Annotated in this window: 54 protein-coding genes (2 of these 54 cut by a window edge); 25 read left to right on the top strand and 29 right to left on the bottom strand. The window is 40.4% G+C overall.

The features are described 5' to 3' along the window. Positions 1 to 771, top strand: the 3' portion of a protein-coding gene (locus tag B155_RS0100790; protein ID WP_040368084.1) for a phosphoribosylaminoimidazolesuccinocarboxamide synthase. The gene continues 189 nt to the left of window position 1, outside the view; 771 of the gene's 960 nt are visible here — the last part of the coding sequence; its start codon lies beyond the left edge, outside the window; the stop codon is at positions 769 to 771. A 14-nt stretch (positions 772 to 785) separates the two neighbouring features. Here B155_RS0100790 and pdxR read toward each other — a convergent pair whose 3' ends face one another. Beyond that, entirely contained in the window at positions 786 to 2,288 is a 1,503-nt protein-coding gene (pdxR, locus tag B155_RS0100785) for a MocR-like pyridoxine biosynthesis transcription factor PdxR (protein WP_018126324.1), read from the bottom strand. A gap of 105 nt (positions 2,289 to 2,393) precedes the next feature. Here pdxR and B155_RS0100780 point away from each other — a divergent pair, with 105 nt between their 5' ends. From B155_RS0100780 to B155_RS0100765, 4 genes are all read left to right on the top strand, one after another. Next, the gene (locus B155_RS0100780) at positions 2,394 to 3,389 is read left to right on the top strand and encodes an NAD(P)H-dependent amine dehydrogenase family protein (RefSeq protein WP_018126323.1); all 996 of its coding nucleotides are present in this window, start codon (positions 2,394 to 2,396) and stop codon (positions 3,387 to 3,389) included. A 2-nt stretch (positions 3,390 to 3,391) separates the two neighbouring features. Beyond that, positions 3,392 to 4,273, top strand: a complete 882-nt coding sequence (locus tag B155_RS0100775; protein WP_018126322.1) for an aminotransferase class IV — start codon at positions 3,392 to 3,394, stop codon at positions 4,271 to 4,273. Positions 4,274 to 4,335: 62 nt separating this feature from the next. Then, on the top strand, positions 4,336 to 5,922 hold the full coding sequence (locus B155_RS0100770; RefSeq protein ID WP_018126321.1) for an N-acyl-D-amino-acid deacylase family protein: 1,587 nt from the start codon (positions 4,336 to 4,338) through the stop codon (positions 5,920 to 5,922). A 10-nt stretch (positions 5,923 to 5,932) separates the two neighbouring features. Next, positions 5,933 to 7,024, top strand: coding sequence for a serine hydrolase domain-containing protein (locus B155_RS0100765; protein ID WP_018126320.1), 1,092 nt, complete (start codon positions 5,933 to 5,935; stop codon positions 7,022 to 7,024). Between the two features lie 19 nt (positions 7,025 to 7,043). On the opposite strand, the gene proC is transcribed toward B155_RS0100765, so the two are convergent. After that, the gene (proC, locus tag B155_RS0100760; protein ID WP_018126319.1) at positions 7,044 to 7,853 is read right to left on the bottom strand and encodes a pyrroline-5-carboxylate reductase; all 810 of its coding nucleotides are present in this window, start codon (positions 7,851 to 7,853) and stop codon (positions 7,044 to 7,046) included. Positions 7,854 to 8,080: 227 nt separating this feature from the next. Between proC and B155_RS0100755 the strand changes: the two genes are divergently transcribed. Continuing rightward, on the top strand, positions 8,081 to 9,178 hold the full coding sequence (locus B155_RS0100755) for an MBL fold metallo-hydrolase (RefSeq protein WP_205617748.1): 1,098 nt from the start codon (positions 8,081 to 8,083) through the stop codon (positions 9,176 to 9,178). Between the two features lie 24 nt (positions 9,179 to 9,202). On the opposite strand, the gene B155_RS0100750 is transcribed toward B155_RS0100755, so the two are convergent. The 8 genes from B155_RS0100750 to B155_RS0100715 all read right to left on the bottom strand — a co-directional run bounded on the left by B155_RS0100750 (position 9,203) and on the right by B155_RS0100715 (position 14,440). Continuing rightward, on the bottom strand, positions 9,203 to 9,916 hold the full coding sequence (locus tag B155_RS0100750) for an SDR family NAD(P)-dependent oxidoreductase (protein ID WP_018126317.1): 714 nt from the start codon (positions 9,914 to 9,916) through the stop codon (positions 9,203 to 9,205). A gap of 2 nt (positions 9,917 to 9,918) precedes the next feature. Continuing rightward, complete coding sequence (locus tag B155_RS0100745; protein ID WP_018126316.1) at positions 9,919 to 10,563, bottom strand: 7-carboxy-7-deazaguanine synthase QueE; 645 nt, start codon at positions 10,561 to 10,563, stop codon at positions 9,919 to 9,921. Beyond that, a complete protein-coding gene (locus B155_RS0100740) occupies positions 10,556 to 10,945 on the bottom strand; it encodes a 6-pyruvoyl trahydropterin synthase family protein (protein ID WP_018126315.1) in 390 nt (129 codons plus the stop codon). The genes B155_RS0100745 and B155_RS0100740 overlap by 8 nt, the downstream gene beginning before the upstream one ends. Before the next feature lie 147 nt (positions 10,946 to 11,092). Further along, positions 11,093 to 11,719, bottom strand: coding sequence for a redoxin domain-containing protein (locus B155_RS0100735; RefSeq protein ID WP_018126314.1), 627 nt, complete (start codon positions 11,717 to 11,719; stop codon positions 11,093 to 11,095). A gap of 47 nt (positions 11,720 to 11,766) precedes the next feature. Then, positions 11,767 to 12,114, bottom strand: coding sequence for an MGMT family protein (locus B155_RS0100730; RefSeq protein ID WP_018126313.1), 348 nt, complete (start codon positions 12,112 to 12,114; stop codon positions 11,767 to 11,769). Continuing rightward, positions 12,095 to 12,937, bottom strand: a complete 843-nt coding sequence (locus B155_RS0100725) for a Rossmann-like and DUF2520 domain-containing protein (RefSeq protein WP_018126312.1) — start codon at positions 12,935 to 12,937, stop codon at positions 12,095 to 12,097. Before B155_RS0100725 ends, B155_RS0100730 begins: the two co-directional genes overlap by 20 nt. A gap of 1 nt (position 12,938) precedes the next feature. After that, positions 12,939 to 13,691 carry an AmmeMemoRadiSam system protein B gene (amrB, locus tag B155_RS0100720; RefSeq protein ID WP_018126311.1) on the bottom strand — a complete coding sequence of 251 codons (753 nt, stop codon included), beginning with the start codon at positions 13,689 to 13,691 and terminating at the stop codon, positions 12,939 to 12,941. Between the two features lie 119 nt (positions 13,692 to 13,810). Further along, positions 13,811 to 14,440: a 4'-phosphopantetheinyl transferase family protein gene (locus B155_RS0100715; protein WP_018126310.1), complete on the bottom strand. Its 630-nt coding sequence runs from the start codon at positions 14,438 to 14,440 to the stop codon at positions 13,811 to 13,813. A gap of 101 nt (positions 14,441 to 14,541) precedes the next feature. Between B155_RS0100715 and lysS the strand changes: the two genes are divergently transcribed. Together lysS and B155_RS0100705 are read left to right on the top strand one after the other, a co-directional pair. After that, entirely contained in the window at positions 14,542 to 16,071 is a 1,530-nt protein-coding gene (gene lysS / locus B155_RS0100710) for a lysine--tRNA ligase (protein ID WP_018126309.1), read from the top strand. A gap of 165 nt (positions 16,072 to 16,236) precedes the next feature. Further along, positions 16,237 to 17,388 carry an ABC transporter permease gene (locus B155_RS0100705; RefSeq protein ID WP_240386228.1) on the top strand — a complete coding sequence of 384 codons (1,152 nt, stop codon included), beginning with the start codon at positions 16,237 to 16,239 and terminating at the stop codon, positions 17,386 to 17,388. Between the two features lie 94 nt (positions 17,389 to 17,482). On the opposite strand, the gene ald is transcribed toward B155_RS0100705, so the two are convergent. After that, positions 17,483 to 18,598 (bottom strand): alanine dehydrogenase, encoded by a 1,116-nt coding sequence (gene ald, locus B155_RS0100700; protein ID WP_018126307.1) that lies wholly within the window; start codon positions 18,596 to 18,598, stop codon positions 17,483 to 17,485. Between the two features lie 193 nt (positions 18,599 to 18,791). On the opposite strand from ald, the gene B155_RS0100695 reads away from it, so the two are divergent. After that, a complete protein-coding gene (locus B155_RS0100695; protein WP_018126306.1) occupies positions 18,792 to 21,257 on the top strand; it encodes a zinc-dependent metalloprotease in 2,466 nt (821 codons plus the stop codon). A gap of 50 nt (positions 21,258 to 21,307) precedes the next feature. Here the strand turns inward: B155_RS0100695 and B155_RS0100690 are convergent, their stop codons facing one another. Continuing rightward, positions 21,308 to 21,568, bottom strand: coding sequence for a hypothetical protein (locus tag B155_RS0100690; RefSeq protein ID WP_157464689.1), 261 nt, complete (start codon positions 21,566 to 21,568; stop codon positions 21,308 to 21,310). Positions 21,569 to 21,746: 178 nt separating this feature from the next. On the opposite strand from B155_RS0100690, the gene B155_RS0100685 reads away from it, so the two are divergent. From B155_RS0100685 to B155_RS0100665, 5 genes are all read left to right on the top strand, one after another. Beyond that, entirely contained in the window at positions 21,747 to 23,855 is a 2,109-nt protein-coding gene (locus B155_RS0100685) for an ATP-binding protein (protein WP_018126304.1), read from the top strand. Beyond that, complete coding sequence (locus tag B155_RS0100680) at positions 23,855 to 25,612, top strand: FecR domain-containing protein (protein WP_018126303.1); 1,758 nt, start codon at positions 23,855 to 23,857, stop codon at positions 25,610 to 25,612. Before B155_RS0100685 ends, B155_RS0100680 begins: the two co-directional genes overlap by 1 nt. 16 nt (positions 25,613 to 25,628) lie before the next feature. Beyond that, positions 25,629 to 30,344, top strand: a complete 4,716-nt coding sequence (locus tag B155_RS0100675; protein WP_018126302.1) for a PKD domain-containing protein — start codon at positions 25,629 to 25,631, stop codon at positions 30,342 to 30,344. Between the two features lie 105 nt (positions 30,345 to 30,449). Further along, positions 30,450 to 31,808 carry a Trk system potassium transporter TrkA gene (gene trkA, locus B155_RS0100670; RefSeq protein WP_018126301.1) on the top strand — a complete coding sequence of 453 codons (1,359 nt, stop codon included), beginning with the start codon at positions 30,450 to 30,452 and terminating at the stop codon, positions 31,806 to 31,808. Further along, entirely contained in the window at positions 31,801 to 33,315 is a 1,515-nt protein-coding gene (locus B155_RS0100665) for a TrkH family potassium uptake protein (protein WP_018126300.1), read from the top strand. Before trkA ends, B155_RS0100665 begins: the two co-directional genes overlap by 8 nt. A 12-nt stretch (positions 33,316 to 33,327) precedes the next feature. Here B155_RS0100665 and B155_RS0100660 read toward each other — a convergent pair whose 3' ends face one another. Then, positions 33,328 to 34,674, bottom strand: a complete 1,347-nt coding sequence (locus B155_RS0100660) for a serine hydrolase domain-containing protein (protein WP_018126299.1) — start codon at positions 34,672 to 34,674, stop codon at positions 33,328 to 33,330. A 293-nt stretch (positions 34,675 to 34,967) separates the two neighbouring features. Here B155_RS0100660 and B155_RS0100655 point away from each other — a divergent pair, with 293 nt between their 5' ends. From B155_RS0100655 to B155_RS0100645, 3 genes are read left to right on the top strand one after another with little or no spacing between them, the layout of a single operon-like run. Then, positions 34,968 to 35,393: a hypothetical protein gene (locus B155_RS0100655; RefSeq protein ID WP_018126298.1), complete on the top strand. Its 426-nt coding sequence runs from the start codon at positions 34,968 to 34,970 to the stop codon at positions 35,391 to 35,393. Positions 35,394 to 35,406: 13 nt separating this feature from the next. Further along, positions 35,407 to 35,838 carry a hypothetical protein gene (locus B155_RS0100650; RefSeq protein ID WP_018126297.1) on the top strand — a complete coding sequence of 144 codons (432 nt, stop codon included), beginning with the start codon at positions 35,407 to 35,409 and terminating at the stop codon, positions 35,836 to 35,838. A gap of 14 nt (positions 35,839 to 35,852) precedes the next feature. Continuing rightward, complete coding sequence (locus B155_RS0100645; protein WP_018126296.1) at positions 35,853 to 36,296, top strand: hypothetical protein; 444 nt, start codon at positions 35,853 to 35,855, stop codon at positions 36,294 to 36,296. Between the two features lie 4 nt (positions 36,297 to 36,300). On the opposite strand, the gene B155_RS0100640 is transcribed toward B155_RS0100645, so the two are convergent. The 15 genes from B155_RS0100640 to pfkA form a co-directional block, all read right to left on the bottom strand. Then, on the bottom strand, positions 36,301 to 36,774 hold the full coding sequence (locus tag B155_RS0100640) for a dihydrofolate reductase (RefSeq protein ID WP_018126295.1): 474 nt from the start codon (positions 36,772 to 36,774) through the stop codon (positions 36,301 to 36,303). Continuing rightward, entirely contained in the window at positions 36,771 to 37,619 is an 849-nt protein-coding gene (locus B155_RS0100635; RefSeq protein WP_018126294.1) for a thymidylate synthase, read from the bottom strand. The genes B155_RS0100640 and B155_RS0100635 overlap by 4 nt, the downstream gene beginning before the upstream one ends. 13 nt (positions 37,620 to 37,632) lie before the next feature. Next, positions 37,633 to 39,033, bottom strand: a complete 1,401-nt coding sequence (gene mgtE, locus B155_RS0100630) for a magnesium transporter (RefSeq protein ID WP_018126293.1) — start codon at positions 39,031 to 39,033, stop codon at positions 37,633 to 37,635. A gap of 49 nt (positions 39,034 to 39,082) precedes the next feature. Further along, positions 39,083 to 39,835, bottom strand: coding sequence for a ribonuclease III (gene rnc / locus B155_RS0100625; protein WP_018126292.1), 753 nt, complete (start codon positions 39,833 to 39,835; stop codon positions 39,083 to 39,085). Positions 39,836 to 39,841: 6 nt separating this feature from the next. Continuing rightward, complete coding sequence (gene fabF / locus B155_RS0100620; protein ID WP_018126291.1) at positions 39,842 to 41,086, bottom strand: beta-ketoacyl-ACP synthase II; 1,245 nt, start codon at positions 41,084 to 41,086, stop codon at positions 39,842 to 39,844. A 15-nt stretch (positions 41,087 to 41,101) separates the two neighbouring features. Further along, a complete protein-coding gene (locus tag B155_RS0100615; RefSeq protein ID WP_018126290.1) occupies positions 41,102 to 41,341 on the bottom strand; it encodes an acyl carrier protein in 240 nt (79 codons plus the stop codon). Positions 41,342 to 41,423: 82 nt separating this feature from the next. After that, a complete protein-coding gene (gene fabG, locus B155_RS0100610; protein WP_018126289.1) occupies positions 41,424 to 42,173 on the bottom strand; it encodes a 3-oxoacyl-[acyl-carrier-protein] reductase in 750 nt (249 codons plus the stop codon). Between the two features lie 9 nt (positions 42,174 to 42,182). Beyond that, on the bottom strand, positions 42,183 to 43,070 hold the full coding sequence (gene fabD / locus B155_RS0100605) for an ACP S-malonyltransferase (protein ID WP_018126288.1): 888 nt from the start codon (positions 43,068 to 43,070) through the stop codon (positions 42,183 to 42,185). Continuing rightward, the gene (locus tag B155_RS0100600; RefSeq protein WP_018126287.1) at positions 43,070 to 44,062 is read right to left on the bottom strand and encodes a beta-ketoacyl-ACP synthase III; all 993 of its coding nucleotides are present in this window, start codon (positions 44,060 to 44,062) and stop codon (positions 43,070 to 43,072) included. Before B155_RS0100600 ends, fabD begins: the two co-directional genes overlap by 1 nt. 11 nt (positions 44,063 to 44,073) lie before the next feature. Continuing rightward, on the bottom strand, positions 44,074 to 45,057 hold the full coding sequence (gene plsX / locus B155_RS0100595) for a phosphate acyltransferase PlsX (protein ID WP_018126286.1): 984 nt from the start codon (positions 45,055 to 45,057) through the stop codon (positions 44,074 to 44,076). Positions 45,058 to 45,069: 12 nt separating this feature from the next. Beyond that, on the bottom strand, positions 45,070 to 45,249 hold the full coding sequence (gene rpmF, locus B155_RS13705; RefSeq protein WP_071594788.1) for a 50S ribosomal protein L32: 180 nt from the start codon (positions 45,247 to 45,249) through the stop codon (positions 45,070 to 45,072). Between the two features lie 16 nt (positions 45,250 to 45,265). After that, entirely contained in the window at positions 45,266 to 45,769 is a 504-nt protein-coding gene (locus B155_RS0100590) for a YceD family protein (protein WP_018126285.1), read from the bottom strand. A 53-nt stretch (positions 45,770 to 45,822) separates the two neighbouring features. After that, positions 45,823 to 46,464 (bottom strand): deoxynucleoside kinase, encoded by a 642-nt coding sequence (locus B155_RS0100585; protein WP_018126284.1) that lies wholly within the window; start codon positions 46,462 to 46,464, stop codon positions 45,823 to 45,825. A 7-nt stretch (positions 46,465 to 46,471) separates the two neighbouring features. Beyond that, a complete protein-coding gene (locus B155_RS0100580; protein WP_018126283.1) occupies positions 46,472 to 47,758 on the bottom strand; it encodes a glucose-6-phosphate isomerase in 1,287 nt (428 codons plus the stop codon). Next, complete coding sequence (gene pfkA / locus B155_RS0100575) at positions 47,759 to 48,748, bottom strand: 6-phosphofructokinase (RefSeq protein ID WP_018126282.1); 990 nt, start codon at positions 48,746 to 48,748, stop codon at positions 47,759 to 47,761. It abuts the gene before it with no gap. Positions 48,749 to 48,847: 99 nt separating this feature from the next. On the opposite strand from pfkA, the gene B155_RS0100570 reads away from it, so the two are divergent. From B155_RS0100570 to B155_RS0100535, 8 genes are all read left to right on the top strand, one after another. Further along, on the top strand, positions 48,848 to 49,867 hold the full coding sequence (locus tag B155_RS0100570) for a polyprenyl synthetase family protein (protein ID WP_018126281.1): 1,020 nt from the start codon (positions 48,848 to 48,850) through the stop codon (positions 49,865 to 49,867). Between the two features lie 2 nt (positions 49,868 to 49,869). Beyond that, positions 49,870 to 50,652 carry a UDP-2,3-diacylglucosamine diphosphatase gene (locus B155_RS0100565; protein ID WP_018126280.1) on the top strand — a complete coding sequence of 261 codons (783 nt, stop codon included), beginning with the start codon at positions 49,870 to 49,872 and terminating at the stop codon, positions 50,650 to 50,652. Then, the gene (locus B155_RS0100560) at positions 50,649 to 52,997 is read left to right on the top strand and encodes a penicillin-binding protein 1A (RefSeq protein WP_018126279.1); all 2,349 of its coding nucleotides are present in this window, start codon (positions 50,649 to 50,651) and stop codon (positions 52,995 to 52,997) included. Before B155_RS0100565 ends, B155_RS0100560 begins: the two co-directional genes overlap by 4 nt. Positions 52,998 to 53,030: 33 nt before the next feature. Beyond that, on the top strand, positions 53,031 to 53,735 hold the full coding sequence (locus B155_RS0100555) for a 5'-methylthioadenosine/adenosylhomocysteine nucleosidase (RefSeq protein WP_018126278.1): 705 nt from the start codon (positions 53,031 to 53,033) through the stop codon (positions 53,733 to 53,735). Positions 53,736 to 53,934: 199 nt separating this feature from the next. Then, positions 53,935 to 54,747, top strand: a complete 813-nt coding sequence (locus B155_RS0100550; protein ID WP_018126277.1) for a hypothetical protein — start codon at positions 53,935 to 53,937, stop codon at positions 54,745 to 54,747. A gap of 141 nt (positions 54,748 to 54,888) precedes the next feature. Further along, positions 54,889 to 55,269, top strand: a complete 381-nt coding sequence (locus B155_RS0100545; protein ID WP_018126276.1) for a hypothetical protein — start codon at positions 54,889 to 54,891, stop codon at positions 55,267 to 55,269. A 145-nt stretch (positions 55,270 to 55,414) separates the two neighbouring features. Then, positions 55,415 to 56,206, top strand: a complete 792-nt coding sequence (locus B155_RS13805; protein ID WP_018126275.1) for a TIR domain-containing protein — start codon at positions 55,415 to 55,417, stop codon at positions 56,204 to 56,206. Between the two features lie 152 nt (positions 56,207 to 56,358). Continuing rightward, a complete protein-coding gene (locus B155_RS0100535) occupies positions 56,359 to 56,781 on the top strand; it encodes a hypothetical protein (RefSeq protein WP_018126274.1) in 423 nt (140 codons plus the stop codon). 727 nt (positions 56,782 to 57,508) lie between these two features. Here B155_RS0100535 and B155_RS0100530 read toward each other — a convergent pair. Next, positions 57,509 to 57,671 carry the 3' portion of a DoxX family protein gene (locus tag B155_RS0100530; protein ID WP_018126273.1) on the bottom strand. Its footprint extends 209 nt past the window's final position, so the window shows 163 of its 372 coding nt (coding positions 210-372); its start codon lies beyond the right edge, outside the window; its stop codon occupies positions 57,509 to 57,511.

Below are 57,671 nucleotides of genomic sequence, written 5' to 3'. Positions count from 1 at the left end.
CAAATCCTTAATCAAATGGCTGCTTTTTCATTCGAAAAGGTGAAAGACATAGTGCCTACTCATATCAAAGAAGTCCCACACCCAAATGTGACGATCTCAAAAAAGTGCGCCCCGATTCCTATTGAAGTTGTGATTCGAGGCTATCTCACTGGGCATGCATGGCGTACCTATAAATCGGGATTGAGAACGTTATGTGGGGTAACACTTCCAGAAGGAATGGTTGAACATCAGAAGTTTGAACAACCCATCCTTACCCCTGCTACTAAAGCCACCGAAGGCCATGATGAAGATATCTCTGAAGAAGAAATACTATCGCGCGGTATCGTTGAAGAAAAGCTTTGGAATTCCATAAAAGAAACGGCATTCAAATTATTTGAACGTGGAACTGAAGTAGCTGCGAAACAAGGACTCATCCTAGTGGATACCAAGTATGAATTTGGACTATACAATGGTGAACTCACCTTAATTGATGAAGTTCACACCACAGATAGTAGTCGCTACTTTTACTTAGATGGCTATGAAGCACGCCAAGCTAAAGGGGAAAATCAGAAGCAATTAAGTAAAGAATTCCTCCGTGAGTGGTTAATGGAAAATGAGTTCCAAGGACTAGACGGGCAAACTTTACCAGACCTTCCCGATTCGTTTAGAATAGAAGTTTATGAGCGATATGCTGAATTGTTTGGCTTACTCACTGGTAAAGCTTTTGAACCAAAGCTCGACAAGAACATCAATCAGTCGCTTGAAGACTTATTTGAACCTTACCTAAAGTAATATTCACTTCGCTTTTATTGAGATTGCTGGTGCTTTATGAACTGTCGGCATAAAGCACCCATCTCTCTAATTTTGGATTTTATACTGGCCTTATCTACCGAAGAAAATCCCATTACTAAGCCATTCCCCATATTTCCTTTAACTACGTACTTACTCAAAGGGAAAACGGTAATTCCATTTTCAGTTAGAAACTTAGCAAGTTCATTATCGACAATCGATTTGGGTAAATCGGCAATTACGTGTAAGCCTTGGGTAAGGGGCCTCAAGCTCATGATAGCACCTAACTCTCGATTAAATTGATCTATGAAGTAAGATCGACGTGTATTTGACACCTCTACTACTTTTCGTAAATGGGTACTCAAATAACCCTTCTCAATAAAGGTCGACATTATTTTTTGATTCATGGGTGGTACAAACCTGAGTGTTTGCTCTAGGGACGCTCTTATATCATTCACTAGATAAGGAGGCACTATTATATAACCGAGCCGAACAGATGGATGAAGAAGCTTATTAAAGGTACCCAGATAGATTACACTTTCACTTTTATCTAAGCCAAATATGGAAGTTATAGGCTCTTCCCAATTGCTAAACTCATGATCATAATCGTCTTCAACAATTAAGCAATTATGCTTCTGAGCCCATTCTAAAACTTCCAACCTTCTATCCAAACTCATCTTAATTCCCGAAGGATATTGGTTCGATGGAGTGGTATAAATAAATTTTGGGTCTTGAACCTTTGATAATGGAACCCCTTTTATATCTATACCTTCATCATCTATGCTTGCCGCTAGTAATTTTGCCTTGAGACTTTTAAAAATAGCTATGGCATTGGCGTAGGCTGGGTTTTCAACAATGATCTGATCATCCGCATCAATCAATAAATCACCGATGATTGAGATTGAATGCATTGAGCCCGTAACAATAATTACTTGATCATGGTGGCAATGAATATTTCGATAAATACGCAGATAGTCGGTGATGTTCTTCCGTAAGCTCAGCAGACCTTGTGGGTCACCGTACGACATTTCTGAATAGGTAACGTCACGCCAATAGCGGTTAGTTAGACTTTGCCACTGCCGAACTGGAAATATATCTAATGGGGGCAATCCAGGTCTAAAGGCCGTACCTCCTCCCGATGTGCGATTCATCAGATTCACATACTTTCTAAATCTCTTACCGCGCTCAGAAATCTCTGGGCGTGAACCATTTGTGCTGATACTTAAGAGTCGATGCTTGATTTTTTTTCGTTGCACATCCTCCACATAATAGCCTGAGCCTTGTACCGACTTCACATATTTTTCTATACAAAGTATCTCATAGGCTTTAATTACGGTAGAGCGCGACACTCCAATATCATTTGCTAAAACTCTACTGGGTGGTAGTTTTTCGCCTTTAACAAGCTGTTTAGAGAGTACCGCCTCCATGAGTGCCTCAGCAAGCGCCCTATACACACTCATTTTGGTTTTATTTTCGGGGAATCCGTTGGTAGCTAAAATGCCATTTAATTTGTTCTGCAAGATTGTATTGCCTTAAAACTTAAAATTGGTATGCTATTTTTTAATTATCAGCAATTAGATTGCGTACCAATTAAAACTTTTATTAGGAAAAATACCTAAATAATTATGATTGGAGTTCTACAAATGGGGTTCGGGCCTCTTGGAAAACAGATTGCCCATTACATCGCAGACAAAAAAAACGTTAAAACCATCGCGGTAGTTGACCTAGATCCTGATTTAATTGGGAAGGATATAGGTGAATTACTTGGCAAAGATAAAACAGGAGTTACCGTTTCATCATCGGTTGATGAAGCTTTAGCCAAATTAGATAAAAAACCCGATGTGGCGGTAATCACAACCGTATCGAGTATTAAGAAATTAGTAGGGCAAGTTGAGGCCGTAGCCAAACATGGGATGCCTATCGTTTCTACTTGTGAAGAACTCTCTTACCCCTGGAAGGAAAATGAAGCAGTAAGCAATGAAATAGATCAAATCTGCAAGAAATATAAAGTAGCGTGTTTAGGTACGGGTGTTAATCCAGGATTCTTAATGGATTACCTCCCTTCTACCCTAACTTCAATTTGTAAAGATGTTGATAGCATCACTGTTGAACGCATTCAAGACGCTACACCAAGAAGAGTGCCATTTCAGAAAAAAATTGGAGCCGGGTTAAATTTATCCTCTTTTAAAGAGAAAGAAGCAGAAGGCACATTACGCCATGTTGGATTGAAGGAGTCTGTGTACTTCTTAGCATCCTGTGTGGGAATAGATTTAGATGAAGTTACAGAAGAGTTAAATCCTGTAGTTTCTGATAATGACATCAGTGTGCCATCCATGAACATCAAAAAGGGGGATGCGCGTGGGGTTGAACAAATTTCACATGGGTACCAAAATGGAGTGCTTAAAATTAAGATGCACTTTAAGGCGGCTATCGGAGAACCCCGTTCTTATGATAAAGTAACCGTTAAGGGTGAGCCCTCTTTTGTATCTGAAATAGATGGGGGCATCAATGGCGATATCGCTACCTGCGCAATCACTATTAACAGTATTAAAAGTGTATTGAAAGCAAATCCTGGCCTTCAAACCATGTCAACCATTTCAGTACCTGGATACCTTTCGTAAACATGCAATCAGCACAACCTCAATATCCCACCAAAGTATTCCTGAATGGTCGCATTGTCGACCTTCAGGAGGCTAAAATATCGGTTTTTGACCGAGGGTTTCTATTTGGTGATGGAGTATATGAGGTTATGGTAGGGCAAAATGGACAATTTTATTTTATAGAAGATCATTTTAAGCGTCTACAAAATAGCTTAGCTAAGGTTCAAATAGACTTCCAAGTGGATAGCCTATTCCCTCATCTAAATGCACTATTACAAAGCTGTAGCATTCGTGATGAGGCTTGCTTGCTCTACATTCAAATTACACGTGGTATTGCCCCACGGAAACACAATTTCCCTCAAGACGCATCTCCATCAGTGATGATGTACATCTTGAAAAAAGCATTACCTGGCATTAATAAAAGTCCACTATCCGTCATTACTTCACCGGATAAAAGATGGCTACAGTGTGATATCAAAATGATTTCGCTACTTGGTAATGTATTGGCAAACCAGATAGCCGTAGAACATAAAGTGTATGAATCGCTGTTATATCGCGAGAATAAAATCACAGAAGGCTCGCATTGTAATGTATTCTTTGTAAAGAACGATGTGGTGTATACCCATCCAGCTGATGATTACATATTGAATGGAATAACACGCCAGAAAACAATCGATTTGTGTAAACAAATTGGCATTGAAGTAAATGAGAAAGCCATTACCGTAGATGAGCTGTATAAAATGGATGAAGCATTTTTAACAGGTACTACTACCCAAATTGCATCCATAAAAAAAGTGAATGATCACTTCTATTATGAAGGCTCAACACCTGGGGCAGTTACGGCTCAACTTCAAAAAGCATTTAAGAAACTGAAACTAAGCAAGTTTATGGCTAGCAGTAACTAACATTATTTATATAAAGATTAGTTAACACGAAATAATTTTAAATAAACACAACAACCAACAGTATGAAGCATTCTTTTCGAGCATATACCATTTTACTTTTAGGTGTACTAATTGTGGGGTGTGGACAGAACAACAAAGAATTCGATATAGTCATACTGAATGGTACTGTTTATGATGGCAGTGGTGAGAAACCATACACTGCTGATATAGGAATTATCGGCGATCAAATAGCCGAAATCGGTCATTTATCTAGGAGCGCTAGTAAGCGCAAAGTAGAAGCAAAAGGCTTGGCGGTTGCTCCAGGCTTCATCGACATGCATGCCCACATTGATCCAATAATGCGTCTTTCCGAAAGTGAAAGTGCAGTACGCCAAGGCGTGACCACATCCCTAGGTGGTCCCGATGGCACGAGTCCATGGCCCTTTGGTCCATATTTAGACTCATTGGAAACAATCGGTGTTGGTATGAACGTAGCCTATTTAATTGGGCATAATACTGTTCGTCGCAATGTCATGAAACTGGATAACCGCCAACCTAATGCTAATGAATTAGCAGAAATGACCTATCAAATAAAACAGGGAATGCAGGAAGGTGCCTTTGGTATTTCAACGGGGTTAAAATATATCCCGGGTTCCTTTTCTGAAATTGATGAAGTAATCACATTATCAAAAGCCGCTTCTGAAGAAGGCGGTATTTATACTTCTCACCTACGGGAAGAAGGGCTAGGACTGATGGCAGCAGTAAAAGAAGCCATTACCATCTCAGAGAAAGCAGATATACCCGTAATACTAACACATCATAAAGTGATTGGGCAACCCATGTGGGGCAAAAGTGTGCAAACACTTGCTATGGTCGATTCGGCACGAAACGAAGGGCTGGATATAAAAATCGATCAATATCCCTACACCGCGAGTTACACTGGTATTAGTGTGCTGATACCGGGGTGGGCAAGAGCTGGTGGCAATAATGAGTTTAAGCGCAGAGTAAACACCCCTGCCCTGCGCGACAGTATCAAAGCGGGCATTGAGTTTAACTTGATTACAGATCGTGGTGGCGGAGATTTATCTCGTGTTCAGTTTGCAAAGGTATCATGGATGCCTGAACTAGAAGGTAAGACCCTCAAAGATTGGGCTATTATGAAAGGATTGGAGCCTAATGTAAGTAACGGCGCTGATTTAGTGATAGAAGCTCAAGTTAACGGAGGTGCTTCTTGTGTATTCCATGCAATGGATGAAGCAGATGTAGAGCGAATTATGCAGCACCCTTTCACGATGGTAGCATCGGATGGGCGCTTAGTAACGCCTGGCGATGGTCATCCCCACCCACGTTGGTATGGGACTTTTCCTCGAGTATTAGGACGTTATGTACGTGAACGAGGCACTTTAACTCTTGAGAATGCCATTTATAAAATGACAGGCTTACCAGCTACAACTTTAGGCCTCACAGATAGAGGGTTTCTTAAAGAAGGCCAAAAAGCGGATATAGTATTATTTGACCCCAACACGGTAAAAGATAATGCCACTTTTGAAGAACCTCACCAATATTCAGATGGTATCGAGTATGTATTCGTTAACGGGTCCGTAGCCGTTGATAATGGAGAATTCAAAGGAATTAAAGCAGGTAAAGTACTTCGTAAAAACAAACAGTAAATAAGGGATTATGTTACTCAAACGGTTCTCCGTAATCATTACCACAAGATTATTTCTCAGTACTTTACTATTAGTTGGGTTTTCATGTATTCGAGACCTCCCCGTACAACAAACCTATCCCGCAGAACAATGGGAAATCGTTAACGATGTATCTGAACTAGGCTACAGCATAGAAAAACTTGAATTAGCAAAGTCCTATGCCAACCAAATAAATACAGCTGCTGTTACCATTGTTGTAAACGGGAAAATCCTATATGAATGGGGTGAAGTAGAACAAAAATACAACACTCATTCCATCCGTAAGAGTGTACTTAGTGCTCTTTATGGAAACTATGTAGCCGATGGTACTATCGATATGGAGCAAACGATGGAAGAGCTTGGCATTGATGATGTGCCTCCACTTTCAGAGGAAGAAAAACAAGCTACTGTACGTGATAACTTAAAAGCTCGCTCTGGAATCTATCATACAGCCCTATATGAATCTCAAGGCATGAAGGATTTAAAACCAGAACGGTTTACTCAGCGCCCAGGAACTCATTGGTATTATAATAATTGGGACTTCAATGTAGCGGGCACCATATTCACTCAAGCTACTGGAAAAGGTGTATTTGAAGCGATTGAAGAAGAAATCGCTAAACCTATAGGCATGGAACAGTTCACCGCTGAAGATGGCAACTATGTAACCGGTGATGCCTCTATTCACCAAGCATATCCGTTTCGAATTAATGCTAGAGATCTAGCTCGCTTTGGGTTACTTATGCTTCGTAATGGAAAATGGGAAAATCAGCAACTTATCCCCGCTGATTGGGTTAAGGAAAGTACTTCTTACCACTCTGATGCCACTTTATATTCCTCTGATGGGTATGGGTATATGTGGTGGGTGGTTCGTGATCACAATAAATATCCGCATTTACCCAATGTAAAACTGAATGAGGGTGCTTACTCTGCTCGAGGAGCTGGAGGGCACTACGTTCTCATCATACCTGATTACGATATGGTTTTGGTACATCGTGTAAATACGGATATTCGCAATAATCGTGTAAGTAGCAGTGAATTTGGTACGCTTGTGAACCTAATCTTAGATGCTAAAAACCAAGATTAATCAACTTCGAAACATCTAGCTACTGATGTTCTTGACCAAGCTCAACTGCTCTATCAAAGGCAGCATAAGCTGCATCTTTAATAAGGGTATTCACATTATTATCGTCCATAGAATCTAATGCGGCTTGGGTTGTCCCTCCTTTCGAGGCTACTCTTTTAATCCAACCATCTGGTGCTAATTCAGATTCTTTGAACAACTGAATCGCTCCTTCAAAGGTGTTACTTACTAGAATCTTCGAATCATTTTGAGAGAACCCCATTTTAAGGGCGGCCTCCATCATAGACTGCATAAAGTAAAATACATATGCAGGGCCACTTCCCGATATTCCCGTCGATTTATTGATAAAAGACTCATCTTGAACGTGAATGGCTATGCCTGTGGAATCCAATAAATCTCTAATGGCTACTTGTTCAATTTTTGAAACAGCTTCCGTCTCTGTAAAAGCGGTAACGCCTTTGCTTACCTTGGCTGGTAAATTTGGCATAGCTCGTACAACCTTAGGAATACCTGATAGCTTCACCATAAAATCAGTAGTCACACCAGCCATCAGAGATACAATGATTTGCTGATCATTCAAGTGTGGTTTCATTTCGGCTAATAACGATTCCGCATGATGTGGTTTAACAGCTAAGAATATGACATGAGCCATCTCTACTGCAGGTGTTAGGGAATCAAAAATATTAAATCGCTCGTCTTCACGAAGCGTATCTCTTAATTCTGGGTCTTTATCATAGATTAATAGGTCCCCAGGTTTTATTTGGGTTGAGCCGGTCATTCCTTCTGCGAATGTAAGCCCCATGTTACCGGCACCTATCATCAAAACTTTCATCAGTATGTATTGGTTATTTAAATTTTAGAAGTGAACTACTAAACTAGACAGCAATCAGATTAAATGACAATCTAATTCAGTTTACTTTTAACCTCACCTTTTGAACTAAGTTCAAAAAATTAACCATTGAGTATACATTATTTTATTAAAGGTATAGGTTAACAAATTGTAGTAACTTCGTGCCCCAAATATTATTCATCATGATCAAACGAGTTAAAAAACTAATTATGGGCATCACAATTACAGTTGTAGCTTTACTACTTCTACTAGTTATTGGTACCACTATCTTCGTTAATGTAAGTCCGCAATTTGGTCAAGCACCTACAGGTGATAAGCTCGAGCAACTCAAACAATCTCCCAATTTTAACGGCAAGAATTTTGTAAACACTGTTGATACCTCCACGGGTGAGATTTTGGAGGCGCTAAAATCAATGCCTAAAATGCTGTTTGGGAGCAGTGGAAATCCTACTAAGCCATTACCGACCATCTTCAGTGACATACCTAATGAAGTGGACTCTTCTAAAACCTACATTACTTGGTATGGGCATTCTACTTTTCTCATTGAAACACATGGGCAAAGAATACTCATCGATCCTATGTTTGGAGAGGTTGCGGCACCAGTTCCCTTTGGTACTAAGAGGTTTAAATACGATCAAGCATTACCTATAGCGTCTATTAAAAACATTGATGTTGTTATCATTTCCCATGATCATTACGACCATTTAGACTATCCAACCATCCAAAAGCTTAAGGATGAAATAAAACATTTTGTTACTCCACTAGGGATTGGCTCTCATTTAGAATCTTGGGGAATACCAGAAGAGGATATTACAGAGTTAGATTGGTGGCAAGATGTTAAGCTATCGGATATTACATTTACCGCAACTCCATCACGACATTTCTCGGGCAGAGGTATAACCGATCGTGATGCCACCTTGTGGGCAAGCTGGGTTATTCAATCACCCTCAGCCAATCTTTACTACAGTGGTGATAGCGGATATGCCAATCACTTCCAAGAAATTGCAACTAAACTCGGTCCATTTGATTTCGCCATGCTTGAATGTGGGCAATACAACACTGCATGGAATCAAATTCACATGTTTCCTGATCAAACAGTACAAGCTGCTTTAGACCTTAACGCAACACTCGTAATGCCTATTCATTGGGGCGCTTTTAGGCTAGCACCACATGCTTGGGATGAGTCTGTTTCAGCATTTGTAGAAAGTGCTAAATCAAAAAATATAAACTACACTCACCCAATGATTGGTCAACGTTTTGAATTAGGGGAAGCTCCTGCACTAACGGAATGGTGGAATAATCTCTAATTCCAGTTCGGGAACGGAATCGAACTACATCGGCTTTGTTTCGCCTGCTTTGGGCATCAAATTGATTTCTTCGGCTACGCTTCGTGGACTTAACTCGGTAAGAGAGTGAATAATACGAGCTACGTCAACAGGGTCTATCAATTCATTAGGATCAATATCAACGCCTTCCCAAGAAGTTGAGTACGTTTGGCCTAGATTAATAGCTGAAACAGCTACATTTGTAGGCATCAATTCTTTCCGAAGAGATCGTGTATACCCGAGTAGTGCATGTTTGCTCATGGTATACGCTCCGCTATCTGCATAACCCTTTAGTGAAGCTTGAGAACAGATATTAACAATGAGCCCTCTCTCCTGCTGCTTTAAAAGAGGCAATACCACTTTAGTCATATTGAAAGCTGACAGCGTGTTTATCTCAAATTGATTTATGAATTCGCTTTGAGTAGTATCTTCAAGCTTCTTGAACAAAAACGTACCTGCGTTATTCACAAGCACTGCAGGATTTAATTTTTGAAAGTCTATAGCTTTTAAAGCTTCTAAGTCCGTTAAGTCGACAGATAAAATATCTACCGATTTCGCACCTGCTTCTTCGCATTCTATTTTGGTGCGCTCTAACTCATCTACATTTCGAGCAAGTAATACAATGGGGCGGTTTGTATTAGATGCAAAGAACTTCGCTATTTCGAGGCCTATGCCTTTGCTTCCACCGGTAACTATTACCGAAGCTTGCTCATAACTCATCACTATGGGACTTTTAGAAACTTATGGGTCTGTAGACTTATTCCCCATTGAGGGTTTTCCTTTACATAGTCTACAATAAGCGGAATTGATTTAGGCGTATCCCACTCTGGTTGCAATAGTAATTGTGTGCCTTCAGGACAACGAGCTGCGTTCTTTTCAGCCCACTGAAGATCTTTATTGGTAAGTACAACTACCTTTAGTTCATCAACATAATCGAATATTTCGTCGGTAGGCTCTTTAAACCTTTTCGGTGAAAGAGTAATCCAATCTAAATGCCCAGTAAGAGGCGACGAACCGCTTGTTTCGATATGCGTTTTTATACCAGCTTCTTTAAGTGCTACGGTAAGCGGAAGTAAGTCGTGCAGTAAAGGTTCTCCACCTGTGATTACAGCGAAGGGTGCCCCACTTTCTTTAACAAGTTCTACAAGTTCACCCACTTTCATTAAAGGGTGACCTTCTTCTTCCCAACTTTCTTTAACATCACACCACCAGCAATTTACGTCACAGCCAGCTGTACGAATAAAGTAAGAAGCTCTACCTGTGTGTGCACCTTCTCCTTGAATCGTATAGAAATGTTCAACTATAGGGTATTCAACGGATAAATAATCAGTGATAGAATCGCTATGTGTTTCAATAAGATTAGACATCTTTGTCAGTATACTCAACCCAGCAAGTATCCGTTTCCCATACGGTTACAGTCAATTCTATACCTTCTGGAATTCTCTTCATGGTTTCATTATGAATAAACTCAGCAATACGTTCAGCTGTAGTATTCACTTCCATCAATTCGTTTAATACACCGTGATCAAGTCCACCTTTCTCTGAATCTTTTGCCGCCCATTTAAGCTCTTTGAAATCACATACCATATCATCAGTATTTAGATAAAGAGAAGGGTTCAGTTTGTGAGATTTTGCAGACATCTTCACTTTATATGAGTGTCCATGCATGCGTCCGCATTTCCCATTGTAACCATCGATATAATGGGCAGCATCGAATTTAAATTCTGTATGAAGCGTCCAAGTTGGCATCTGATTTTCTAATCTAAACGTGTCTATTTCTGAATTTGCTTACTAGCAAAAAAGCTAGCCTTAAAAATACAGGTTTTTTTAGAGAATTACCGTATCGGCTTTTCCAATCGAACTCATAAATAGGATTATGATTTAAGGAGCCTGACTTTAGTTCACTCTCTTAATAGGGCAGCCTAATAATTTGGTAGTGGTTCGTATAAGTTCTTGGCCAGCAACCATTTTTTGAATAGCGTCTTCTAAGTACTTTTCTTGAACTTGAGTGGCATTCCGGGGATTATCATCAATTGCCCCTATATATACTAGCTGTTCCGTTGAGTTAAACACAAACACTTGAGGAGTACGTGATGCGCCAAATGCATCGGCAATCTGATGATCTTTATCGAGTGCGTAGTAGAAGTTATAACTCTGTTTAGCAGCTCTCTTCTTCATATCCTCTAACGACTCCCCTCTGTCTCGAGTTCGTTCGTTAGGATTCAATGCAATCATACCAATGTTGTTCAGCTTAGCAATATTCGAAATCTGTACTAAACGATCTTCCCATTGAGAAACCGCAGGACAAGTATTGCAGGAAAAAATCACTATCAAACCATTAGTTTCAACAATCTCACCTAGGGTAAGCGATCTTCCAGATACATCTTCTACTTTGATGTCTTTAGCCGGTAAGGTTCCATTTAATTGAAGAGATTGTGCAATCACATTCATGGAGCTGAAGCTCAGGCATACAAATAGGGCAATTGCAGGAAGGTATAGTAATTTCGAAGTCGCTCTTTTCATAGTTAGAAGGTAAGAAAACCCATTCTACTATACCAAAGGGTTCTAAATTATGAATTTGATAAAGGATCCCAGAAATGTAAGTCGATGTCGACGGTATAAGGGCTTTTAAAAACAATGCCCTCTTGCTCTAATCGTTCTCGCATTGAGTCACCCTCAAAATATGCTCTACCAGTGAGCTGCCCGAGGCGATTTACAACACGATGAGCCGGGATATGATAACCCAAATCTTTAGCAAGGTAGTTGTTGAGTGCGTAGCCAACCATGCGAGCTCCAGATTCTACCCCTAAATAAGCCGAAATTGCACCATAAGTAGTTACTTTCCCTTCAGGAATTTTACTTACGATTTCATACACACGGTTATAAAAATCCTGTGTACTAATCTTTGATTTTGCCATTAAATAAATCCTTCAAGCTTCGTTGAGTATCTATATCAACATCTTTAGCTAAAGGGATAGTGAGTAAACCCAGTTTTGCATAAAGTTCGACCAATTTCGGATTTACCGAAAGATCTTCCAAATGTTTTTCGATTGTTGAAAGATCCCCTCTGGCAATAGGTCCCGTTAAACTATGCTCAATGCCCTTATCAAGCATATTTTTTAATGAACTACGCGTTAAACTTAATAGCGCCTTTTCGATTTCATCTTTAGAAACGCCACTAAGTTCGGCCATTTCTGAAGAAGCATTCAATAATGTAACTACGTAATTCGATGCCATTACCGAGGCCGCATGTATTAAACTCTTTGCCGAGGATGGGATTTCAAATGCATGTGCTTTTAGCTTTTTGGCTAACTCATACATCCTCTTCACCGCTAGTGTATCACCCTCAATATCAAAATACACATCTTCAAATGAGTCCTGCCCTTTCAATATGGCTTTCATTGGATGGAACGCCCCAACCGAGGCTCCTACATCCTTAAATGGCTGCAATAACTCCGAGTTTTCATTGCCCGAGCAATGCAATACCGTAACTCCTTCAAAGTTCAGATCTCGTTGAGAGAGTTCATCTACTACATCTTTTAGTGCGGAATCAGAGACGGTAATAAATAAAATATCACCTAACTCTTCAGATGTGCGTGGAAGGCGGTCAATTACATTGGGGTGAGCCCCCTTATTTCTAGAATATAAACCATGTATAGAATAACCCGCTTTGGGTAGGGCTTTGTTTAATGTAAGCCCTACGTTGCCTAAGCCAATAATGGTTATTCTATTTGATTGCATACTAGGCTAACTGATGTTGGCGAGTATGTGCGAATCCACCTGTAAATTTAGTTTGAGCTGTTACGGGAGTAAACCAAATATCTAAGTTCCAATATTTAGATACTAAAACACCCGTCATAAATGCACGAGCTCCTTCTACATTCTTTTCGTTGCTGTTCAAGTAGTGATGCAATCCAGATTCATTGTTTGATTCAATTAAATCTTTAAGCTTTTGAAGCTCCTCAGCATTATCACTTGGGATGTCGCAACAGAATACCAATAATGCATTTCGGTACTGTAATAACTCATCAAGAGCGAAAGCAAGTTCCTTTACAATAGCTGGATCGTAATCGCCGATTTGAACACTCACAACTTCAAAATCACTTTGGCAAGCTTGCATCATCATGAGTTGGGTGTACAAGCTCATTTCATCACTCATCCCCCCATCGTTGATAAAGAAATCATCTTCCTCATCGCACAATTCATTTCTAAGCTTATCATCTACTTTAACTTCACCAAATGGTGTGTTAAACACTTGGTTTGATGGAATACTGAGTTTCTTTTCTAATTCGCCTTTGTACGATTCAATTACTACCAGCGTATCAAAACTTGAACTGCAAATGTTCTTATAGATGGATGTAATCTCTTCTGGATTATCAGGATCCATATGAGTAGGCACAAACAACAATCTAATTTTTTGTGGAGTATTTGTAGCCGCTTTTGAATTTTTCAGGGATGCTTGGAGTTCTTCCTTAGTAATATTAGTAAATGGCATGTGCTGATGATTTATTAATAAGAATGCGTAGATGACATAGAAAAGCCTGAAGACACTCTTTCCATTTGAGGAGATAAAGTCTCTTCAGGCCAATAATAAATGAACCGTATTTTAAAGCCTTAATAAGCAATAGAAATTTGATGATCCAGTTCACGGAAACTACAAATTTGAAAACTATTTTCATCATTAATTCTTACTAAGAATTCGTTTTCTGTACACTTTTTTAAGGTAATAGCATTCAAATTCGTTCGAAGTCCCGTACCCAATAACTTTACAACGGCTTCCTTAGCCGTCCACAAAAGAATAGGATCACATTCTTCTTTTAATGCATACTCTTGCTCATTTAAGATTCGATCCAGTAAACGAGGATGTATGCTCCTGCCTATATTTTCGGCATCAATACCGATATCTAAAGTTTTAGAAATAGCAGCAAATACATGCGTTCTGGTATGTGCAAAACTAACATATAACTCCTCACCATTTATCAACGCATAAGGTTTGCCCTGCTCATGCTTACACAATTCATTGGAAGAAATGGTTCTCCCCTCCAAATACTCTCTCACCAAAGCATGGTACAAATGCCGTGTAGTTAGAAACTCCGCTTTTCTATGGTCATGCTTAAACTCATTCCACTCCTTTAATTCAAGAGGGCTTAAGATGGAAGTATCCAGCGATTTTTGAATGGAACTAGCACCGATTATTAGTTGCTTGGGTGCCCCAGAAATTTGATCTGTAGATATGAGTTGCAAAAGAATAGATAAAGTATGGATGTTAATGACACAATTTTCTGCACAATTCGGTATTTTTGCAACCTTTGATTCGCAAAAAACCTATTTAATTTAACATTTACATGTCGAACCAGGAACTTACACATTCTGAACAAGAAGAAATTAGACGCGAGAAACTCGCTGAACTACAGAAAATGGGTGTAAATCCTTACCCCTACTCTTTTGATGTAACTCACTTAAGCACAGACATTAAGGGGAATGAAGAACTGGTTCGTGATGAAGAATCTAACCCTGATAGCGAAACAGTTGCTATTGCTGGCCGAGTTATGACTCGCCGTATTATGGGTAAAGCCGCTTTCTTCAACCTTCAAGATTCGGCGGGCACTATTCAAGTGTATATTCGTCGTGATGACGTTGGCGTTGAAAATTATAACACTGTTTTCAAGAAAATGGTGGACATCGGTGATATCGTTGGCATCAAAGGTTTTGTGTTTAAAACACGTACTGGCGAGACTACTGTTCATGCTAATGAGTTTGAGTTTCTAACTAAAACTCTGCGCCCTATTCCTCTACCAAAAGAAGTGGAAAACGAAGATGGCGAAAAAGTGGTGTATGATGCTTTTACCGACAAAGAACTACGCTACCGTCAACGCTATGTTGATTTAATTGTGAACCCTGAAGTACGCGACACTTTCCGCAAAAGAACCCAAATGGTTCAAACGATGCGAAATGTGATGAATGAAAAAGGGTACTTGGAAGTTGAAACTCCGATTCTACAGCCTGTTTATGGTGGCGCTTCTGCACGTCCTTTCGTAACGCACCACAATACATTAGATATGGACCTCTACCTTCGTATCGCTAATGAATTGTACCTCAAGCGACTTATTGTTGGTGGCTTTGATGGCGTATATGAGTTTTCAAAAGATTTCAGAAATGAAGGACTATCGCGATTCCACAATCCTGAATTCACACAGGTTGAATTATACGTTGCCTACAAAGACTACCATTGGATGATGGACTTCACGGAGAAAATGATTGAACGTGTTGCCATTGATATGCATGGAAGCACCAAAGTAACCGTTGGTGAGCATGAAATCGATTTCAAAGCACCATGGCCTCGAATTCCTTTGCTAGATGCTATCAAGAATGAAACGGGTAAAGACTTAAACGGTTTATCGGTTGAAGAGCTTAGAGTGGCTGCCAAAGAGCTTCATGTTGAAGTAGATAAGTCGTTCGGAAAAGGAAAAATCATTGATGAGATCTTTGGTGAGTATGTTGAAGGCAAGCTTATACAGCCTACTTTCATTACCGACTACCCTATCGAAATGAGTCCACTTACCAAAAAACACCGTTCAAAAGAAGGCTTAGTAGAGCGCTTTGAGTGTATTTGTAATGGTAAAGAAATCGCCAATTCATACACCGAGTTAAACGACCCTATTGATCAACGTGAGCGCTTAGAAGAACAAGCTAGTTTACGTGCTGATGGTGATGACGAAGCAATGACTATTGATGAAGACTTCATTCGAGCACTTGAATACGGAATGCCTCCAACGGCTGGTATCGGAATTGGAATTGATCGTTTAGCGATGATTATGACCAACTCAGATTCTATTAGAGACGTACTCTTTTTCCCTCAAATGAAGCCTGAGTAACAATTTATAGAGAGGTATGTAGTTAGTGAGTTTAATACTTAGATTCGCCGAGCATACCTCTTTTACTTCTCTTATTTACATTACATGAAATTTGAATGGTATTTAGCACTCCGATATTTTAATGGAAGCCGAAAGGGTTCCCGGTTTCTATCATTCATAAAAATCATGTCGATTACTGGCGTAGCCGTTGGTTCCGCAGGCCTCTTAATAGCACTGTCTATAGGGCATGGTTTTAAATCCACCATAAACAATAAGATTTATGGTTTTGCTCCACACTATACCATTGCTACACAATCGTTTATTACCCCCACCATTGAACGATCTGACACGCTACTCACTTATCTAGATCAGCTTTCCGAAATTGATAGAAAGCAGGCTGTAGTTCAAGGTCAGGTGATGATACAGACGAAGGATGACATCAGTGGGACCATTCTAAAAGGCGTAAATTCAGAAGGTGGAGTATCTAGTTTACCTGAATACATTTCAGAGGGCACCTTTGATTTAGGCCCACAAGAAAACGGTCTTTTCGGGGCAATCATCGGAGTACAATTAGCTCAATTATTGAAGGCTGAAGTTGGTGATGTAATCACTACCTACACCATTAATGGGATTCCTTCACTCCTGAATTCACCAGAGATTAAGCAGTTTACTGTCACAGCCATTTACCAAACCGGCATTGACTTATTTGATGATGTTTATGTGATTGTGGACCGCAGAGAAGCTCAATCGCTCTTTCAATTCAGTGAACATGAAGCAAATGCTATTGAGTTGAAACTCGCTGATAATGAACAGATTGAGCCCTTTCAACAAACCTTGATTAACCACCTACCCTTCCCCTTTTTCACTGAATCTATTTTTGAAAAGTTTGGGAATATATTCGCATGGGTGGAACTTCAAGAACAAATGACACCACTCATAATTAGTGTGATGATCATAGTTGCGGCCTTCAATCTGATAGGTACGGTTTTAATGATGATTTTAGAGCGTACAAAAGATATTGGCATACTAAAAACTTTGGGAACTCCATCTTCTACCATTCGAAAGATCTTTCTTCTTGAAGGCTTAATGGTGTCGTTTATAGGGTTAGTAATTGGCATAGGTATCACTTTAATCTTCGCCTTTCTACAAACTGAATTTCAGTTGATTCCTCTTTCAGAAGAGAACTATTACATGCAATATGTACCCATTCAACTTCATGCTATTGATTTCTTCTTAGTAACTCTCGTCACATTATTCCTGTGTGGCTTAGCATCGTGGGTTCCTGCACGAGTTGCTGCCCAAACTGATCCGCTAAAAGTGATTTCTTTCGGTCGTTAAAACTTCTCCACAAAAAAAGCCGATCACTTTCGTAATCGGCTTCTGAATCTCAATTCAAGGGGAAATACATCCCCTTTAATCATCGAATTGTTAGTTAGTTCAATACGGTATCAACAGGCTTCCATTCTAAACCGAAAGCTTCTGCAACATCTTTGTAAACAATAGTACCTTCTACGATGTTTAGTCCTTTTAGGAGTTCAGCATCGTCTTTAAGTGCTTGTTCCCAACCTTTATTAGCAAGTGCAACTGCGTACGGAAGCGTTACATTTGTTAAACCTAGAGTAGAAGTGTAAGGAACTGCGCCTGGCATGTTAGCAACACAGTAGTGTACTACATCATCAATTACGTAAACTGGATCTTTGTGAGTAGTTGGACGTGAAGTCTCGAAACATCCACCTTGGTCAATAGCAACGTCAACAAGTACGGTACCTGGACGCATTTCGCTCAGCATCTCTTTTGTAATCAAGTGAGGGGCTTTTGCACCTGGCTTAAGAACAGCACCGATAATCATATCAACGGTTGGAAGCATCGCGCGGATGTTCGCTTCTGAAGAAAATACAGTGTTGATGTTTTTAGGCATCACATCGTCGAGGTAACGTAAACGTGGCATGTTGATATCCATAATAGTAGTATCAGCGCCCATACCCGCTGCGATTTTAGCCGCATTTACACCTACAATACCGCCACCTAGAACCAATACTTTAGCAGGAGCTACACCTGGGATACCACCCATTAGCACGCCACGTCCACCTTTTGGCTTTTCTAAGTACACAGCACCTTCTTGAGCAGCCATACGTCCTGCTACTTCACTCATAGGAATAAGAAGTGGAAGTGAACGATCAGCTTTTTCAACGGTCTCATAGGCTATAGCGATACATTTTGAATCCACAACAGCTTTAGTAAGAGCTTCATCGGCTGCAAAGTGGAAATAAGTGAAGATAACTTGACCTTCGCGCATACGTGGGTATTCTTCTGCGATAGGCTCCTTCACTTTCATGATCATATCAGCACGCTTCCAAACTTCTTCAACATCTTCAATAATAGAAGCTCCGGCATTAATATAATCTTCATCACTAAAACCGCTTCCTACCCCAGCGCTTTTTTGAATCAATACCTCATGTCCGTTACGAATCATCTGTAACACGCCACCAGGTTGTATAGCTACACGGTTTTCGTGAGTTTTAATTTCTTTTGGTACACCAATAATCATAATGCCGAAATTTTAATAATTACTTGAAATTTTAGAGCCCCAAAGGTAGGTATTTTTTTTGAAAAAACGGTTTCATTTTTTTGAGTTTTAACCAGTACAAACCGCTCTCATTTATTTATTAAAGCATTTTACGAAACTACTTATTTTTTTTATCTACATTTATGGGCAATTTTTATCCAACTAACTACTAAGTATGAACAAACGTTTACTATACTTTTCGTTTATTCTAGCATCCGGATTACTTATTTCGGGTTGTACCGGTGCAAAGAATACCTCCTCGAAGAATTCGACTAAAAGTACGAGTTCTTCATCTGTTCGACCATCTTCAAAAGATGGCATCAAAGCTTTTTCAAAAGTCATAACTAAAGACGCTAAATCAGATACTGGATTATTTACAGTTCACGAGCAAAGCGGGAAATACTTTTTCGAAATCCCTAACGAGTTATTAGGCCGTGAGATGCTCATGGTAAGCCGTGTAGCGGGTGTACCTCCTGGGTATTCTGGGTTCTCTTCAGCTGGATCAAAATCAGCGGAGCAAGTACTTACGTTTGAGCGTGTTCAGGATCGTATCTTGATGCGAAAAAAGTCTTATAACGCAATCGCTGACAAAGACCTCCCTGTATACAACTCTGTGAAGGCCAACAACCTTGAACCTGTTATTGCAGCCTTCGACATTGAAGCATTGAGCAAAGATTCATCCGGTGTTGTAATTGATGTAACCGACCTCTTCTCTAAAGATGTAGAAGCTATCAGTGGTATTCCGGTGTACTTACGCCGTCAGTATCAAGTACGTAGACTAGATACTGATAGAAGCTTAATTGAATCGGTTAGAAGTTTCCCTGAGAACATCGAAGTACGTCAATTAATGACCTACATTGCGGCTAACCCACCAAGTAGCCAGAATACTCAAACCTTGACCATGAATGTGAGCCAAAGTTTAGTGTTACTACCTGAAGAACCAATGCGCAAAAGATATGCCGATTACCGTGTAGGTTATTTCAGCATTCGTCAAATCGATTACGGTTCAGATGAACAAAAAGCAGCTAGCAAAGAGTATATCCGTCGTTGGAGACTAGAACCTAAAGATCCAGAAGCTTATGCTCGTGGCGAACTAGTGGAGCCAGTAAAGCCAATCGTATACTATTTAGACCCTGCTACCCCTGAAAAGTATCGCTCTTACATTGTACAAGGTGTATTAGACTGGAATGTAGCTTTCGAAGCAGCTGGTTTTAAAAATGCTGTTCAAGCTAAAATCCCACCTACCAAAGAAGAAGATCCAGATTGGAGCCCTGAAGATATTCGCTACTCGACCATCCGTTGGGTTGCTAGTACTGTTCGTAACGCAACTGGGCCAAGTGTTTCTGATCCTAGATCAGGTGAGATTATTGAAAGTGATATTGTGTGGTACCATAACCACATGCGTTCATACCGTAATCGTTTAATGATTGAGACAGGCGCTTCGAATCCAGAAGCTCGTAAACTAAAATTAGACGATGACTTAATTGGTGAAACGATGCGTAGAGTAATCTCTCATGAGATTGGCCACGCTATTGGTTTACCGCATAACATGCAGTCAAGTTCGGCATACCCTACCGATTCCCTACGTTCAGGTGAATTCACTCAGAAATGGGGTATTGCAACTACCATCATGGAATATGCACGTCAGAATTATGTAGCTCAGCCAGGCGATGAAGGCATTCGTTATATTCGTCAAATTGGGCCATACGACTTGTACTCTGTGAACTGGGGATACCGCGTAATTCCTACTGCTAAAACTCCAGAAGACGAACTACCAGTATTGGACCAATGGATTGAAGAAAAAGCCGGTGATCCTGTATACCGTTTTGCTTCATCAACAGGATATGATCCTTCAGCTCAAACTGAAGACTTAGGAGATGACCCTGTAAAGTCTAGTACCTATGGTTTAATGAACTTAAAGCGTGTAGTGCCTAACTTAATTGAATGGACTTCTACTCCAGGTGAAGACTATAGCGATTTATCTGAAATCTATGGAGAGTTAATCGGTCAGTGGTCGCGTTATGCCCGCCATGTTGCAACGAACATAGGTGGTGTTTATCAAACTAGAAAAGCATCTAACCAAGAAGGCTGGGTGTATACTCCTGTTGATGGCGACTACCAAAGAAAAGCTATGGAATTCTTAAACGAGCATGCCTTTACTACTCCACACTGGTTATTGGATAAAGAGATTCTTTTCAGAATCGAAGCTCAAGGAGCTACCAATAGAGTAAAGAGTTTGCAATCAGGTATTCTTCGCTCAACGATGAATGCGGGTTCTATGATTCGTTTATCAGAACAAGCTGAATTTGAAAGTGAAGCTTACAGCTTATTAGAAGCGCTTGAAGATATTCGCAAAGGACTTTGGAGTGAAATTTACAGCTCTAAGCCTCAGAATATTGATGCTTACCGCCGAAACCTTCAGCGAGAGTACTTAAGCTCAGTTCAAAGTATGTTTGAAGAAGATACTTTTGGCAGAAATCTTGATATCAAAGACTCTGACATTCGTCCTTCTTTAAGATTCGAATTGAATGAACTAAAGAAGACAATCAAAGGTGTAAGAAGTTCAAGTGTTAATGCAGAAACACGCGTGCACTTAAATGATGCGCTTTCTCGTATTGATGAAATCTTAAATATTGATTAAGAATAATCACTTTATTCCTATCACAAAAAAGGCTCCTTCGGGAGCCTTTTCTATTTCTGTGCTTTAACAATGCCTTTTTTTGTAATAGTGACATCACCGTATAGATACGGTCCACCAAAAGTCTCTATTTTAATACAATCTCTTGAATCGAGGTATTCGATTATATTCTTAATTTCTGTCTTATCTGATGAGAATGCTTCTGAAATGTCGGCCACAGATACCCGTTTATCAATTTCTGCCTCACTAAACTCGAGAATGAGTTGAAGTACTAGTTTGGCCTTGCTATTAAAATCATTTCCAATAATCATCATACTACATTTGCTGTGATTGATGATCATCATCCTAGCTCAAGATATCATTACCTGAATGTTATCTAATTATTAATAGCTCAAAATAGGTGTGTTTGAATATGATAGGTTTCTAATACAAAAATTGTATTTAAAATAAGAACTTGTTGTTTAGTCAAATTATTTCAATTTATACTATAAGATGTATAAAAACTTAACTTTAAGAGATCGCATATTTCTAATATCATCTATACTGATATTAGCGGCTGTTGCATTAATCTGGATTTTCGTACTTCCGCGATACCAAGAAGCTGTAGTTAAAGAGCGTACTACCATCGTTTCACAATTACAGGAGTACACTTTAAGGCAAACCGATAACACTCTTAGAATTTGGCTAAACTCTACCCTTCGATTGTCAGAAGACCTTGCACAAAACCCTGCTCAAACCGCTGAAATTGTAAACAAAGCTATTAACTACACACCCGGTTTAATGCGGGTTCTTATTTCCGACACTCAAAGCGACCAGACTGTAAATGTAGTTAAAGCTCAATTTTCTGAAATTGATTTCACCATTAATGAAGTATCGTGGTATTCCTCGAGAATTAATCCTTCTATCAATACCGCTTGGCATCATGCTCCAAATCGCTCCGTTGATTTTTTCCTAGCAGATCGCGCTTTTCAAATTGGAGATAACATATTTAGGGTAACCATGTACTTTAATGCCCAAAGGTTGCGTGAAAATCTGATTACAATTCCTTTGGGTGGTGAGTATGAAGCGAATATTTTAAGTGCCTCAGGGGAAAACATAATTAATGACGCTACTTTCGATTTCCCAAAAGAACTGATTGGTGAGGCTAGCTTTAGTAATGAAAAAGAAATTCCACTAAATGGTAAAAACTGGTATATCCTATCTTCAAGATTTGAAACCATCCCATTCTGGCACCTTATCGCCATTGAAGAGACTTTTATTCTTGAACCAGTTCAACAGCTTAAAGCCTTTTCTCTTGCTACTGCTGGGGCTGTTCTTCTATTTATGCTTGTATTTAGTTGGTATGTAAGCCAACGCATTAACCGCCCTATCGAGCAACTACTTGATGATATTGACTACTTAGCGAAATTAGAATTCGACCACAAAATTAAAGCGGTAGCTCTCCCCGAATTTCAACCTATGCACGATACGCTTGAAAATATTCGAGAGACCCTAAAGCGTTATCAAAAATTGAATGTCGAAAAAATTATTCTGGAAGAGTGGAAGAATAAATATATGGTTACCTATTCGGAAGATTTAGTAGCCATTATTGACGACAACAATCAATTCAGTTTCTTAAATAATCAGTTCATTAGTCTACTTGAGAATTTAAAACTCAATCCTAATAACACAACACTCAAAGATGTACTTGGGCATACCGATATAAAGGTTGAAAAATCATCGCAAAGTATTCATTACCCCGACCCTTTTACCATTAAAGTTGATCAAGCACAGCTCACGCATATTTCAGATACCGGGGTAAATTATTACTACGACTACCAATATCTATCCATTATTGATGAAGATGGAAAACAGATTGGGGCTTATGTGATTATTCACGATAAGACTCAAGATCGCTTACTAGATATCAAGCGTAATGATATGATTAATGTGATTGTTCATGAACTTAAAAATCCTATTACTGGTGTTGTTGGCTTATCTAAGCTAATTATGGACAGTGATAGCATGAGTATGGAAGAATCTAAAGTTCTTATCTCAGAAGTATTTAATTCTGGGGAAAGAATGAATGAACTAGTAAATAGATTCTTAGAAGTTCAGAAATTAGAAGCTGGAAATACTAGCATTGATATTAGCAATGTGAACATGCTGAATATTGTTAAGGAAGTTAGATCATTAACCAAGCCTTTACTCACAAGTAAAGAACTCACTACAAAAGTAAATACAACAGGAAATGATTTTGTATTTGAAGGTGACAAAGATCTAGTATTTGATGCAGTTCAAAACCTATTAAGTAATGCCATTAAATATGGTGATCCGGGTCGTGAAATTGAATTCGATATCGTAGCTGAAGAAGAACAAATATCTATCGGTGTAATGGACCACGGCTTTGGTATAAGTGTGGAAGATCAAAACAAAGTATTTGACAAGTTCTTCCGTGTTAAATCTAATCTTAAAGCCGCCAACGAAAAAGGTACTGGTCTTGGTTTAGCTTATGTGAAAGAAATTATGCAGCGCCATGATGGTGATATCCAATTAGAGTCTACCCCAGAAATAGGAAGTAAATTCACTCTTATTTTCCCAAGAATACATTCAAAGAATTAATGAAATTTGTACTAGCCCTTTTATTTTCAGTACTCCTTATTCAAACAAGTACAGCTCAACAAGAGGTGAGCTTTTCAGCCGATCAACTCAAAGAAATGGCACAACGTTATGCAGGCAATTCATTAAACTGGCCTGTATTAGTATCCGTGGCAGACCACAATATATCCGAGAATAAATTCACTCTATCTTCGGCAGATATCATCAGGCTTAATGCCCTTTCTCGTGTATCCCTTAGATTCGAAGAGCAAGAAGAACGAGTAAACGATTTAATAGCTCAAGGCGCTTCTATTTTTGCTCGTGAACAACTCAATACAGTAAATCAGACTATATCAAGCTACTTAGCTGCAATACGGGATGGTAATTTAGATGAAGCTGTAGATTTAGGAACCGCCTTAGTTGGCATGGTTGACACCCTAGAGCAAACCATTCAGTCCAATCGATTAGTTGCCGTTCAAGCACAGCTTACAGCCAAAGATGGTGAAGTAGATAAAAGAAAAGGTCTATTAGCTGATTGGCAAGAAGCTATCATCGGTGACTTATTTGAAGAATCAGATGGGGTTAAGACCGCTGAGAAAAGTTACGCCACCGTTGCCTTTACAGATGGAAGTAGCATCATTATCAACCCGCAAACAACGGCTGTAATCCGAAAATCAAGGATTGATAAATTAGATGAAAGTGCTGATACAGAAATCACACTTATTGAAGGTGGGTTGCTTTCTAAGTTATCGGCTGCAGGAAAAGAAAGAAGTACTTATATCCTAAATGCAGGAAGCTCTACTACTGAATTAAATTCTCAAAATTTTTATGCCGAGAATCCAGGTAATAATGATGTGAAGTTGACCAATTATGACGGAAGTGCTCAAGTATCTGCAAATAATGTAATCGTTACTATTGGTAAGAACGAAGGGACTATAGTTCGAAATAATGCCCCTCCTATTGCGCCTGTAAAATTGTTAGATGCTCCTGAATACCTCACACAGCGCAAAGACACCATCATATATACCAACTCGTATGTGTTAAACTTTAAAACGGTACCAAACGCTGTTTCCTATAATATTGAATACAGTACCGCTTATGGTTTCAATCAAAATGTAACGAAGGTGGAAACGCGCAATAACCGTCTTCAACTCAACAACTTACCTATGGGTATTACCTATATAAAAGTACAGTCGATTGATAACCTTGGATTGAAAGGGCCTTTTTCGGAAGTGATGCGTGTTATTCGTAACGAAGACACCAAAGCCCCTCCTATTTTTGGATCGGCATTTGAAGGGAATATATTCTTCACTTCAACTAAAACGGTGACCCTAGAAGGTACTACCGAGCCCGATGCAAAAGTTACGGTAGACGGTAAAGCAATAAATGTGTCTACATCCGGTAGTTTTTCAACGATTGTTCAAATTGCAAGTAATGATGAAACGGTAGAAATTAAGGCGACCGACAACTCAAAAAACACCACAACCAAGCGATTAAGAATCGCAGAGTTGAATGAAAACTATTTATTTAATATTAAATTGAATGGTTCAAAAATATCTTCTACCATTAGGCCATCAACTTCGCCGGTAACAATTACGGGATTAGCATATCCGGAGATGGAAGTTGAGCTAAAAAATGAAGATAATGTTAAAATCGTAAAAACCGATTCTCAGGGTAGATGGGGGGTAACAATGAGCGTGCAACAAGGCAAACTTTCCGTTACATTTAAAACCAATCAAAAGGATACGGCTACGTTGAATAAAATTTATACGGTTCAGTAATAAGGATTGGGTCCATATGATAAAACGATTAACACTCGTTCTTACTTTTTTATGTATTGGAACAGCAGCTTCTGCTCAAGAAGTGTATTTATCTATTTCGGGTAAAAATACCCCCGTTCAAAGTGGGGACACTCGAAACGTATACGATATTTGGATTAAACCTCTAGCAGGTGCTCCTGAAGGCCGCCTAGAAGTTTATGATGCCGCATTAGGTGGCGCGGTAGATGTGGTTACACAGAACACTCCAAATACCAACACCACTTTCAGTTTATATGAATTTGATGCCGCATATAATCTCATAGATGATGGCATCCGATCAAAACAAGTTACTACTTCCCCCCTCCAGTCTCTCACTACTTTAAACGAAGAACGTTATATAAATAGATGGAGCACACTCGCAAGTTTACCCGCATCGAACTCAAATGGATTTATAGTTAGAGTAAGCACCGATGGTGGTGATGATGTAAACAGTTTCAGTTTTAGAGTGGTTTCTCCAACAGGTGAAATACTCTCCGGAAATAGTTGGAAAATTATCGCGGTTGATCTCAGTATTGGTGTTTTCAATTCTAGAAACAGTTCTCTATTTCAATTAAAGCCCTACAATTTAAATGCAGGCGAATCTCCACGTTTAGTGGTAAGTGGACAAGAAGATTCTCGCGTTCGAAAAATGGATTCCTTTGGCGAGGAGTATGATTTAAATAAATCAGGTATTCCTGCCCAAAAATATGGTATTGAAAACTCTTGGGGTTTAACCATCTCAGGATCGAGAGATCGTATTAATACGCTTACTGTGTATGGCTTTCAAGAGCCTGTACTTTGGTTAATGGAGCCCTTCATTACCGATGAAGAAACGAAGCCATTATTGAATATCAATGAAGTGCCTACAATGGGTTGCGTTGATAAGAATTTTGAATTAGCAGGGAACAACTTTACAAACGCTGAGCTAAGCAATGCCCGATGGATGCTTAACAATACTCAAATTGCATCCGGTAGAACCCCTTCTATTGGATTTGAGCGCCCTGGGACATTCAATCTTACCGTTCTAATTCCTAACAATCGTTCTCTACTACCTGAGTATTTTGAGTATAGCAAACAGGTACTTATCAATACTCCACCCGTAGCGGTACTAAGTGCTCCTAAAACGGTGATCTCCCCTTCTGAAAGCATCACGCTTAATGCAAATGGATCATCTGATGCTGAAGGTAAACCTCTTTCCTTTTCATGGTTTGTAAATGGCTCGCCTCGTGGCAATAGCCCTACGTATCGTTTTTCTAGTACTATATCGGGTAATTATACCGTTACTGTTCGTGTTTCTGATGGTGGTTCAAATCCAAGCTGTTCAGTAGACGAAAAACAAATTACTATTCGTGTTAACACGCAGCCTTATGCCGAGATAAATGTAACCCCACTGATTGGTACCGACGAAGAAGTACAAGCTTCCATTGCCTATCAAACGGATGCTGATAACGACAATCTTCAAATTATGTGGTCTGGGGTTGGTTTAACAGGAGCTAAAAATCAAAATGCGGTTACCATTAACCACACTGATCCAGGTACGTACCCAATCAGTCTAACCCTTAATGATGGTTCTGGATCAAGTAACAGCATCTATACGGTTACCAAAAACTATGAGGTGAACGCTGCACCTATACCTGTATTTACCTTACAGCAAAAAGCAGCTCCTGGTGATCGAATCGCTCTAAATGCCACCGAATCATCTGATGCTAATGGAAACCCATTACAATACCGTTGGTTTGTAAACAATAACCTCATCTCGAATGAAGCACTTGCCTCTTTTCAGTTTAGTGAGCCAGGCATATTTGATGTAAAGCTTGTAGTTGATGATGGTCGAGGTGTAAGTAATTCTGTTCAAGAGTTAACAAAGAAAATTCGCATTAACACCCCTCCTATGCCGGTGATTACAGCCGCTAAAATGACTTCAAGTTCGAAGGTTGTGTTCTCTGCTGAACAAAGCCAAGACACCGAGTCATCTTTAGATAATTATGTATGGGATTTTGGGGATGGCAATCGTGCAACAGGAGCTCGTGTAGTTCATACCTTTGCTAAAGCAGGTGAGTATCGCGTTACATTACAAGTAAATGATGGTGAAGGTCTCTCAAATAGTGTGCGATCTGCAGAACATGTGTTAATCATCAACAAGTACCCTAAAGCAGATTTCACAGCACCCGTAGTTGTAGGGCCTAATGAACCCTTTACTTTAGATGGTGGTGCAAGTTTTGATGAAGACGGGACTATTACAAGTTATGAGTGGTATAACGAAGGTGAACTGATTGGAACTGGTAGAACGCTTACAACCCAACTCAATAAGACCGGTAATGCGAATATCTCATTAAGAGTTAAGGATGATTCAGGTTACGAATTAGCTGAAGGCATCAAAACAAAGCGCATTCGTGTAAACACCCCTCCTGTACCAGTATGGACTTCCGACTTAGACTTTGTGTCACCAAATACAGAGATCAAATTTAATGCCGACCAATCTTATGATCCTGATGGAGAAATTGGCCAGTATATTTGGGAGTTTGATGACGGTATAACCCTAAGAGGTCGTGAAATTCAGAGGATATTCAGAGAAAGTGGTCCACAAGGATTTACCTTAACGGTTGTAGATAGTGAAAAACTACCAAACTCCTCATCATCCATTCGTGGTGAGTTAAAAGTGAATCACCAACCACTTATTATCACCGAAACGGTTCTTAGATCTAATTCACTGTCGATTAAACTTGATGCTACAAATAGTTACGACTTAGATAACAACCCACTGAGTTACGAGTGGACTTTACCAGATGGTAGTAAGCGAAATGAATCCTCATTTACATGGCAAGCACCTGAGCCTAGTGTTCACTTTATTGGCTTAACAGTTGATGATGGACTAGGGTTAAAAAATAGTGTGACTACAGAGTCGATTCGAGTACTTATCAATCGCCCAGTTAAAGCTGTGGTTGAGCCTGAAATTGCATCATGTACTGGACAAACCGTTTTATTTAACAGCTCACAGAGTTTTGACCCAGACGGTGATCCATTTTCCGTTAAGTGGGACTTTGGAAATGGAGTGACTTCTGAAGAAGCCAACCCAACTTATGTGTACGAGAAACCGGGTGTGTATGAAGCTAAACTTACACTTGATGACGGATTCTCTGGCCAGCAGTCTGTTACCAAAATCCCAGTTATCATTGAAGGCTCGCCAGTAGCTAAATTGATTGCTTCAGAAACAACGGTATGTGTTAATAAGAGTATTCGATTTGATGGTTCACAAAGTACCGATCCATCTGGAAACCTCCCTTCATTCAGTTGGGATACCGGTGATGGCAAATCACATACTGGTCCGGTTATCGATCATATCTTCACTGAGCCAGGAATTTATAGTGTTACCTTAACCGTAGAAGGTTCTGGTTCAGGACGCTGTAGCAACGTTAGCCAAACCACTACAACCATAAATGTAGTTGAAGGCCCTGAGGCCATATTTGAGCTACCAGAGTACACCGAACCAGGTGAGGTTATTACTTTAGACGGTACTGCTTCACAAGCTGCGGGCGGTGTGAAGACTGCAAAATGGATTATTGACTCAGAGAACGGACAAGAAACTCTTGAAGGACTTAATTCTTCCTATAGATTTGATCAACCGGGTGAATACTTAGTTACCCTAGAAATTCAAACGAACGAGGAAACCACTTGTAATACGGTAAGCGTAACTAAATCAATAAAAGTAAACGCTCCTCCTGTAATTGCTTGGGAATTACCAGAAAATGTAGCGGCTGGAACCGACTTAAAACTAGACGCTTTACAATCATCAGATCCAGATGGTTATATCAAAGAATACAAATGGTACTTGGATGATGGCTATGTAAGTAATAATGCTGCTGAAATCATCAAAGCTATTGAGCCAGGTGAGCATGTTATCACTTTAGAAATCACCGACAACAGTTCTGCATCAAACAATAAGGTAGTTCAGGAAAAAAGGTTCTTTGCGAACAGTAAGCCTTCTCCTTCTATTGTTGCACCTGAAAAAGTGTACTTAAACCAGACGGTATCATTCCAAAGCGGTTTAGGTCAAGATCGTGATGGTGACTTAGTGAGTACTACGTGGTTGTTGGATGGCGAGCCAATCCCTACTCCAACATTCAAAGCGGTGAATCCACAAGGATATACCGTAACGCTTATTCAGGATGATGGACGTGGATTACCAAATTCAGTGGATTCAGCCATTGTTGAATTTATACCACTACCCCTTCCTGTAGCGAACCCTGATCTTCCAAAGCTCATTGCCGAGGGAGGTGCACTATCTTTACCTGATATCCGAATGAACAATCCTTGGAGGTTTAAGAATAGAGGCCGTTATGAGCTTACTTGGACTGCACAAAGAGCCGGTGAAGAGACTCTAGCACTTGCATACATTCAGGATGGTGTTGAACTCACTGCTCAGGTATTCCCTATTCAAGTAGTGCCACAACTCGCTTTTACTGAAGCTGTGGAAACTCGCACCATTGAATGGAACCCAGCTAACCCAAGCTTTATACTAAGAGCACCAAATGTAAATAGAGAATCTACCGATGTAGTTTACACTTGGAAGAAAAGAGGTAAAACCATTGGAACTGGGCAACAGCTTGGTGTAGAACTTGTGAAAGGGGAAAACCGATTTACCGTTCAAGTATCAGACGAGAAAGTAGCTCGATCTACCCCTATTTCCATTGATATTATTATCATTACTGAGTAGACATTTAAGCGTAATCTAGGCTGCTGCGTACTTGGGTGATTCCTTTCATTTCACCTAAAAACATAGTAGCTTTGATTCATATTTAATCACTCAAAATCACATCTTTTGAAGATCATTATAATTGGTGCCGGAGAAATTGGTTATGACCTGGCTAGCGTACTTTCAAAAGAAAAACACGATGTCATTGTCTTAGATCGTGAGAAAGAATGCCTATCAAAAGCATCGGATACCTTAGACGTTTTAGTTAAAGAAGGAAATGCGACATCCGCTAAAGATTTAGCCGATGCTGGAGTTTCAGATGCCGATATTGTTATTGCCGTAACCAGTGTTGATGAGGTAAATATGATTGCCTCAATGATCAGTAAAAAACTGGGTGCTAAGATGGTAATTGCTCGAGTGCGTAATGATGAATTTTCGCACCGCAATTCGCCTCTAAAAGCAACCGATTTAGGCATTGATGTGATGATTCACCCTGAATTGAGTGCCGCTCATGAAATTGCTCAACTGCTAAGACGCTCGGCTGCTAGTGATGTTATCAACCTGGCCGAAGATAAAATGCAGTTAGTGGGAATTCGTTTAGATCGCAACTCCCCTCTTATCGGCAAAACCCTTATCGATTATGCCTCAGAGCATTCAGATATCACCTTTCGTATTGTTGCTATTGCCCGTCGTGGACTAACTTTGATGCCACGTGGTCCAGTTCGTCTACAAACCTTTGATCAGGTATTCATACTGGCTAAAACCGAAGATATTCCTGCAATTATTGAGACTACTGGAAAGAATGAGACGGAGCTGAATCGAATTATGATTGCAGGTGGTTCAGCCATTGGTTCTATGATTGCTCGTCTATTATGTGGCGATCAGAAGAAAAATTGGTCAATTAAGCTCATCGAACCAGATTACGATACGGCTGAAGAACTCGCTATTGAACTTAAAAATGCCATGATTCTTCATGGTAACCCAACGGATCCCGATTTACTTGCTGCTGAAGGGATTACAGATATGGATGCTTTTATAGCTGTAACCGATGATGAGGAATCCAACATCATTTCCTGCCTAATGGCAAAGCACTTAGATGTTAAAAAGACCGTGGCCTTAGTTTCAAAGCCCGATTTCATTCCTCTAAGTCAAACCATTGGGCTAGATGCAGTTGTTAACAAAAAAGTAGCCGCATCCAACGAAATTCACCGATATGTACGCAGTGGACAGGTAATTTCAGTTACTGAACTTCGGGGTATCAAAGCCGAAGTGATAGAACTACTGGTTTCAGAAAAGTCTAAAGTAATTGGAAAACAGATTCAAAAATTGAAGCTTCCTGAAGGATGTATCATTGGTGGAATTCTGTGTAATGGATCGGTTGAAATTGCCACAGGTACCACAGTAATTAATGCAAACGATCGTGTTATGGTGTTCTGTTTACCTGATGCTATCGATAAAGTAACTAAGCTCTTTAGTAATGCCTAAGAGTTCAATCAATGCTTTTAACCGTCCTACCATCGACTTTTTGGTAGTTATGGGGGTACTAGGTGCGTTCGTCTTTTTTATGGGCTTTGCACTTCTATTACCTGCGGGCATCGATTTAATTTATGGGCAAGACACTTGGTTCTCTTTTGTGGTTTCAGCGGGTATAGCCTTCACCCTTGGTGGCGGACTTTGGTATATGTTCAAGCCTAAAGAAGAACTTCGAATACGTGAAGGATTTCTGGTTGTAAGTTTAACATGGCTCGTGCTTTCATTGGTAGGCGCTCTTCCGTTTACAATCTCTGGAATCCTCCCGAACTACACCGATGCCGTTTTTGAAACCATGAGTGGTTTATCCACCACCGGATCTACCATTTTAGGAGGCACCACCACTACAGGTATCATTAACCCATCCATTGAAGACTTACCCAAGAGTTTTCTGTTTTGGCGTTCACTAGCACACTGGTTGGGTGGTATGGGAATCATTGTGTTATCCATCGCTATACTTCCCTTACTTGGAATTGGTGGGATGCAGTTATTTCAAGCCGAGTCCCCCGGGCCTACTGCCGATAAACTAACCCCACGTGTTCAAGAGACTGCAAAGCTGTTATGGGTTGCATACGTGGCCTTTACAGCCCTTGAATTCCTTTTACTATGGATTCATCCTAGTATGGACTGGTTCGACGCTATAAACCATTCTATGGCTACTTTAGCTACAGGAGGGTTCTCTACTAAGAACACCAGTGTAGAAGCCTTCAACAGTGGGTACATCGATGCTGTGATTACCGTATTCATGTTCTTGGCAGGTATCAATTTCGCCATGCACTTTAGATTACTACGCGGTGAATTCCAGCCATTCTTTGCTCATCGTGAAACTCGTTTTTATACCCTGATCTGTTTGATTGGAATTATCGGAGTATCGTTCTCTCTTTGGTTCTTCGATGGATACAGTATTCTTGAAGCCATCCGCTATGGCGCCTTCCAAGCCGTATCCATTATTACTACTACAGGCTTTGGCACCGATGACTACGAACTCTGGTATTCATTCGGAGCTTTTCTACTCCTCCTCTTTTTCTTTACAGGAGGTAGTGCTGGGTCTACCGGTGGTGGAATTAAAATGGCACGATGGATGATCCTAATTCGAAATTCAGGACGTGAGATTAAACAAATCATCCATCCTAAAGCTATTTTACCGGTTCGAATTGGCGACCAAGCAATTTCGCAAAATATTCAACGAACCGTACTTAGTTTCTTCATCTTGTACATGTTCATGTTTGCAGCTGGTGCCTTTATCATAGCCCTGTTTGGCTACGATATCATGACTTCAGCGGGCGCAAGTATTGCTGCACTGGGTAATATTGGCCCGGGTTGGGGAGAATTTGGACCTACCGATAGCTTTGCAAAAATGCCTTATCTAGGAAAATGGGTAATGATTATGCTTATGATGATTGGCCGTTTAGAAATCTTTACCGTGCTAATCATATTCTCACCTTCGTTCTGGAAACAGTAAATAACTACTTAGTTATTCCCCATCGCTCATCACCATTTTCTCTAAAGCTCGCATATAGTCGCGCATCATGCCCATATCCACGATGTTGTTAAGAAATAGGTAAAGCTCAGTGTCTTTTTGAGGTGCATGAATACTAAATAATTCAAAGCCTCGCATCGATCCATCTAACTGAATGGATTCACCAAGAAACCTTCGTTGATGTTCTTTATCCAATACCTTGCCAGATAACACGTAGTCATAGAATTTTCTAAGGTCATCAAGAGTGCTATACATACCACCACTGCCTTTTATTAACCAAGATGTAGGGCCCCAATTTGGTGGAATATTCGGAATACCAACTATCTCAGGTCCCCCACCCACAGCAAAATCCTCAAGTGCTAAACCTCGATGCTCCCCATACTCTCCTGTGCGGCTCATTCCAGCTGGATCTAAGAAATGTTCTCTGATAAATGCATAATAGCTCATCCCTGATAGACGCTCAATGATCGCCGCAAGTAACCCAAAAGCAGCATGAGAGTGCTCACGGCTAGTACCCGGTTCAAATATTAATGAGATGTTTAATAAGCGTTGTTCCGCCGTCTCTCGATCAATCCAAGCTAGATCGGCATCCCAATCACTTTCGATATCAAAGAAATCAGGCAGACCAGACCTACCAGTCATCAAATGTTGAACCGTCATGCTCTTTTTATCATCAGGTACATTTTCATAGAAGGATGTAATTGGGTCTTCTACATTTAATTTACCCTGTTGGTCGAGCAATAAAATGGCAGCAACGGTATAGTCGATGGGACGAGAACCCGTTCCAAAAATGGTATTTCTATTATTTTTTATTCCTAAAGAAGCATTCGCGTAACCAAAAGGTCGCGCAATAATCTCTTCTCCCCTTTTACGAGCAAATAGAAGTCCCGATACCCCTTGCGCTTCCAAGTCATCTATTACACTATGAATATTTTCCTCGGTAACAACCGGTAAGGGCTTTGGCTCAAGCACTTCCATATTCAGAATTCCTTTTCCGTCTATGAGCAATACTAAATTCTTTGATCCTTTATCACTCGAAAATTCGAAGGTTAACCCTTCAGGACTTCCTGAAATACCAACACCCCCTAAGTATGGCCGAAGAGTTGTGCGAACTTGGGTCACGCGTTGTTGAAAGGCATCTTCCGACAAATTTGAATTAATAGAACGGTACTTAGCTACGAATTCTTTCACCTCTACTTCATCCGTTCCTTTAAGTATCTCTAGAGTAGCTTGTTCAATCTCCATCATACTGAATTCTGCATTTTGTTGAGCCAATATCATAGGCGAACTCATACTAACTACTACAAACAATAAACCTATTAAGCGGACAAGTTTTGGCATTCTATTCCTTCTTTAATTCATAATATCATTGCTATAGACGGTTTAAGCTAAGCATAAGTCTCACAAAATTTTCAATTTGTCTGTTACAAGATTTTGGAGTTAATTAATCCTTTAAAAATAATGGGATTTATAGAGTCACCGGGTTACTAAAATGATGATCAATAACGAGATATTTTCTATAACTATGCATATCAACTCTTCCGCAAACGCAAAGAAAGTATCGAAATGCATCACCAAATATGATTTTAACGGAATCCTCTATGAGTCTATAATCACCCCTTAATTATAGTTCTATGCCAAAACATTTATTAAACATTTTACTTGTAGCCATATCCCTTTTTGTAGGTGTTGTTATTGGCTTTTTCACATCTTCGTTTATTCAAGATATAATAGGTATACCAGATTTAAGCAGCGAAGAAGCTTCATCTTCTAAGGCTTTGATCATTTTTATTGTTGAAATAGTACGAGCTATTCCAACTTATTGGCTTTATTTAAATCATGATGCGGCACTTAAAACCTTAAAAGGCTCTATCATTTTTGGGTTGATGTGTAGCTTCTTGCTAGCCTCATTATATATCGTGTTAGCACCATTCTCGTTTGAAATACATGACGTTCAGCGCCATATCACAAATAATGTATTCATTTTCACGCTACAAGGAATATTTTGCGGGTATGTACTTTGGAAAGTGCAAGGGAAATCTTTTAAAGTAAATACTTAGACGTTTGAATAGCATGAACTTCACTAAACTCTTTCACACTATTAGCTACTCTCAATACCCCATTTTAGTGGTAGCGATGTATTATGTACTTCAACCCTATTTTAACGGCTTTGAAAGCATATGGGAGCCTTATAACAACGCACTTATTTTCGGTGGATTGGCAATCAGCCTTTCTACTCTTCAAGACACCACAACTACTCAAAATAAAATCTCTCAACGGGTTTGGGAAGACCCCAAAAAAGGCAAAATTGCTTTAATCTGTATTGCGGTTATGAGCCTCTATTTTATTGGAATTGGAATAGCTGGATTATATATAGAAAGTGAGGAAAGCATTATCAAAGAGATGTCGTTTGGTACCATTGTATTTGGTATTGGACTTTTAGGACTATTGAAAGCTGCTGGTGAAATGTTTGAGAATCATAGAATTGACAAGAATCCTAAGTAACTGAAATTTATTCTATGAGTACCATCTACACGTGGAAGAAGCCTTTTCTGTCAAAATATACCTACATCTTTCATAACGATGCTTTAGCTGGACAGTTGAAGACTTTAAATATAACGCTTACTACACTAGCCACATTAAACGGCAATAAATACTTGTTTGAATCGGAGGGCATCATTCGGCCGTCTAGTTTGATAATTAATAGTAAGACTAAAAAAATAGTTGGCGAGATTCAGTACAGTGGATTCCAAAAAAAGGCAACCATACAAATTGGACACCATTATTTCTACTGGAAGAAATTTAGTGCCTTTAGCCGAAGGTGGCTTCTACTCGACTCCAATGGCGTGTGCATTCTAGAAAATTTTAAAAGAAAAACGGTACGAGTTACAGATCATCCCGACTCTGAACTTCTCCTATTATGTGCGTTAAAGTCTTTTGAGAACTTTAACCGAATGGGTTAATAGCTTATAACTCGGCTCTTTTATACTCTAGAAAAATTAAGTCGTCGGTTTCATCACGACTCACTTCCAACCAAACTTTTCCTACTTCATTTCTATATTCGGGGAAATAGGTATCGCCGTCATACTCTTTCTTGATTTGCGTCACTACCATTTTATCTGCCATCTTAATGGCCTGTCTATAAAGCACTCCGCCTCCAATGATGAACACTTCCTCTTCATTTAAAGACTCTAGCGCGGCTTCTAAGGACGTAAAGGTGTCTATGTTATCATAGGTCTTAGTTGTAGACAACACGATGTTCTTACGGCCGGGTAATGGGATTTCGTTTAGCTCTTCAAATACCCCTCTACCCATAATCATAGTGCCACCAAGGGTTGTTTTCTTGAAGTGCTTTAAGTCTTCAGGATAACGCCAAGGTAAGCCTCCCTCTTTCCCAATCACTAGATTTGGATCGTGGGCAACAACTATGGTTAAAATCATACTGCAACCTCAAATTTGATGAGCGGATCAGGGTCGTATCCATGTAATTTGAAATCATCAAATGTTAACTCATCAATAGGCTTATTTGCAATTTCTAAAGTTGGAAGCTCTTTGGGTTCACGCTTCAATTGTTCCTTTAGTCCGTCCACGTGGTTTTCATAGATGTGAGCATCAACAATAGTATGGGCGAAAGTACCAGGCTCTAAACCCACTTCTTGAGCAATGGCCATCGTCAGCGCTGAATAGCATGCCAAGTTAAATGGGATACCTAATGCGATATCACCTGAACGTTGCGTTAAATGGCAGTTTAGTTTTCCATTCGCCACATTAAAGATGTACATGATATGGCAAGGTGGTAAGGCCATTTCGCCTAACAATCCAGGGTGCCAAGTACTTACAACAATCCTTCTACTATTAGGATTTGTTTTAAGCATATGAATGGCATTCTGTACTTGATCAAATTCTTTTCGAACCCAAGTCTCATGCTCAAAAGCACAACCATTACCTTCTAAACGAACCGTTTCTTTTTCTAAGTAAGGGAATCTTCTCCAAAGCACAGGATAGATAGGTCCTACATGTCCGTCTTCGTCGGCCCAAGCATCCCAAATGTGGCAATCGTTTTCATCTCTTAGCCAGCGAATATGGTCCTCACCTCTTAAGTACCAAAGCAATTCAAGAATTACAGATCTAAAAAAAACCTTTTTAGTGGTTAATAGCGGAAAACCTTTTGACAAATCAACCTTATAGAATTCAGCAAAATTTGAGATTGTATCGGTTCCAGTTCTGTTCTCTTTTTTGACTCCATTTTCCAATACATTTTGGACAAGATCGAGATATGCTTTCATCTGTTATACGCTATTAAAGTAAAATTCCACTTAGTAAAAACACTGCAATCGAAAAGTAAATAATTATCCCACTTACGTCCACTAAAGTTGCTACAAAAGGAGCCGAGGAAACGGCGGGATCCAAACCTACTTTCGATAATAGGAAAGGTAACATTGCTCCAGTGATATTCCCAAAAAGAACAATGAGTAATAAACTTGAACCTACTACTGAAGCTTTCAGTATCAGTTCTTGATTTAAAGGGTCGCCACCAATTAATCCCCATGCTATGAGTGTGATAAAGCCCAGTATGCCCAAGAGTGTACCTAGCAATAAACCAGAGAGTACTTCTCGAGAAAGCACTTTCCTCCACCCATCTGATTTAATATCGTCGGTAGCTAAAGCACGAATAATTAGGGTTGCAGCTTGTGAGCCTGAGTTCCCTCCACTGGCAATAAGAAGAGGCACGAAATAAGATAAGAGTACAATTTGTTTAAGTATTTCTTCATACCCACTCATCGTTAAGGCCGTTAAAATCTGCCCAACAAATAAAACGATCAACCAGCCAATTCTTTTCTTCACTAAACCAAAAATGGACGTCTGCGAATAGTAATCATCCAGTGCATCCATACCGGCCATCTTCTGCATATCCTCGGTAGTCTCTTCTTCAGCAACATCAATGATATCATCAACCGTTACTATACCCACTAAGATACCATCGGTATCCACTACGGGAAGAGCCACACGATCGTACTTTGCAAACATCTTTACGGCTTCCTCCTGATCTTCATAAGCCATCAATGCTTCAAAAGAACGGTCCATGATAGACTCAACAACATCTTCGGGATCGGCTAAAATAAATTCTGTTAACCGAAGATCATCAATCAAAAACTCATTGTCGTCTACTACATAAATACGGTTTAAGGTCTCGGCTACTTCTGCATACTTACGGATGTGCTTCATGCTACGTTCAATCGTCCAGTCAGACTTAATCCGCACATAGCGAGGAGTCATCAAACGACCAATGCTATCTTCCGGATAGCCCAGTAGCTTCTTCACCTGTTTCTGATCTTCCAAGTTCATGGAATTCATTACACGCTGAGTTAAGTGCCCTGGCAATTCTTCCATCAGAGCCACTTGCTCATCAGGCTCAAGGTTTACCATTACATCACTCAGCTGTTGCTTGTTAAAAAGCTCAAGCAACTCCACACCTTTATTGGAAGGCAAGTACGAAAAAACGTCGGCGGCAATTGGTTTTTTGAGGAGTCGGAAAATAACTACCGCGATATCGCCATCTAGCTCAACTAATAAATCAGCGATATCTACAGGAGGAACGTCTGAGAGTACGTCCTTTAGGCCTACCCAATCTTTAGCTTGGATAAGCTCTTCAAATTCTGGTTTTATTAGCTGCACGAGCATTCCTGATCCGTTGAACATTTTATCTTAGTAACGGCTAAGAATCGTGGTAAATCAGCCAAAAAACAAATCAGTTATGGATGTGTTCAAGAGTTTTTAAAGCCATTCTTGCCGCTTCTTGTTCGGCCTTTTTCTTGCTTCTGCCTTTACCTACACCCAGTTCGATATCATCCACAATAACTTTGATCTCAAAGATCTTATCATGACCCGGTCCCGATTCAGACACGAGTTTATATTTAGGTAGGCTTTTCTTTTCCGCTTGGGTTAGCTCCAGAAGCGCACTCTTATAGTTGTCGAGCGTGTTTACAAGCTTATCAAAGTTCACTTGTTTCTCAATTACATTGGAAACGAAGTGGAAGGCTTTTTCATAACCTTTTGTGATATAAATTGCGGCAATTAGCGACTCAAATACATCGGCTAATATACTTTTAGATACATCCGATTTAGGGCTACGCTCGCCTACTTCTAAAATCTTATCGATGCCTAAGTGTTCTGAGAACTTCGCTAAAGTATCGCCTTTAACGAGTTTAGCACGCGTTTTTGTTAAAAACCCTTCGTCTTTTTTGGGGAATTTTTCGAATAGGATTTCAGCGGCAATTAAATCGAGTACCGCATCACCCAAGAATTCAAGTCTTTCATAAGAGTCGTGAGAGGCATATTGCTCTTGGGAAAGAGTGGAACGGTGACGAACCGCTTTTAAAAATAAAGAAGGATCATCGATTGTAAAACCGATGATCCTTTCAATAGCTTTTAGCCGTTGTGTTACATCCGAATCTAACTGAACTTCGTTCTTCTTAAATAAGCGTCGTAACCAAGAAGGCATAAAAAATTATTCTTCGAACTTCTTAAATACCAATGTGGAATTGTGTCCACCAAATCCGAAAGCGTTGTTTAATGAGTATCTCACTTCTCTAGCTACAGCTTTATTCGCTGTGTAGTTCAAGTCGCACTCTGGGTCTTGGTCATCCAAATTGATAGTTGGAGGAACCATACCATGGTAAATAGCCAATAATGAAGCCACACCTTCAATAGCACCAGCAGCCCCTAAAGTATGCCCAGTCATTGATTTTGTAGAATTCAAATTGATGTTTTTAGCATGATCACCAAATACTTTCTTAATCGAATTGGTTTCAGCAATATCGCCTAGAGGTGTAGAAGTTCCATGCATATTAATATGGTCTACATCTTCCGGCTTGATGCCAGCGGCGTTTAAAGCAGTATTCATAGCTAACATTACTCCACCGCCATCAGGATCTGGTGCAGTAATGTGGTAAGCATCAGCTGAGTAGCCATAGCCTACGATTTCACCATAAATGCGAGCTCCACGCTTTTTAGCCATTTCATATTCTTCTAAGAAAAAGATACCTGCACCTTCACCAAGTACAAAACCATCTCTGTTCTTATCGAATGGACGTGATGCCGCTTCTGGGTCATCATTTCGAGTACTCATGGCTTTCATAGAGTTAAAGCCAGCCACTCCTATTTCGGTTACAGGGGCTTCCGAGCCACCTGTTACTGCCATATCAGCCATACCATATCGGATAGCATCGTAAGCAGAACCTATGTTATGAGAACCAGTAGCACAGGCTGAAACCACACAATAGTTAGGGCCTCTAAAGCCATGACGTATTGAGATTTGGCCAGCAATGATATCTGGTATTAACATTGGAATGAAGAATGGAGACACTCCACGAGGTCCACGCTCGTTTAAAGATATGGACTGGTCATAGAAGGTCTTCATGCCACCAATACCGGTACCCACCATTACGGCTACACGGTCTTTATCAATAGCATCAAGATCTACTTTAGAATCTGCGATAGCTTCATCAGAGGCAATGATTGCATATTGCGCAACATTATCTAATCTACGTCCTTCCTTTCTTTCGAAATAATCGGAAGTATCGTAATTAGGGATTGTAGCGGCAAATTTGGTAGCAAAATCAGTAGTATCGAAATGTTCGATAGGCCTTGCTCCACTTTTCCCAGAAATTAAACCATTCCAAAAATCAGGTGCGCTCTTACCTATAGGGGTAAGAGCGCCAATTCCTGTTACAACGACTCTACGTGTTGTCATAAAGTAATAAGTATTTTAAGAGAGTTTACCAGAAAGGTAGCTTACTGCATCTCCTACAGTGGCAATGTTCTCAGCGTCTTCGTCAGGAATACTTACATCAAACTCTTTTTCAAATTCCATGATAAGCTCAACGGTATCTAATGAGTCTGCACCTAGATCGTTTGTGAAGTTAGCGTCAGCTGTTACTTCAGATTCATCAACGCCAAGCTTGTCGATGATAATGTCTTTTACTTTTGATTCTACATCTTGTGACATATTGTGTCCTTTAGGTTTTAGTAGTTTTGTTTAACTAAAGTTATTGAAATTAAAAATTCATGACAGCATCTGCAACAAGCAGTTACATTGCCATTCCGCCATCAACTCGGATGGTTTCTCCGGTGATATACGTACTCATATCGGAAGCTAAAAACACAACCGCATCGGCCACTTCGTCGGCATTACCCGCACGGCCTAATGGCGTTTCTGCTTTTATTCCCTCTAATACTTTTTCATCTAGTTGATCAGTCATATCGGTTAGAATGTAACCCGGAGCAATTACATTTGCACGAATTCCTCTAGATGCCAATTCTTTCGCGTACGACTTTGTAAAGCCGATTATACCTGCTTTTGATGCAGAATAATTTGTTTGGCCAGCATTTCCTGAGATTCCAACAACCGAACTAATATTGATTATTGATCCGCCACGATTTCTCATCATTGGCTTTGCTGCTGCCTTCGAATAGTTAAATACACTCTTAAGGTTTGTGGTGATTACATCATCCCACTGCTCTTCGGTCATGCGTAAAATCAGGTTGTCTTTTGTGATGCCTGCATTGTTTACAATCACATCGATTTTACCAAACTCTTCAGTAATACTTGCAATTACTTCTTCGGCTTGAGCGAGATTCACAGCATCAGCTTGCATCGCTTTTACTTTACTTCCCTTTGCTTCCATTTCAGCAACTACTTCATTAGCAGCGTCGGCCGAGCGAGCATAGGTGATAATTACATCTGCACCAAATTCAGCTAAACGAAGCGCGATAGAGCGGCCAATGCCACGGCTACCACCTGTTACTAAGCATACTTTTCCTTCTAATGATAAACCCATAATACTTCCTTATTGATGACCCGAAATTTGAGCCTTTCGGTTCGTTCTTTTTACTAATCCCTGTAACACTTTACCCGGACCTACTTCAACAAATGCATCTGCACCGTTCTCCATCATGTTCTGGAGGGTTTGAGTCCAACGCACAGGATTCAGTAATTGATTTAATAAATTAGATCGAATCTCTTCTACATCGGTTGTAGGCTGAGCGGTATAGTTACTATAAATAGGACAATTAGGAGTCTTAATCTCCAAATTCTCTAACGACTCTTTCAATCCGTCGTAAGCCGGTTGCATTAATGATGAATGGAAGGCTCCTGAAACTGGAAGCATCATTGCCATTCTAGCACCGTTTTCCTTAGCCAGCTCTACTGCTTTTTCAACTGCATCGATGTAACCAGAAATCACTAACTGCCCGGGGCAGTTGTAGTTAGCTGCAATCACTTCATTGCCGGTAGCTTCTGTTGCTTGAGCGCATACTTCTTCAACCTTGTCGTCGTCCATTCCAATAATGGCCGCCATTGTTCCTGGGTTTGAAGTACCAGCTGCTTGCATCAATTCACCTCTACGGCGTACAATCTTTAATGCATCTTCGAAGCTCACAGCTCCACATGCTACTAAAGCAGAAAACTCACCTAAACTATGCCCTGCAACCATATCTGGTTTGGCATCAAGGGTTTTAAAAAGAGCTACTGAATGCAAGAAAATAGCTGGCTGAGTATACTCAGTTTGCTTAAGCTTTTCTTCGGGTCCTTCAAATAGCACCGACTTTAAGTCGATTCCTAAAATTTCATTTGCTTGATCTACATACTTAGCGAACTCAGGATTTGAAACGTAGTGATCCTTTCCCATGCCCACAAACTGTGATCCCTGTCCTGGAAATAAATAAGCTGTACTCATTACTTAATTCCCCATTTTAAATAGATTGATCCCCAAGTGAATCCTCCACCAAAGGCAGATAGTATTAAATTATCTCCATAGTTGAGTCTATCTTGCCAATCGTATAAACACAGAGGAATAGTACCTGCGGTGGTGTTACCATATTTCTGAATGTTAATCATCACTTTTTCAGATGAAAGCCCCATTCTTTTAGCGGTAGCTTCGATAATACGTAAATTTGCTTGATGCGGAACTAACCATGCCACATCATCAGGAGTTAAGCCGTTCTTCTCCATAATTTCTAGAGATACATCGGCCATACCCATCGTCGCTTTTTTGAAAACCGCACGACCATCTTGCGTGAGGTAATGCTGACGACTGTCTAAAGTTTCTTGAGTAGCTGGGTTTAAACTTCCACCAGCATGCTGATATAATGCGCAGTTCACATCCCCTTCGGTGTAGTGAATCTGATCAATGATTCCAGTCTCGTCGGTTGATTCTTCCAATACCACAGCACCTGCGCCGTCGCCAAATAAGATACTAGTAGTACGATCGGTGTAATCTAAGATCGAACTCATTTTATCCGTACCGATAATCAACACTTTCTTAGCTCTGCCTGCTTCGATGTACATAGAACCAGTACTTAGGGCATATAGAAAACCCGAACAAGCCGCAGATAAATCGAAGGCAAAAGCTTTTTTAGCACCTAACATATTTTGAACAAGACAAGCCGTAGCTGGGAAAAAGTAATCGGGTGTTACTGTAGCTAAGATAATTAAGTCGATCTCATCTGCACTAACATCCGCTCTTTGAAGGGCTTCTTTTGCCGCTTCACAACCCATAAATGCGGTAGCTTTGTCTTCGTCTTTTAGAATTCTACGTTCCTGAATCCCTGTACGTGTTCTGATCCATTCATCGTTGGTGTCCATCATTGTCTCGAGTTCAGCGTTTGTCATTCTGTACTCGGGTAAATAATGCCCAACGGCAGTAATTTTTGCTCGTTTTACTTCCATAAAGGAGTTTTTCAGTTTAGAGATGCTACGATTTTGCCGTTCACGTCGTTTTCAACGCAAGTTACAGCACTTTTAATCATGTTCTTGATGGCCAATGGAGAGCTTCCGCCGTGCCCTACAATACTAACCCCGTTTACTCCTAAAAAGGGCACGCCTCCAACCCGTTCGTAATCGAATGGTGCTAAAGAGGTTTTCAGTATCTTAATGGCGGTACCCAACTCTGCTTTATCCACATCGAGTTGAGCAATTGCTTGTTCCACCAACTTCATGATAGTGGCAGGTATAGATTCCCCAAATTTGAGAAGTATGTTACCCACTAAACCATCAGTTAAAAATACATCGGCTTTACCCGGCAAAATATCTTTGCCTTCGAGATTACCTACAAAGCCTGGCATTTCTTTGATATGTTGATGAATAGCTTTTAAAGACTCCGTCCCTTTTTCTTCTTCTTCGCCTACATTTAGTAAACCAAAGGTTGGGTTTTCGATACCAAGCACATTGCTACAGTATACTTGCCCCATCTTTGCGAATTGTTGAGCTACTTCTGGTTTTAATTCCAAATTAGCCCCCGCATCAATAAGAAGACGGAATCCTTTTTCGGTAGGATAGTACGCACCTATAGTAGGGCGTAAAATTCCTTCGAGTTTGCCTAAAATAAAAGTTGAAGCCGCTAATAGCGCCCCGGTATTCCCGGCACTAACAAAAGCGTGGCATTTGCCCGCTTTATGCAGCCCCATACCAATTACAATAGATGATTGTTGTTTGTTTTTTACAGCTGAAGACGGAGATTCTTCCATCCCGATTACTTGTGGAGCATCTTGAATTAGTACGCGCTTAGAGTCGTACTGCTTTCCTTCCAGTTCCTTTTCTATTTGAGCTTTAGGCCCCAATAGTAGTACAGTAAGTTCAGAGTTTTCCTCTATAGCCAATAAAGCCCCTTCAACAGGAGCTTTTGGGTAGTGGTCACCTCCGGCTGCATCAACGGCAACAATCATGATATAGCTAGTTTAGTTAGCAGCTTTTGTAACTTGACGACCGCGGTAATGTCCGCACTCTGAACATGCGTGATGGTAACGGTGTAGCTCTCCACAATTTGAGCATTTTGCCAATGTTACATCTGAAATAGCATGATGTGAACGGCGTTTGTCTCTGCGTGATTTGGAGGTTTTTCGCTTTGGATGTGCCATTTATTTACTTAAATAATTATTTCTTTAGTTCCTTTAATGCTTCCCATCTCGGATCAATTGTGTCTTCTTCCTCTTCGGTATCTTCACCAAACTTTTGGTTCACATACTCTTTTGGGTTTCCGTCATCATCCAAGTATCTGGGATGTAATTTCTTTACAGGGAGATTGAGCATAATGCTATCAAGTACATCTTGCTCTAAATCTATTTGCTTCGAATTAATATCTATATTTCTGATGGCTCCACTTTCCTCGGCAGACTCTTCCACTTCTTCAGCTTTAAATAACACCTCATACTGTGTATTCACGGTATGATCAAAGGTGTCGAGCGAACGGTCACAGACTAACTCAACTGTGCCTTCCACTTCAAACTTAGCTTGAATGAAATGAGGGGTCCGATAGAAGTCGATATCAACTGTTCCTCCTTTAAAAGGAAGTTCACCTGTATCGATATCATCACTGCTGATTTCAACAGTCCTCTGGCTTTGGCCTTCAGGAATTTCAAAGATCTTAAACTTCAACATAGAACGTCTCCACTATAGCTTGCTAATATAAGGATTATAGCACTTGCGTACAATCAATTAAATAAGCCAAATAATCGCTTATCTACTTGCTCTATAACCTTTCCTAGGTCCTCGTTGTTGTTCACAAAATCGAGATCATCGGTCTCTATAATCAACTTCTCGTGCGGATAACGGTCGATCCAATCCTCATACAGGCGATTCAAGCGCTCTAGATAATCAATGCGGATGGTGTTCTCGTAATCGCGCCCACGTTGTTGAATTTGACGCACCAGTGTAGGTACTTGCGCACGTAAGTAAATAAGAAGATCTGGGGGACGAAGGTAGTAGCTCATCTCGTGGAACAACGCTTCATAGTTTGTGAAGTCGCGATCACTCATTAAACTCATCTCGTGTAAGTTCTTCGCGAAAATCTCCACATCCTCATAGATGGTACGATCTTGGATTAAGCTCACTCTATTTTCGAGCATCTCTTTTTGATGGCGAAATCGACTACTCAGGAAGTAGATCTGCAGATTAAAACTCCACCTGCGCATGTCTTCATAAAAATCGGCTAAGTATGGGTTATCATCTACCGATTCAAAAAAAGCTTCCCATTGAAAGTGCTTGGCTAATAAACTTGTGAGTGAAGATTTACCTGCACCAATATTACCCGCAACCGCTATATATTGAGACTTCGCTCCGTTTTCTTTTGTCATAGTATCTTTATTCTTTTCCGAGCAAACGGTACATCGCTTTTTTGTAATCTTCAACCCCCGGTTGATCAAATGGGTTTACGCCCATGCTATACGCATAAACGGCCGTAAACAATTCAAAAAAGTAGATGAGTTCGCCTAAATTTTCTTCATGTATTGATCCGATTGTAATATCTATAATCGGGACTCCACCTTTGCTGTGCGCTTCCACGACTCCAGCTTTCGCAAGTCTGTTTACCTCGTGGTATAAGTTACCGGATAAATAATTAAGCTGATCAATATTATTTACAGTTTCTTCAATTTTCTTTGAACTACTTGCTTGCTCCACTGATATCAAGGTCTCAAATACAGAAGGCGTACCTTGCTGTACAAACTGTCCAATGCTATGTAAATCAGTAGAGTAGCAGGCTACCGACGGGAATATCCCCTTCCCTTCTTTACCCTCACTTTCGCCTAAGAGTTGCTGAATCCATTTTCCAAATTCTACCATTCTCGGTTCAAAAAAACTAAAGAGGTCTACCCTCCAACCTGCGTCATGAAGCGCTTTTCGAAGCGCGGCATATCGTAGAATATCTTCAGGTTGCTCTTCATAGCTTCTATAGACTGAGACCGCTCCATAATAAAGTGTTCTAATATCGTAGCCCGCAATTGCGATGGGTAACAAACCCACAGGCGTTAATACAGAGAAACGACCACCAACATCCTCTGGAATCACAAACTTTCGAAAGCCGTAGTGTTGAACAAAGCTATTTAATAGCCCACCTTCCTCACCGGTTGTTACAATCACACGGTCTTTAAGATCAACCTCATGATGTTCTAACTCGGCTAATAGTGCACGAAAGGCGATAGCTGTTTCTAAGGTAGAACCCGACTTCGATATCACATTAATATACACACTTTTTGCGGTACCGTCGGCTTTGGGTTCACTTATGTATTGGCATAGCTCATCTAGATAACGCCCATCGATGTTGTGCCCCGCAAAAATAATTTCAGGACCTCGTTTCTTGAAACTGGGGCTCAGTGCTTCTATCACAGCCTTTGCACCTAAATAAGAACCACCAATTCCACATATAATTACTACATCTGCATCCGAGCGAATGCTTTTAGCGGTGGAACTTATCATCTCTAGAAGTGCATCATTGGGGTTTGCTAAAATATCTCTCCACCCTAGCCATTCATTTCCTTTGCCAGTGCCCTGCTGTACTTCAGTAAATGCATCGCTGGCTATTCTGTAAGCTTCCTCTAAAACTCCTTCCTCGAAAACCTCTGTAGCCTTTGTTAGATCTACTCTTATCATTTATCGTAATATCCTCGCTAGTTCCAATAATCCTTGATCTAATTCTTTTTTTCTAGAAACCGCTACACGTATGGGGGTTATTTTTGTCTGATTATTCACTACACCCACCATCACATCACTATGCCCTTCTAATAACACCTTTACCGCTTCGGCCCCCATTCTACTTGCATTTACTCTATCACGTGCGGTAGGCGAGCCTCCACGTTGGATGTGCCCAAGTATACATACTCTCATGTCATACTTATCGAAATCACCTTTCAGTTGCTCGGCTAATTTTATAGCACCGCCTATTTCATCTCCTTCAGCTACCACAATTAAACTGCTACGCACCTGATTCTCTAACATTGAGTTCAACTGAGCTTTTACTTCCTTCACGTCGGTGAGTTCTTCAGGCAACAATACCAATTCAGCGCCACCTGCTATCCCAGTAAGTAAGGCGATGAATCCAGAGTCACGTCCCATTACCTCCACCAAGAACATACGCTCATGGGCATCTGCGGTATCTCGGATTTTATCCATTGCTTCTAGGGCGGTATTCAGTGCCGTGTCGTAACCTATGGTCTCGTCCGTTCCGATGATATCATTATCTATGGTAGCCGGCACACCCACTACATTCACCCCATGCTCTTCGCTAAGTATATTGGCTCCGGTGAAAGTCCCATCGCCCCCGATAGTCACTAAAGCATCAATGCCGTGTTTCTTAATATTCTTTGCCGCCTTTGCGCGCCCCTCTTTTGTTCTGAACTCATCAGAGCGTGCCGACTTCAATATGGTACCGCCCTTCTGGATGATATTTGAAACCGAATGAGTATCCATTAGTTCAATCTCGCCCGATATCAATCCACGATATCCATGTTTGATGCCTAGAACTTCTATACCGCTTTTAGTGGCTGAGCGAACTACTGCGCGAACAGCCGCGTTCATACCAGGGGAATCACCACCACTAGTGAGCACTCCAATATTCTTTATTTCTACTACAGGTTTCAGCACAATGATTGGTTTTATAATTGAATATTATCGCTAAAATATTGTTGTAGATATTAACTAAATTCTAGACTTCTCAAGTTTAAGAAAATTTAAACACATTTGATGATCGATAACTCTGTACTTCCGCGCATAAGTAACGAAACTGTTACGAGGAAATCCTTAAAGGAAATAACGGCTCCTGTATCCGATAGCCTCGATGAGTTTAGATCATTTTTTAAGGATACCATCAAAACCGATGTGTTCCTCTTAGATCAAGTGTTGAATTACCTTCATCGCCAAAAAGGAAAAGAGCTGCGCCCTACCCTCGTGTTTATGACGGCGAACTTGTTTGGTGGTATTACACGCCGTAGCCACATTGCCGCTACGATGATTGAGTTACTGCACACCGCCACTTTGATTCATGATGATGTAGTAGATGAAGCGAATAGTCGCCGTGGATTTGTGAGCATCAATAAAATATGGAAGAACAAAGCCGGAGTTTTATTAGGCGATTACCTGCTCTCGCGTGGCTTACTTGTTTCCCTTGAGAACGAAGAGTACAAACTGTTGAAAGTGCAATCGCAAGCCGTGCAAAAGATGAGTGAAGGCGAACTTCGTCAGCTTAAAACGGCTGGGTTATTTAATATGACCGAAGACCGTTACTTTCAGATTATCTCCGAAAAAACGGCCAGCTTGATTTCAACTTGTTGCGAGTGTGGTGCCGTATCCGCTACGGATGATGAAAGCATGCACGATTTAATGGCTGAAATTGGTCTATGTATAGGCATTGCCTTCCAAATACGAGATGACCTCTTCGACTACGGCGTTTATGACATCGGCAAACCGAAGCGAAATGATATACAAGAACGCAAAGTTACCCTTCCCCTCATTAAGGCGATGGAGCATGCTTCCAAAAAAGAGGCCGCTCATATTCGTGCGCTCATGAAGAAGCGTAAAAAGTCATCTGCGAATGTAGAAGAGATTGTGGAATTCGTGCACAAAAGTGGAGGTATGGAATATGCCAAAGAAAGCATGTACGACTATGCCAATAAAGCCATTGAGGGCTTAGAAAAACTTCCAGATTCAGAGGCTAAAAAAGATTTTGTGGACCTCATTCACTACGTAATCACACGAAAAAAATAAGTATGCCCCACAGGGAATATGTTTTTATTTCTGATGTACACCTAGGGGCCTTTCAACCCACCGAAGCGAAAGCAATTGAACAAGAGTTTATAGCTCTGGTTGAATTCTGTATTGCCTACGAGCTGAAGTTATTCATACTGGGCGATTTATTTGATTACTGGATGGAGTATCCCAAAAAACAATGGGTACCGAATATTTCCCCCGATGTACTGGAAGTTTTAAAGCGATATAATCAGCAGGTTGAACCCATTGTTTACATCACAGGGAATCATGATAATTGGGACTTTGGCTACTTTGAGTCGATGGGCTTTGATGTAGAAACGGATTATAGAAGCCTCAACTTAGCAGGACTTCAGGTACTATTGATTCACGGAGATGGACATTATATAGATGATCAGAAGCCATTAAAACGTCCACTATTTCATCGAATGCTTAGAAGTAAGGCATTTATAAAGCTCTATCAATCCTTACTTCCTCCGGAAATGGGAATTGGAGTAATGAAGCATTTTTCCAAAGCATCGAAGGTGAGAGATATTCATTCAGCCACTGCATTAAATATACATGCAGAACAAGTGCTTAACTCCACGAATTTTGACTATATTCTAAGCGGGCACGATCATATTCCACGAATGGAAACTTTTACTGGCGGACGGTATATAAACCTCGGAACTTTCTTTCACCATAGGAGTCTGGTTTTATATAACAAAGATGGATTTCATCTCGTTAGTTGGAAAGCATCCACCCAAGAATTCGTACCTTTCAAAGAATCAACTACAGCAGAATGAGCGATACCAATAATCCTATAGATCACCAACGGTACTTTAACGATCCTGAGTACAGGAAAGAGATTTTAGCTCAACAAAAAGAGAAAAAGCAGGCAGGCTCTGACCCTAAAAAAAGTTCGTACGGCTCTGAATCTGATTCCTTGAAAAAGAAAATCATTGTATGGACAAGCAGTATAGCTGGGGTGCTTGTACTTGCGGGTTTAGGATACCTTTACTTCCTCATTCAAGGCTTACCTCCTCTCGAGAAATTAGAAAACCCCGATACTTTTATAGCTACTGAAGTGCGTAGTAGAGACGGGGTGGTGTTAGACAAATACTTTACGGAGAACCGTACTTGGGTGCCTTATTCTGAAATTTCACCCAATGTTATAAACGCGCTTGTTGCTACCGAAGATCACCGATTCTACAACCACTGGGGTATCGATATGTTTCGAACCCTTGCCATCCCTATCAACCTATTGAGAGGCCGTGTTGAAGGTGGATCTACTCTAAGTCAGCAATTAGCCCGAAACCTTTACAAAGAAATTGGTCTCGCTTTTTCCATCTCCCGTAAATTCCGAGAGATGATAACCGCCGTTCAGATTGAGCAGAATTATACCAAGCGCGAAATCATTGAGATGTACTTAAACACCGTTGAGTACAGTAACAGTGCCTTTGGTATTGAAGCGGCTGCACGAACACACTACAACAAATCTGCTAAAGAATTAAACGTAACCGAAGCGGCTACTCTAGTAGGCTCCGTTAATGCGGTATATTATTATAACCCACGATTATTCCCAGAACGCTCTAAACGTCGCCGTGATGTGGTGTTGTTCCTGATGCGAAATCAAGGATTCATCAACGATGACACATACAATCAACTAACAGCAGAACCCATTGCTCTTGATTACCAGCCCCCATCAAAAGCGGGACGAGTAAGCCGATATTTTGGGGAATATGTACGTCAGCGTGTAACAGGTTGGGCCGAAGAAAATGGATATGATATTTATAAAGATGGTTTGGTGATTTACACCACTATCGATTCTCGTTTACAGAAGCATGCCGAAGCGGCCGTAGCAACCAAACTTGATTCCATTCAAAGTAAATTCGAAGCAGAATGGACCACACCCGGTGGTGAATACCTCGACAAACTATGGGCGAAATACCCCCTCTTCAAAGACAGCTTTTTGGAAGAAACCGACGAGTATAAAAATGGCTTTCAGAATTATAACACCAAAATACGAAAGGTGGTGTTAGATAGCCTGAAGGCCAATGAAGCCTTTATGGATTCTGTGCTTCGAGCTAAAACACGACTTGAAGCTAGTTTTGTAGCCATTGAGCCTTCTAACGGTAACATCTTGGCATGGGTTGGAGGTTCTAACTATGGCGACGTTCAGTACGATCATGTATACCAATCACAACGTCAGGCGGGTTCAACCTTCAAGCCCTTTGTGTATGCCGTAGCCATCGATAATGGATTTAAGCCCTATCACAAATTTTCGAAATACCCTATTTCATTCCGAGATCGAAACGGCAAGGTATGGGCCCCGAAAGATGCTACGGTGGCATCTGGTCCGGATATGATACCGATTCGCCAAGCGTTAGCTCGTAGTTTGAACAATATTACCATTCGTCTGCTACCCGAACTTGCGGGATACCCTGGCACCAACAAACTATGGGAACTTGATGGCGCTGCACGAAAAATCAAAGACATGGCCTCCAATTTAGGCATCGATATGTCGGATCAACCAGCCTTCCCTTCTATTGCATTAGGTACAGCGGAAGTCTCTCTCTTGGAAATCACTTCGGCGTATACCACCTTCGCAAACAATGGCGTTCATATTGAACCTATAGCCATTACCCGTATTGAAGATCGTGAAGGCAATGTGCTTAAAGAATATGTACCGGAATACCGCAAAGAAGTAATCAGCCCTGAAACAGCCTACATCATGCTAGATATGATGCGTGGGGTAATTCGTGGTGGTGAAGATTACCATGGTACTGGAGTTCGTCTGCGTAACGTGTATGGTGTGCGCCAAGATATTGCCGGTAAAACAGGAACTACTAATAACTCTTCCGATAACTGGTTCATAGGTATGACTCCTCATATGGTGATGGGCTCGTGGGTAGGTGGTGCGGATCGCCGTATTCGATTCCCTAAAGATGACCCAAATAGTATTGGTCAAGGTGCACGAACGGCCTTACCAATCGTTGGAACATTCATTAACTACGCCTCTGCCGATCCCGATGCTTTTTGGGGAAATGATGCCTTTACACCGCCTCCTGGTTTTGTGATGCCTGAAGATCCAAATACCGTAAACAACGAGTTAGTTCGTGATAAAAACAAAGGCCGTATTGGCTGGTAATACTCGTATTCCTTAAAGGTTAAAGCAATAAGTATGAGCCCTACGACTTCCCCTATTGCCATTATTGGTGCTATGGATGCCGAAATTCAAGAATACCTTCACCATCTTGAAGACATGAAGGAAGAAGCATGGAATCACTTTGTGTTCTTTCATGGACTGTTAGAAGGCAAAAACGTGGTGTTGGTGAAGTCGGGTATAGGTAAGGTGTTTTCAGCTATGATTGCCCAGCACATGATCGACACCTATGCTCCCTCCCATTTATTATTTACGGGTGTTGCTGGGGCGCTGAACACCACCTACGAAATTGGCGATATTGTGCTATCTAAAGATTGTGTACAACACGATATGGATGTACGTGCTTTAGGCTTTGAACGCGGTCGAATTCCCTACACAGATTTCAAAGTCTTTGAAGCCAACAATGAACTACTTTCTATTGCCCAGGGTGTTCAATCAGAGCAGCATATTCATACAGGACGTATTTTAACGGGAGATCAATTTTTCACCCATAGTGCTTTAGACAGTCATACCTACCTCACTCAAGAACTTGAAGGCGATGCCATTGAGATGGAAGGCGCGGCAGTGGGACAAGTGTGTGCCATCAACAACATTCCATTTTTAGTAGTGCGTACCATCTCCGACAAAGCCAACGAAGAAGCCTCTCTCAACTTCAATGAATTCCTCCCTGAAGTAGCTAAAAACTCCTTCGCCGTAGTTCGACATACATTAAAAAACTTGTAGGACTACCCCCCCCACTTCGCTAGTGACTAAGCACGCCTACCCATTACCACCGCTCACCATTAGCAGTTAACCATTAGTAATTGATTTATAGGGATCTTTTGGTATTTTAAGCCCAACAGGGATTGGGGTTGTTAGGGTTGTTTGTGTAATGTTTTCCGAAGACCTTCTCTGATAATATTATGTTAGCCAAACTTACAGAATGAAACTACTTTTCAAATCTTGTTTAATAGTTCTAGTGATTGGTTGCTCTGAAAACCAGACTAATTTTGAAAATTTACAAGGAGATTGGCAAGGATCAGGAGAAAATAAATCTTACATGCATATATCTGGTGATAGTCTTCTCTTCAACAGTTTCTTTTATCAAAAGTATACAGTTTATGATGACTCTATTGTGGTTGAATTAGATTCCCCCTATAAATCACGGATTACTTATAAAGAAGTTTCTCAGCATATCTTCTATATCACTGAACTAACAGATTCAAAATTTACCTTTGAGTCGGTTCTAGAACGACAGCAAAGAAGGGTAAATGACTTTGAATTTGATACGGTTGAATATGAATTCAGGCGATTTAAACCAATTTGGAATCAGCCAAAGTTGGTTAGAATAGAGTTTTCTTCTGGCGAATGTTATTACGGAGGTTGCCCGCAAAGGAACATAATCATCGACAGTTCAGGGTATTTTTACTATGAACCTGTAGAAAATGTAAATGTCGATACAATTTTTGAAAGCAATAAAGCCAAGCCTTTTTTTAGTGATCTATCTTTAATCGTTTCATCAATCCCAACCGAATACATAGAGTCGTTGGATGGTATCACAATGCATGCTCAAGTATTATATACAAAGCTTTTTTTCGATAATGGGCTTGAATTAAGTTTTTTCACAGATCATGAAAACGATTTATACCCTTTATTTTTGAAATTGGAACATTCATTGGATTTTATAGAAGGATTGAGTCCAGCAAACAAGATTAATTTCTCAATTCGAGATACTCTTAATAATTATGCACTTTAAACTAAAAACCGTTTTGCTAACAATCGTTTCAAGCGGATCCCGACAGTGGTCGGGACTTCGCTCTATTTTACTTTTAACTAAAACCTAAATTATAACGGGGCCGCTTCGCCAGCTGGCGGACAGGTTAAACGCCAGGTCGTTATGCTGCAACAAGAATTGAGATCAATAATTCTACTTATCATTTCCTTAACTACATTTAGTTGTCATAATGGCAATCAATCGAGTCATGATTTTATTGGAGAATGGGAAAGCGTAAAATTTGGAGGAAATGATGGCGGAGATTTCATCACAAAAATTGAGGTCTCATTTAAATCCGATTCAACTTTCCAAGCGATAGCTTTTATGGTCGATAGTTCCAGCAATAAAAGAAGTGGGAGTTTTCATATTAATTTAGATTCTCTAACCATGATAGGAAATGGAGAGCCAATCACACAAATATTTCATTTTAGTGGTGACACGTTAATTTTAGATGATGTGGAAATTGATTCTCGAGTTTATCTTTTACAAATTTATAAACATTAAAGTGCTGTATAACAAGCATTTCAAGGCGGTCGCAGTTAGGGTTCGCTGGAAAGCTTGTGAGAAATAGAATTAATCAGTTAATTCAACAAAAACTAAAACTTTGCGCCGCTTAAACGCAGGGTCGTTATACCGCTAATTAACAAAGATGAATCTACAAGAAAAACTTAACCGACTTGAACATCTACGTGATTTAGTGGAAAAGTACGTCCCCATCATGTACCAGTCTACTGATGAAGGAAAAAAACTTCACACAGAAATAACAGAAGTCTACGGTGAAGTTGCAGACATTTTTGATCAAATTGTTGGAAAAGAAGAAATTGTCGTTCCAATTAGAATGGGAAAAGCTGTTTATCCAAACTATTTTGAAGCAGGTTTTCTTTCAGGAAGATCAATACACTCTCACCAAGGCAAAACACAATTAAGCAAAGTGATTGGAGCTGTTAAGACTTTAGTAGAAAAAGGTGCTGTCTCTGATTCAGAAAGTTCTCATGGAAATAGAGTTTTTTTAGTTCATGGGCATGATGAATCCGCAATTCAAACCTGCGCACGCTTTCTAGAAAAATTAGAATTACCTGTTACCATTCTCAGAGAACAGCCAAATAAAGGAATGACCATTTTAGAAAAATTTATAGATCACTCAGATGTTGGTTTCGCTGTAGTTCTCTTGACAGGAGATGATCGTGGAGGAACTATAGATACTGGTTTTGAAGATCAAGAACCAAGAGCGAGACAAAACGTGATTTTAGAACTTGGCTTTTTTCTTGGAACTTTAGGTAGGGATCGAGTATGCGTTTTATACGAAGAAGGTGTTGAAATACCTTCTGACTATAATGGAGTCTTGTTCATTCCAATTGATACACGCCAAGCATGGAAATTAGATCTAGCAAAAGAAATGAAAGCCGCTGGCCTTCCCGTAGATTTAAACAACGCGGTATAACTATGCGTTTTTAATCGGATGTGGACGGGGTGCGATGAAACTTGATTGACAGGAATATATTTCGCTATTTCAACCAAATCATAATCCCCGTGCCGCGCCGCCAGCTGGCGAACAGGTTAAACGCCGGGTCGTTAGGCGAACAAAAGAGATCAATGGAAGAAAAACCAAATCGATACAAGCTTACCGAATATTGGGGCCCAAGAGTTCTAGTTTCATGGTATTCGGCATTTGTATTGATCGGATTGATATTCTTTGAATTACCAGATGGACTTATAATACCTCTTATGGGCGGCGTTATGGCTGCGGTTTCAATTCCAATGACTCAGCATGTACTTCATTTTCAAAAAAAGAATTCAGGTCATATGAAACGAGGACTCTATGATTCGGCGGTTTTCTTTTTCTGGGTTTTTGGCTTATTTGGAACTTCTTTTTTTCTAACTGGAGCAATGATCTCCATTTTCAATAGTAGTGATGCCTTTGGAATATTCTTTTTTCTATCATCATCTCTTTTTCCATTGGGAATAGCGATTGGTGCCTCAAAGCAATGGGAAATGCGAGACGTATTCAAAACATAAACTTAGTACATTCGCATAACAAGCGTTTCAAGGCGGATCCGCCAGCTGGCGAATCGCTGTTCAGGATGACGGCGTTATAATATGGATAAGTAAAATTGAGAGATAGCATTGCCATATGCGAAGTAGGAGCTTATAGAAGGCATTCCCAACGGGGACGTTGGGAACGAGGGAAAACGTTTGTGAGAGTAATCATAGCCAGATTAAGATCCTGTCCGCCAGCTGGCTCGCAGGATGACGTTGTTGGTTTTTTTGTTTGGTTGCTAGATAAGAGTTCAATAACACTTGCTGGATATACCTAAAAAGCTCCAAGCACTCCCGGCGTTGGAATTGAGCAGGAGTTGCCTTCATTTCGCACAGCGGCAGAGAAGCAGAACTTGCGCCGCGACGCAAGGGCTGCGGAGCGGAATTGCATGTTGTGCCTGGCGCGGCTAATGAAGGCCCGAATAAATTCCTGCCGGTGGCTTTTGCTCCCCTTTTGTCCACACAAAAGGGGAAAAGAAAGTGAATTTGGCTTGGTAGGAGTGACTATATTTATAATATGAATCAGCTTAAAATTAATTGGTCATCCTGAACTTGATTCAGGATCTGTAAGGGAAACCTATTTGCGCTGCATAAATCTCAAACAACGCTTCATCCAAAATCCTAACGCACAATCATAGCCAACTTAAGATCCTGTCCGCCAGCTTACGGATCAGGATCCCTAATCCTCGCTTACTCCTCCCTATTATTACACGAGGATCTTAAAATGTTTGTCTGTTAGTAGTAATAGCACGCAAGCGATACAACAATAAAAGGCTGTATAAAAGTATTTAAAGTCGTGATGTGCGAAATGAACCATTAGTGCTCCAACAGCAAATGGAAAAAGCCAAAGAACAGATATGTTTTTAACT

Source organism: Balneola vulgaris DSM 17893 (assembly GCF_000375465.1).
GTDB lineage: Bacteria > Bacteroidota > Rhodothermia > Balneolales > Balneolaceae > Balneola > Balneola vulgaris.
The sequence above is the reverse complement of the archived record's forward strand: the minus strand, read 5'-3'. Positions and strand labels throughout refer to the sequence as shown.

Excerpts from the sequence above, each read along its gene's own strand:
- plsX (WP_018126286.1), bottom strand. The coding sequence starts at position 45,057 with ATGATTGTTGCCGTTGATGCAGCCGGAGGTGACCACTACCCAAAAGCT.
- B155_RS0100675 (WP_018126302.1), top strand. The coding sequence starts at position 25,629 with ATGATAAAACGATTAACACTCGTTCTTACTTTTTTATGTATTGGAACA.
- B155_RS0100600 (WP_018126287.1), bottom strand. The coding sequence starts at position 44,062 with ATGGAAGTAAAACGAGCAAAAATTACTGCCGTTGGGCATTATTTACCC.
- B155_RS0100645 (WP_018126296.1), top strand. The coding sequence starts at position 35,853 with ATGAGTACCATCTACACGTGGAAGAAGCCTTTTCTGTCAAAATATACC.
- B155_RS0100665 (WP_018126300.1), top strand. The coding sequence starts at position 31,801 with ATGCCTAAGAGTTCAATCAATGCTTTTAACCGTCCTACCATCGACTTT.
- rpmF (WP_071594788.1), bottom strand. The coding sequence starts at position 45,249 with ATGGCACATCCAAAGCGAAAAACCTCCAAATCACGCAGAGACAAACGC.
- ald (WP_018126307.1), bottom strand. The coding sequence starts at position 18,598 with ATGATTATTGGTGTACCAAAAGAAATTAAAACTCACGAAAACCGTGTA.
- B155_RS0100570 (WP_018126281.1), top strand. The coding sequence starts at position 48,848 with ATGATCGATAACTCTGTACTTCCGCGCATAAGTAACGAAACTGTTACG.
- B155_RS0100685 (WP_018126304.1), top strand. The coding sequence starts at position 21,747 with ATGTATAAAAACTTAACTTTAAGAGATCGCATATTTCTAATATCATCT.
- B155_RS0100690 (WP_157464689.1), bottom strand. The coding sequence starts at position 21,568 with ATGATGATTATTGGAAATGATTTTAATAGCAAGGCCAAACTAGTACTT.
- mgtE (WP_018126293.1), bottom strand. The coding sequence starts at position 39,033 with ATGTTCAACGGATCAGGAATGCTCGTGCAGCTAATAAAACCAGAATTT.
- B155_RS0100650 (WP_018126297.1), top strand. The coding sequence starts at position 35,407 with ATGAACTTCACTAAACTCTTTCACACTATTAGCTACTCTCAATACCCC.
- B155_RS0100580 (WP_018126283.1), bottom strand. The coding sequence starts at position 47,758 with ATGATAAGAGTAGATCTAACAAAGGCTACAGAGGTTTTCGAGGAAGGA.
- B155_RS0100780 (WP_018126323.1), top strand. The coding sequence starts at position 2,394 with ATGATTGGAGTTCTACAAATGGGGTTCGGGCCTCTTGGAAAACAGATT.
- B155_RS0100535 (WP_018126274.1), top strand. The coding sequence starts at position 56,359 with ATGGAAGAAAAACCAAATCGATACAAGCTTACCGAATATTGGGGCCCA.
- B155_RS0100695 (WP_018126306.1), top strand. The coding sequence starts at position 18,792 with ATGAACAAACGTTTACTATACTTTTCGTTTATTCTAGCATCCGGATTA.
- B155_RS0100590 (WP_018126285.1), bottom strand. The coding sequence starts at position 45,769 with ATGTTGAAGTTTAAGATCTTTGAAATTCCTGAAGGCCAAAGCCAGAGG.
- B155_RS0100565 (WP_018126280.1), top strand. The coding sequence starts at position 49,870 with ATGCCCCACAGGGAATATGTTTTTATTTCTGATGTACACCTAGGGGCC.
- B155_RS0100560 (WP_018126279.1), top strand. The coding sequence starts at position 50,649 with ATGAGCGATACCAATAATCCTATAGATCACCAACGGTACTTTAACGAT.
- B155_RS0100550 (WP_018126277.1), top strand. The coding sequence starts at position 53,935 with ATGAAACTACTTTTCAAATCTTGTTTAATAGTTCTAGTGATTGGTTGC.
- B155_RS0100640 (WP_018126295.1), bottom strand. The coding sequence starts at position 36,774 with ATGATTTTAACCATAGTTGTTGCCCACGATCCAAATCTAGTGATTGGG.
- B155_RS0100755 (WP_205617748.1), top strand. The coding sequence starts at position 8,081 with ATGGGCATCACAATTACAGTTGTAGCTTTACTACTTCTACTAGTTATT.
- B155_RS0100660 (WP_018126299.1), bottom strand. The coding sequence starts at position 34,674 with ATGCCAAAACTTGTCCGCTTAATAGGTTTATTGTTTGTAGTAGTTAGT.
- B155_RS0100615 (WP_018126290.1), bottom strand. The coding sequence starts at position 41,341 with ATGTCACAAGATGTAGAATCAAAAGTAAAAGACATTATCATCGACAAG.
- rnc (WP_018126292.1), bottom strand. The coding sequence starts at position 39,835 with ATGCCTTCTTGGTTACGACGCTTATTTAAGAAGAACGAAGTTCAGTTA.
- B155_RS0100750 (WP_018126317.1), bottom strand. The coding sequence starts at position 9,916 with ATGAGTTATGAGCAAGCTTCGGTAATAGTTACCGGTGGAAGCAAAGGC.
- B155_RS0100735 (WP_018126314.1), bottom strand. The coding sequence starts at position 11,719 with ATGAAAAGAGCGACTTCGAAATTACTATACCTTCCTGCAATTGCCCTA.
- B155_RS0100555 (WP_018126278.1), top strand. The coding sequence starts at position 53,031 with ATGAGCCCTACGACTTCCCCTATTGCCATTATTGGTGCTATGGATGCC.
- B155_RS0100740 (WP_018126315.1), bottom strand. The coding sequence starts at position 10,945 with ATGCCAACTTGGACGCTTCATACAGAATTTAAATTCGATGCTGCCCAT.
- B155_RS0100655 (WP_018126298.1), top strand. The coding sequence starts at position 34,968 with ATGCCAAAACATTTATTAAACATTTTACTTGTAGCCATATCCCTTTTT.
- B155_RS0100770 (WP_018126321.1), top strand. The coding sequence starts at position 4,336 with ATGAAGCATTCTTTTCGAGCATATACCATTTTACTTTTAGGTGTACTA.
- B155_RS0100730 (WP_018126313.1), bottom strand. The coding sequence starts at position 12,114 with ATGGCAAAATCAAAGATTAGTACACAGGATTTTTATAACCGTGTGTAT.
- B155_RS0100775 (WP_018126322.1), top strand. The coding sequence starts at position 3,392 with ATGCAATCAGCACAACCTCAATATCCCACCAAAGTATTCCTGAATGGT.
- proC (WP_018126319.1), bottom strand. The coding sequence starts at position 7,853 with ATGAAAGTTTTGATGATAGGTGCCGGTAACATGGGGCTTACATTCGCA.
- fabD (WP_018126288.1), bottom strand. The coding sequence starts at position 43,070 with ATGAGTACAGCTTATTTATTTCCAGGACAGGGATCACAGTTTGTGGGC.
- B155_RS0100765 (WP_018126320.1), top strand. The coding sequence starts at position 5,933 with ATGTTACTCAAACGGTTCTCCGTAATCATTACCACAAGATTATTTCTC.
- B155_RS0100745 (WP_018126316.1), bottom strand. The coding sequence starts at position 10,563 with ATGTCTAATCTTATTGAAACACATAGCGATTCTATCACTGATTATTTA.
- fabF (WP_018126291.1), bottom strand. The coding sequence starts at position 41,086 with ATGACAACACGTAGAGTCGTTGTAACAGGAATTGGCGCTCTTACCCCT.
- B155_RS0100680 (WP_018126303.1), top strand. The coding sequence starts at position 23,855 with ATGAAATTTGTACTAGCCCTTTTATTTTCAGTACTCCTTATTCAAACA.
- B155_RS13805 (WP_018126275.1), top strand. The coding sequence starts at position 55,415 with ATGAATCTACAAGAAAAACTTAACCGACTTGAACATCTACGTGATTTA.
- amrB (WP_018126311.1), bottom strand. The coding sequence starts at position 13,691 with ATGCCATTTACTAATATTACTAAGGAAGAACTCCAAGCATCCCTGAAA.
- lysS (WP_018126309.1), top strand. The coding sequence starts at position 14,542 with ATGTCGAACCAGGAACTTACACATTCTGAACAAGAAGAAATTAGACGC.
- B155_RS0100705 (WP_240386228.1), top strand. The coding sequence starts at position 16,237 with ATGTCGATTACTGGCGTAGCCGTTGGTTCCGCAGGCCTCTTAATAGCA.
- B155_RS0100585 (WP_018126284.1), bottom strand. The coding sequence starts at position 46,464 with ATGACAAAAGAAAACGGAGCGAAGTCTCAATATATAGCGGTTGCGGGT.
- B155_RS0100635 (WP_018126294.1), bottom strand. The coding sequence starts at position 37,619 with ATGAAAGCATATCTCGATCTTGTCCAAAATGTATTGGAAAATGGAGTC.
- B155_RS0100545 (WP_018126276.1), top strand. The coding sequence starts at position 54,889 with ATGCTGCAACAAGAATTGAGATCAATAATTCTACTTATCATTTCCTTA.
- fabG (WP_018126289.1), bottom strand. The coding sequence starts at position 42,173 with ATGGGTTTATCATTAGAAGGAAAAGTATGCTTAGTAACAGGTGGTAGC.
- B155_RS0100725 (WP_018126312.1), bottom strand. The coding sequence starts at position 12,937 with ATGCAATCAAATAGAATAACCATTATTGGCTTAGGCAACGTAGGGCTT.